Annotated in this window: 55 protein-coding genes (1 of these 55 cut by a window edge); 27 read left to right on the forward strand and 28 right to left on the reverse strand. The window is 57.4% G+C overall.

The features are described 5' to 3' along the window. The 4 genes from dnaN to PQU98_RS12105 form a co-directional block, all read left to right on the forward strand. On the forward strand, positions 1-230 hold the 3' portion of the coding sequence (gene dnaN, locus PQU98_RS12090) for a DNA polymerase III subunit beta (protein WP_267524852.1). 892 nt of this gene lie to the left of the window's left edge; the window shows 230 of its 1,122 coding nt (coding positions 893-1,122); its start codon lies off the left edge, out of view; it ends in the stop codon at positions 228-230. Between the two features lie 154 nt (positions 231-384). Continuing rightward, positions 385-1,488, forward strand: a complete 1,104-nt coding sequence (gene recF, locus PQU98_RS12095) for a DNA replication/repair protein RecF (protein WP_438263878.1) — start codon at positions 385-387, stop codon at positions 1,486-1,488. A gap of 14 nt (positions 1,489-1,502) precedes the next feature. Next, complete coding sequence (gyrB, locus tag PQU98_RS12100) at positions 1,503-3,944, forward strand: DNA topoisomerase (ATP-hydrolyzing) subunit B (RefSeq protein ID WP_272745194.1); 2,442 nt, start codon at positions 1,503-1,505, stop codon at positions 3,942-3,944. 79 nt (positions 3,945-4,023) lie between these two features. Then, positions 4,024-4,686: a hypothetical protein gene (locus PQU98_RS12105; RefSeq protein ID WP_272745195.1), complete on the forward strand. Its 663-nt coding sequence runs from the start codon at positions 4,024-4,026 to the stop codon at positions 4,684-4,686. 103 nt (positions 4,687-4,789) lie between these two features. On the opposite strand, the gene lpdA is transcribed toward PQU98_RS12105, so the two are convergent. The 9 genes from lpdA to PQU98_RS12150 all read right to left on the reverse strand — a co-directional run bounded on the left by lpdA (position 4,790) and on the right by PQU98_RS12150 (position 16,554). Then, a complete protein-coding gene (gene lpdA, locus PQU98_RS12110) occupies positions 4,790-6,196 on the reverse strand; it encodes a dihydrolipoyl dehydrogenase (RefSeq protein ID WP_272745196.1) in 1,407 nt (468 codons plus the stop codon). A 113-nt stretch (positions 6,197-6,309) separates the two neighbouring features. Then, the gene (locus PQU98_RS12115) at positions 6,310-6,840 is read right to left on the reverse strand and encodes a hypothetical protein (RefSeq protein WP_272745197.1); all 531 of its coding nucleotides are present in this window, start codon (positions 6,838-6,840) and stop codon (positions 6,310-6,312) included. Positions 6,841-6,919: 79 nt separating this feature from the next. Beyond that, a complete protein-coding gene (locus PQU98_RS12120) occupies positions 6,920-7,789 on the reverse strand; it encodes a hypothetical protein (RefSeq protein WP_272745198.1) in 870 nt (289 codons plus the stop codon). A 3-nt stretch (positions 7,790-7,792) separates the two neighbouring features. Continuing rightward, on the reverse strand, positions 7,793-8,647 hold the full coding sequence (locus tag PQU98_RS12125; RefSeq protein ID WP_272745199.1) for a hypothetical protein: 855 nt from the start codon (positions 8,645-8,647) through the stop codon (positions 7,793-7,795). 117 nt (positions 8,648-8,764) lie between these two features. Beyond that, the gene (gene odhB, locus PQU98_RS12130; RefSeq protein WP_272745200.1) at positions 8,765-10,288 is read right to left on the reverse strand and encodes a 2-oxoglutarate dehydrogenase complex dihydrolipoyllysine-residue succinyltransferase; all 1,524 of its coding nucleotides are present in this window, start codon (positions 10,286-10,288) and stop codon (positions 8,765-8,767) included. Positions 10,289-10,347: 59 nt separating this feature from the next. Next, on the reverse strand, positions 10,348-13,320 hold the full coding sequence (locus PQU98_RS12135) for a 2-oxoglutarate dehydrogenase E1 component (RefSeq protein WP_272745201.1): 2,973 nt from the start codon (positions 13,318-13,320) through the stop codon (positions 10,348-10,350). Positions 13,321-13,627: 307 nt separating this feature from the next. Continuing rightward, positions 13,628-14,515, reverse strand: coding sequence for a succinate--CoA ligase subunit alpha (gene sucD, locus PQU98_RS12140; RefSeq protein ID WP_272745202.1), 888 nt, complete (start codon positions 14,513-14,515; stop codon positions 13,628-13,630). A gap of 9 nt (positions 14,516-14,524) precedes the next feature. Next, complete coding sequence (gene sucC, locus PQU98_RS12145) at positions 14,525-15,727, reverse strand: ADP-forming succinate--CoA ligase subunit beta (RefSeq protein WP_272745203.1); 1,203 nt, start codon at positions 15,725-15,727, stop codon at positions 14,525-14,527. 296 nt (positions 15,728-16,023) lie between these two features. Continuing rightward, entirely contained in the window at positions 16,024-16,554 is a 531-nt protein-coding gene (locus PQU98_RS12150) for a DUF2306 domain-containing protein (RefSeq protein ID WP_272745204.1), read from the reverse strand. Between the two features lie 62 nt (positions 16,555-16,616). Between PQU98_RS12150 and PQU98_RS12155 the strand changes: the two genes are divergently transcribed. Continuing rightward, complete coding sequence (locus PQU98_RS12155) at positions 16,617-17,441, forward strand: LytTR family DNA-binding domain-containing protein (protein WP_272745205.1); 825 nt, start codon at positions 16,617-16,619, stop codon at positions 17,439-17,441. Here the strand turns inward: PQU98_RS12155 and PQU98_RS12160 are convergent, their stop codons facing one another. The 9 genes from PQU98_RS12160 to mdh all read right to left on the reverse strand — a co-directional run bounded on the left by PQU98_RS12160 (position 17,442) and on the right by mdh (position 23,338). Next, a complete protein-coding gene (locus tag PQU98_RS12160; RefSeq protein WP_272745206.1) occupies positions 17,442-17,903 on the reverse strand; it encodes an SRPBCC family protein in 462 nt (153 codons plus the stop codon). 3 nt (positions 17,904-17,906) lie between these two features. Next, positions 17,907-18,626, reverse strand: coding sequence for a YceI family protein (locus tag PQU98_RS12165; RefSeq protein WP_272745207.1), 720 nt, complete (start codon positions 18,624-18,626; stop codon positions 17,907-17,909). A 15-nt stretch (positions 18,627-18,641) separates the two neighbouring features. After that, positions 18,642-19,112 (reverse strand): SRPBCC family protein, encoded by a 471-nt coding sequence (locus PQU98_RS12170; RefSeq protein WP_272745208.1) that lies wholly within the window; start codon positions 19,110-19,112, stop codon positions 18,642-18,644. Between the two features lie 121 nt (positions 19,113-19,233). Further along, on the reverse strand, positions 19,234-19,659 hold the full coding sequence (locus PQU98_RS12175) for a VOC family protein (protein ID WP_272745209.1): 426 nt from the start codon (positions 19,657-19,659) through the stop codon (positions 19,234-19,236). Between the two features lie 29 nt (positions 19,660-19,688). After that, complete coding sequence (locus PQU98_RS12180; protein ID WP_272745210.1) at positions 19,689-20,651, reverse strand: SRPBCC family protein; 963 nt, start codon at positions 20,649-20,651, stop codon at positions 19,689-19,691. Then, positions 20,648-21,043: an ArsR/SmtB family transcription factor gene (locus PQU98_RS12185; protein ID WP_272745211.1), complete on the reverse strand. Its 396-nt coding sequence runs from the start codon at positions 21,041-21,043 to the stop codon at positions 20,648-20,650. Before PQU98_RS12185 ends, PQU98_RS12180 begins: the two co-directional genes overlap by 4 nt. 80 nt (positions 21,044-21,123) lie before the next feature. Beyond that, positions 21,124-21,585 carry a GyrI-like domain-containing protein gene (locus PQU98_RS12190; RefSeq protein ID WP_272745212.1) on the reverse strand — a complete coding sequence of 154 codons (462 nt, stop codon included), beginning with the start codon at positions 21,583-21,585 and terminating at the stop codon, positions 21,124-21,126. A gap of 119 nt (positions 21,586-21,704) precedes the next feature. Then, on the reverse strand, positions 21,705-22,265 hold the full coding sequence (locus tag PQU98_RS12195) for a GNAT family N-acetyltransferase (protein ID WP_272745213.1): 561 nt from the start codon (positions 22,263-22,265) through the stop codon (positions 21,705-21,707). A gap of 110 nt (positions 22,266-22,375) precedes the next feature. Then, complete coding sequence (gene mdh, locus PQU98_RS12200; protein ID WP_189484782.1) at positions 22,376-23,338, reverse strand: malate dehydrogenase; 963 nt, start codon at positions 23,336-23,338, stop codon at positions 22,376-22,378. A 151-nt stretch (positions 23,339-23,489) separates the two neighbouring features. Here mdh and PQU98_RS12205 point away from each other — a divergent pair, with 151 nt between their 5' ends. Further along, positions 23,490-23,957: an HIT domain-containing protein gene (locus PQU98_RS12205; RefSeq protein ID WP_272745214.1), complete on the forward strand. Its 468-nt coding sequence runs from the start codon at positions 23,490-23,492 to the stop codon at positions 23,955-23,957. Here the strand turns inward: PQU98_RS12205 and PQU98_RS12210 are convergent. Then, positions 23,952-25,241, reverse strand: coding sequence for a hypothetical protein (locus PQU98_RS12210; protein WP_272745215.1), 1,290 nt, complete (start codon positions 25,239-25,241; stop codon positions 23,952-23,954). The genes PQU98_RS12205 and PQU98_RS12210 overlap by 6 nt on opposite strands. 382 nt (positions 25,242-25,623) lie before the next feature. Between PQU98_RS12210 and sdhC the strand changes: the two genes are divergently transcribed. From sdhC to creD, 8 genes are all read left to right on the forward strand, one after another. Continuing rightward, the gene (gene sdhC / locus PQU98_RS12215) at positions 25,624-26,049 is read left to right on the forward strand and encodes a succinate dehydrogenase, cytochrome b556 subunit (RefSeq protein ID WP_272745216.1); all 426 of its coding nucleotides are present in this window, start codon (positions 25,624-25,626) and stop codon (positions 26,047-26,049) included. Beyond that, positions 26,046-26,429 (forward strand): succinate dehydrogenase, hydrophobic membrane anchor protein, encoded by a 384-nt coding sequence (sdhD, locus tag PQU98_RS12220; RefSeq protein WP_272745217.1) that lies wholly within the window; start codon positions 26,046-26,048, stop codon positions 26,427-26,429. The genes sdhC and sdhD overlap by 4 nt, the downstream gene beginning before the upstream one ends. Before the next feature lie 5 nt (positions 26,430-26,434). Continuing rightward, positions 26,435-28,225: a succinate dehydrogenase flavoprotein subunit gene (gene sdhA, locus PQU98_RS12225; protein ID WP_272745218.1), complete on the forward strand. Its 1,791-nt coding sequence runs from the start codon at positions 26,435-26,437 to the stop codon at positions 28,223-28,225. Between the two features lie 12 nt (positions 28,226-28,237). Next, a complete protein-coding gene (locus PQU98_RS12230; protein ID WP_272745219.1) occupies positions 28,238-29,011 on the forward strand; it encodes a succinate dehydrogenase iron-sulfur subunit in 774 nt (257 codons plus the stop codon). Between the two features lie 22 nt (positions 29,012-29,033). Then, the gene (locus PQU98_RS12235) at positions 29,034-29,315 is read left to right on the forward strand and encodes a hypothetical protein (RefSeq protein WP_272745220.1); all 282 of its coding nucleotides are present in this window, start codon (positions 29,034-29,036) and stop codon (positions 29,313-29,315) included. 10 nt (positions 29,316-29,325) lie between these two features. Next, complete coding sequence (locus tag PQU98_RS12240) at positions 29,326-29,646, forward strand: 2Fe-2S iron-sulfur cluster-binding protein (RefSeq protein WP_272745221.1); 321 nt, start codon at positions 29,326-29,328, stop codon at positions 29,644-29,646. 35 nt (positions 29,647-29,681) lie between these two features. Next, a complete protein-coding gene (locus PQU98_RS12245; protein ID WP_272745222.1) occupies positions 29,682-30,803 on the forward strand; it encodes an HPP family protein in 1,122 nt (373 codons plus the stop codon). A 106-nt stretch (positions 30,804-30,909) separates the two neighbouring features. Continuing rightward, positions 30,910-32,370, forward strand: a complete 1,461-nt coding sequence (gene creD / locus PQU98_RS12250; RefSeq protein ID WP_272745223.1) for a cell envelope integrity protein CreD — start codon at positions 30,910-30,912, stop codon at positions 32,368-32,370. Positions 32,371-32,405: 35 nt separating this feature from the next. Here the strand turns inward: creD and PQU98_RS12255 are convergent, their stop codons facing one another. Beyond that, a complete protein-coding gene (locus tag PQU98_RS12255) occupies positions 32,406-34,799 on the reverse strand; it encodes a PAS domain-containing sensor histidine kinase (protein ID WP_272745224.1) in 2,394 nt (797 codons plus the stop codon). 177 nt (positions 34,800-34,976) lie between these two features. Between PQU98_RS12255 and PQU98_RS12260 the strand changes: the two genes are divergently transcribed. Beyond that, entirely contained in the window at positions 34,977-35,594 is a 618-nt protein-coding gene (locus PQU98_RS12260; protein ID WP_272745225.1) for a hypothetical protein, read from the forward strand. Here the strand turns inward: PQU98_RS12260 and PQU98_RS12265 are convergent, their stop codons facing one another. Both PQU98_RS12265 and PQU98_RS12270 read right to left on the reverse strand, forming a co-directional pair. Then, complete coding sequence (locus PQU98_RS12265) at positions 35,595-36,155, reverse strand: ActR/PrrA/RegA family redox response regulator transcription factor (RefSeq protein WP_272745226.1); 561 nt, start codon at positions 36,153-36,155, stop codon at positions 35,595-35,597. Next, the gene (locus tag PQU98_RS12270; protein WP_272745227.1) at positions 36,152-37,519 is read right to left on the reverse strand and encodes an ActS/PrrB/RegB family redox-sensitive histidine kinase; all 1,368 of its coding nucleotides are present in this window, start codon (positions 37,517-37,519) and stop codon (positions 36,152-36,154) included. The genes PQU98_RS12265 and PQU98_RS12270 overlap by 4 nt, the downstream gene beginning before the upstream one ends. Positions 37,520-37,665: 146 nt before the next feature. Between PQU98_RS12270 and PQU98_RS12275 the strand changes: the two genes are divergently transcribed. The 3 genes from PQU98_RS12275 (at position 37,666) to PQU98_RS12285 (ending at position 40,468) form a co-directional block, all read left to right on the forward strand. After that, entirely contained in the window at positions 37,666-38,271 is a 606-nt protein-coding gene (locus PQU98_RS12275) for an SCO family protein (RefSeq protein ID WP_272745228.1), read from the forward strand. Between the two features lie 143 nt (positions 38,272-38,414). After that, entirely contained in the window at positions 38,415-39,665 is a 1,251-nt protein-coding gene (locus PQU98_RS12280) for a polyhydroxyalkanoate depolymerase (protein WP_272745229.1), read from the forward strand. 59 nt (positions 39,666-39,724) lie between these two features. Then, positions 39,725-40,468 carry a M48 family metallopeptidase gene (locus tag PQU98_RS12285; RefSeq protein ID WP_272745230.1) on the forward strand — a complete coding sequence of 248 codons (744 nt, stop codon included), beginning with the start codon at positions 39,725-39,727 and terminating at the stop codon, positions 40,466-40,468. Positions 40,469-40,471: 3 nt separating this feature from the next. Here the strand turns inward: PQU98_RS12285 and PQU98_RS12290 are convergent, their stop codons facing one another. Next, positions 40,472-42,466: a transglycosylase domain-containing protein gene (locus tag PQU98_RS12290; protein ID WP_272745231.1), complete on the reverse strand. Its 1,995-nt coding sequence runs from the start codon at positions 42,464-42,466 to the stop codon at positions 40,472-40,474. Between the two features lie 165 nt (positions 42,467-42,631). Here PQU98_RS12290 and PQU98_RS12295 point away from each other — a divergent pair, with 165 nt between their 5' ends. From PQU98_RS12295 to PQU98_RS12305, 3 genes are all read left to right on the forward strand, one after another. After that, positions 42,632-44,206, forward strand: a complete 1,575-nt coding sequence (locus tag PQU98_RS12295; RefSeq protein WP_272745232.1) for a RecQ family ATP-dependent DNA helicase — start codon at positions 42,632-42,634, stop codon at positions 44,204-44,206. 128 nt (positions 44,207-44,334) lie between these two features. Beyond that, the gene (locus PQU98_RS12300) at positions 44,335-45,117 is read left to right on the forward strand and encodes a VWA domain-containing protein (protein ID WP_272745233.1); all 783 of its coding nucleotides are present in this window, start codon (positions 44,335-44,337) and stop codon (positions 45,115-45,117) included. A 68-nt stretch (positions 45,118-45,185) separates the two neighbouring features. Further along, a complete protein-coding gene (locus PQU98_RS12305; RefSeq protein WP_272745234.1) occupies positions 45,186-45,677 on the forward strand; it encodes a hypothetical protein in 492 nt (163 codons plus the stop codon). Here PQU98_RS12305 and PQU98_RS12310 read toward each other — a convergent pair. The 3 genes from PQU98_RS12310 to PQU98_RS12320 form a co-directional block, all read right to left on the reverse strand. Continuing rightward, the gene (locus PQU98_RS12310) at positions 45,669-46,082 is read right to left on the reverse strand and encodes an NUDIX hydrolase (protein ID WP_272745235.1); all 414 of its coding nucleotides are present in this window, start codon (positions 46,080-46,082) and stop codon (positions 45,669-45,671) included. The two genes, PQU98_RS12305 and PQU98_RS12310, sit on opposite strands and share 9 nt — an antisense overlap. 2 nt (positions 46,083-46,084) lie before the next feature. Then, the gene (locus PQU98_RS12315; protein WP_272745502.1) at positions 46,085-46,999 is read right to left on the reverse strand and encodes a tyrosine recombinase XerC; all 915 of its coding nucleotides are present in this window, start codon (positions 46,997-46,999) and stop codon (positions 46,085-46,087) included. Between the two features lie 172 nt (positions 47,000-47,171). Next, on the reverse strand, positions 47,172-47,864 hold the full coding sequence (locus PQU98_RS12320; protein ID WP_272745236.1) for a DUF484 family protein: 693 nt from the start codon (positions 47,862-47,864) through the stop codon (positions 47,172-47,174). 79 nt (positions 47,865-47,943) lie between these two features. On the opposite strand from PQU98_RS12320, the gene PQU98_RS12325 reads away from it, so the two are divergent. Further along, positions 47,944-50,163 carry a primosomal protein N' gene (locus PQU98_RS12325; protein WP_272745237.1) on the forward strand — a complete coding sequence of 740 codons (2,220 nt, stop codon included), beginning with the start codon at positions 47,944-47,946 and terminating at the stop codon, positions 50,161-50,163. Between the two features lie 2 nt (positions 50,164-50,165). On the opposite strand, the gene PQU98_RS12330 is transcribed toward PQU98_RS12325, so the two are convergent. Together PQU98_RS12330 and PQU98_RS12335 are read right to left on the reverse strand one after the other, a co-directional pair. Then, the gene (locus tag PQU98_RS12330) at positions 50,166-50,798 is read right to left on the reverse strand and encodes an SOS response-associated peptidase (RefSeq protein WP_272745238.1); all 633 of its coding nucleotides are present in this window, start codon (positions 50,796-50,798) and stop codon (positions 50,166-50,168) included. Between the two features lie 63 nt (positions 50,799-50,861). Further along, complete coding sequence (locus tag PQU98_RS12335; RefSeq protein ID WP_272745239.1) at positions 50,862-51,611, reverse strand: TerC family protein; 750 nt, start codon at positions 51,609-51,611, stop codon at positions 50,862-50,864. Positions 51,612-51,913: 302 nt separating this feature from the next. On the opposite strand from PQU98_RS12335, the gene atpH reads away from it, so the two are divergent. The 5 genes from atpH to PQU98_RS12360 all read left to right on the forward strand — a co-directional run bounded on the left by atpH (position 51,914) and on the right by PQU98_RS12360 (position 56,908). Continuing rightward, positions 51,914-52,468 (forward strand): ATP synthase F1 subunit delta, encoded by a 555-nt coding sequence (gene atpH / locus PQU98_RS12340; RefSeq protein ID WP_272745240.1) that lies wholly within the window; start codon positions 51,914-51,916, stop codon positions 52,466-52,468. 5 nt (positions 52,469-52,473) lie between these two features. Then, the gene (gene atpA / locus PQU98_RS12345; RefSeq protein ID WP_272745241.1) at positions 52,474-54,006 is read left to right on the forward strand and encodes a F0F1 ATP synthase subunit alpha; all 1,533 of its coding nucleotides are present in this window, start codon (positions 52,474-52,476) and stop codon (positions 54,004-54,006) included. Positions 54,007-54,137: 131 nt separating this feature from the next. Next, positions 54,138-55,016 carry a F0F1 ATP synthase subunit gamma gene (locus PQU98_RS12350; protein ID WP_272745242.1) on the forward strand — a complete coding sequence of 293 codons (879 nt, stop codon included), beginning with the start codon at positions 54,138-54,140 and terminating at the stop codon, positions 55,014-55,016. Positions 55,017-55,026: 10 nt separating this feature from the next. Beyond that, positions 55,027-56,475: a F0F1 ATP synthase subunit beta gene (gene atpD / locus PQU98_RS12355; RefSeq protein WP_272745243.1), complete on the forward strand. Its 1,449-nt coding sequence runs from the start codon at positions 55,027-55,029 to the stop codon at positions 56,473-56,475. Between the two features lie 157 nt (positions 56,476-56,632). After that, complete coding sequence (locus tag PQU98_RS12360) at positions 56,633-56,908, forward strand: ATP synthase F1 subunit epsilon (RefSeq protein ID WP_272745244.1); 276 nt, start codon at positions 56,633-56,635, stop codon at positions 56,906-56,908. Positions 56,909-56,980 lie beyond the last annotated feature (72 nt).

The following is a 56,980-nucleotide window of genomic DNA, read 5'->3' on the forward strand; positions in this document are numbered from 1 at the left end:
CCCTGACCGTGCGCAATATCGAAGCCGGTCAGGCCGTCGAAGAGGCCGAAATCGACTACGACAATGACACCATCGAAATCGGCTTTAATGCCCGCTACATCCTTGATGTTATGGGCCAGATCACCGGCGATGTGGTGGAGCTGCGCCTGAATGATGCGTCTTCGCCGACGCTGGTTATCGATCCGGCGGATCAGGGCGTACAGTACGTTTTGATGCCTTTGCGCGTATGATCCTGTTCCTCCTCCCTACGCTTGCGTGGGGAGGTGCCGAGCCTGTCGAGGCGGAGGGGTCTCTTAGTGATCGGTGCCATCCCCCTCCGTCTGATCGCTTCGCGCTCAGACACCTCCCCATCTGCGCCAACAGGCTTGATAGGGAGGAGATCATATAGTGAAAACCTATATCCATCGCCTGTCCCTGACCGATTTCCGATCCTATACGTCGCTGGATTTTGATCTGGCGGGGCGCAGCGCCTATCTGTTTGGGCCGAATGGGGCGGGTAAGACCAATCTGCTTGAGGCCATCAGCGTTTTAAGTCCCGGTCGGGGATTGCGCGGGGCGGCGCTTGCCGATCTGGGCCGCAAGAACCCGGATGAGCCTAAGGGCCGTCCGTGGGGGGTGGCCGCCCGCCTGATCAGCGAAGACGATGACATAAATATCGGCACGGGTTCCGATCCGCGCGACCTCAATAAGCGCGGCGTGCGGCTGGACGGGCAGAACGTCTCGGCGGCGCGGCTGCTGGATCACCTGCGGCTGGTGTGGCTGACGCCCGCCCAAGACCGCATCTTTCTTGAGGCCCGCGCCGAGCGGTTGCGCTTTTTTGACCGGCTGGTCTTTGCCGATGAACCGGCCCACGCCAGCGTGGTCAATGCCTATGAAAAAGCCTTGCGGGAGCGGCTGCGGTTGCTGGTGCATGGCCCTGCCGATGACGGTTGGCTGAGTGTGCTGGAGCAGCGTCTGACCGAATCCGGCGCCCGCATGATCGCGTCGAGGCAGCGCGCCATGACCGCTCTGCAAGCCGAGATCGAAGACCATCACGGCGCTTTCCCCAAGGCGGATCTGGCCCTGCTGGGGGCTGATAATCCCGATGATCTGGCCGAGGGTTATCGTCGTGCCCGCGCCAGAGATGCCGCCGCCGGTCGATCCCTGTTCGGGCCGCACCGCATGGACCTCAGCGTCTTTCACCGCGATAAAAACCGCACGGCCTCGGACTGTTCCACCGGTGAGCAAAAGGCGCTGGTACTCAACATGATTTTGGCGCAAGGCTCGCGCCTGTCGCGCCGGTCTGACCTGCCTAATCCGGTGCTGCTGCTGGACGAAGTGGCGGCCCATCTTGACCCCGTCCGCAGGGCGGCTTTGTTTGACGAAACCACCCATTTAAGGCTACAAACGCTCTTTACAGGGACGGATGAAAATCTGTTTGATGCTCTCAAAGGGCGCGCCCTTGGTGTTCGCATAGATGGCGGACAACTTACGGAATTTGTTGATTAAAGTTTGGAAAAATCATGAGCGAAGACCCTATCGATCCGATCGAGGCCGCAGGCGATGATCAGGTAGCTGCGGAATACGGCGCTGATTCGATTAAGGTGCTCAAGGGGCTCGATGCCGTGCGTAAGCGTCCGGGCATGTATATCGGCGACACAGACGACGGTTCGGGCCTGCACCACATGGTCTACGAAGTGGTCGATAACGCGATCGATGAGGCCCTGGCGGGCCATGCCACGCGCGTCGAAGTGATTCTGAATGCCGACGGATCGTGCACGGTCACCGACGATGGGCGCGGCGTGCCGGTCGATATCCACGAAGGCGAAGGCGTGTCGGCGGCCGAAGTCATCATGACCGAACTGCACGCCGGCGGTAAGTTCGACCAGAACTCATATAAGGTCTCCGGCGGTCTGCACGGCGTGGGTGTTTCGGTGGTGAATGCCCTGTCTGATTATCTGGATCTGACCATCTACCGTCAGGGCAAAAAGCATGAGGTGCGCTTTGAGCGCGGCGTGACCGTCAGTCCACTGAAAGTTACAGGTGACTCTCCTCTGCGGGAAAATGGCAAGGAATATACCGGCACGCAGGTGACGTTTTTCCCGTCGATCACGACCTTTGCCTTTATTGAATTTGATCGCAAAACCTTGGAGCACCGCCTGCGCGAACTGGCGTTCCTGAATTCCGGCGTTCACATCCGGTTTGCCGACCTGCGCGAAGCCGAACCTTACGACATCATCCTGCATTATGACGGCGGTATCGTTGAGTTCGTCAAGCACCTCGATAAGGCCAAGTCGCCGATCATTAAGGAACCGGTCGCGGTGCGCGGCGGACGTGACAAGGTTGAGCTGGATCTGGCCCTGCAATGGAACGACAGCTACCACGAAACTATGTTGTGCTTCACCAACAACATCCCTCAGCGCGACGGCGGCACCCATCTGGCGGCGTTCCGTGGGGCCCTGACGCGGGTGATGTCGGCCTATATGGAATCGTCCGGTGCGGCCAAAAAAGAAAAGATCACCGTCACCGGCGAAGATGCGCGCGAAGGCCTGACCTGCGTGCTGTCGGTTAAGGTACCGGATCCTAAGTTCTCCTCCCAGACCAAGGACAAGCTGGTCTCCTCCGAAGTGCGCCCGGCGGTCGAAGGTCTGGTTTACGATAAGCTGACCCAGTGGTTTGAAGAAAACCCGGTCGAGGCCAAGCAGATCGTCTCCAAGATCATCGAAGCCGCGTCAGCCCGTGAAGCCGCCCGCAAAGCCCGTGACCTGACCCGGCGTAAGTCGGCGCTCGATATCTCGTCTCTGCCCGGCAAGCTGGCTGACTGTCAGGAACGCGATCCGGCCAAGTCTGAAATCTTTATCGTCGAGGGTGACTCCGCTGGCGGTTCAGCAAAACAAGCCCGTAACCGCGAAAATCAGGCCATTCTGCCCCTGCGCGGTAAGGTTCTGAACGTCGAGCGGGCCCGCTTTGATAAGATGCTGTCATCCGAGCAGATCGGCACCCTGATTGTGGCGTTGGGGGCTGGCATTGGTCGTGACGATTTTAACATTGAAAAGCTGCGCTACCACAAAATCATCATCATGACCGATGCTGACGTCGACGGCGCGCACATCCGGACTCTGCTTCTGACTTTCTTCTATCGTCAGATGCCCGAAGTGATCCGCAACGGTTACCTCTATATCGCCCAGCCGCCGCTCTATAAGGTCGCCAAGGGTAAGTCGTCGCGCTACCTCAAGGACGATGCCGAACTGGATGCCTTCCTGATCGAAGAAGGTGTGCAGGAGGCGACGCTTGAACTGCGTAGCGGGGAGCGTGTGACGGGTCTTGATCTCGAAGAACAGGTGCGCACCGCTAAATCGTTCAAGCAAAGCGTCGATCGTTTGTCATCGCGTGCACCGGCCTTTGCGATTGAGCAGGCGGCGCTGTCGGGCCTGTTTGGGGCCAGCCCTGATCTGGCCCAGACAGCTATGCGCCTTGACCGTCGCAACGAGGACGGTGATGGCCCGTGGTCGGTCATGGTCGGTGAGGGGGGCGGTTATGTGTTCTCGCGCGTGCGTCGCGGTGTCAGTGAGCGGATCGTGCTGGATGAGGCTCTGATGCACTCAGCCGATGCGCGCCGTCTGGCTGAGCGGGCGGAGGCGATTGGCGACCTCTATACGCAAGCCTCTGTCTTCCGCCGTAAGGATAAGGTCACGGACATTCGCGGGCCGCTCGATCTGGTGGCCGCAGTGCTGGATGCCGGTCGTAAAGGTCTGTCGATCCAGCGCTATAAAGGCCTTGGGGAAATGAACGCCGAGCAATTGTGGGAAACCACGCTGGATAAGGACGTGCGCACTTTGTTACGGGTCGATGCCGAAAACACCGATCTGGCCGACGACATGTTCAGCCGCCTGATGGGGGATCTGGTCGAACCGCGCCGCGAGTTCATTCAGGACAACGCCCTTGACGCCGAGGTTGATGCCTAGCAGGCAGGGGCGCGGCCCCTGCACCCGGAACTTTTCACCCCTCTAAGCCTGCTTAGAGGGGTTTTATATTGAGGTGGTTATGGAACTCTTCAACCAATTTAATAAAATTTTCGCTGAAAAATCAGCAAGCAACCGAACTCTTTTCAGCCAAGAAAATCTTAAACTGACATCATGCTATCAGTCAATTTTAGAGGCTTTGGTAAGTCTTTTTAGCCGGTATTCTGAGGAAAAGGCCGAAGATATCTCAGACAATTTGCGCAAACGTATGAGTTTGTGCGCTCACTATTTTCAAGGAATAGTTTTAACTGAGCGTCTTATTTCAGAGGGTATTTATTTCAAAGCTTGCGCATGTCTTAAGCAGCAGCAAGAGACAATAGCGTTAATTAATCAGATTGAGCTGGGTTTAAGCGATTCAAAACCCAGCATCAAAAAATTAAAAGAAAGATTTCATGACATAATGGGACCCGTAAATGGGCTCCTCAATGACGTATCCCACATGTCATTCAAAGATATATCGCAAATTATCGTCTATGACGATTCTGAAGAGAGCGTGTTTGGGGCTTCTTTATTTCCGGTATACAAATCTGCTTTTTCAAGAGAGCTATATTTGTATTTCATTGCCTTCTTGTTCATTTATACGCTGCTTTTAAAGCAGGTAATTTCTGACCTATTCGGGGGAGATTACTCATCAGAAGAAAACCAGAGCCTATTAACCGCGTTAAAGCTTTACTCCGAGGCTTAGGCATCAAAAAAGTCTCCGCAAGGATAGCCTTGCGGAGACTTTTTTCATTCTTAAACCACTCAAAAGTACACTGAGCGGAGCGAAGGACTTTTGAGTGCGACCCTTACGCCTGCATCGTCCAGCCTTCGACGCCCATAGCCGCCTGCTTAACGGCTTCAGAGCGGGTCGGGTGTGGATGGCAGGTGCGGGCGAGGTCTTCGGACGCGCCGCCAAAGGCCATCAGCACGCACGCTTCGCCGATCATTTCCCCGGCTTGCGGACCAAGGATGTGCACACCATAGACCTTATCGGTCTTGGCATCGGCCAGGAACTTCACGAAACCATCGGTCTCATGGTTAATCTTGGCGCGGCTGTTGGCCATGAACGGGAACTTGCCGGTCTTATACTGCACACCAGCGGCCTTAAGCTGATCTTCGGTTTTACCGACCCACGCCACTTCGGGGAAGGTGTAGACGACCGACGGCACCAGATCATAATCGACGTGACCGGCCTTACCAGCGATCAATTCGATCACGGCGACGGCGTCTTCTTCGGCCTTGTGGGCCAGCATCGGACCGTGGATCACGTCACCGATGGCCCATACGCCCGGCGCGGAGGTCTTGAAGTGATCCGTGGCGATAAAGCCGCGCTGATCCGGCGTGATGCCAACCGTATCAAGCCCCAGACCGGCGGTGAACGGACGGCGGCCAATGGCCACCAGAACCACATCGGCTTCCAGCGTTTCAGCATTGCCACCGGCGGCGGCCTCTAATGTCAGGCTGACGCCAGATTTGCCGGTCTTGGCCGAGGTAACCTTGGTGCCGAGCTTAAAGGCAAAGCCCTGCTTGGTCAGGATTTTCTGGAACTGGGTAGCCAGTTCGGTGTCCATGCCCGGTGTGATGCGGTCGAGGAATTCAACCACGGTCACCTTGGCACCCAGACGACGCCAGACCGAGCCAAGTTCAAGGCCGATGATGCCCGCGCCGACGACGACGAGGTGCTTAGGCACGGCCGGCAGCGACAGGGCGCCGGTGGAATCGACGATCTGCTTCTGGTCAACCGTGACACCCGGCAGCGGGGTCGGCTCAGAGCCGGTGGCGATGACGATATGCTTGGTGGTCAGTTGCTCGACCTTGCCATCAGCGGCCGTGACGGACACCTTACCCGCCCCTTCGATCTTACCGAAGCCGACGAAGTAGGTAACCTTGTTCTTCTTCATCAGGAACTCGACACCCTTGGTCAGGGCGCCTACGCTATCCTGCTTGGCCTTCATCATCTGGATGAGGTTGAGCTTTGGGGCTGGGACGTCGATGCCGATATGGGCAAATTCACCGGAGGCGGCCTCGAACAGTTCCGAAGCGTGCAGCAGAGCCTTTGACGGCATACAGCCGACGTTCAGACAGGTGCCGCCCAGTACGCCGCGCGATTCCACGATCGCCGCTTTCAGCCCCAGTTGGCCGGCGCGCACCGCCGCATTGTAGCCGCCGGGGCCACCGCCGATGATGACTACGTCAAAGTTCGTGTCCGCCATGATACCTGCCCTTTTTTCATATCAAATGCTGGGATTGACGTAGGAGCCTAAGCCTTATGGGTCAAGCCTGTTCACAAGGAAAAGCCGCATTTTTTGCAGGTTTGACCCGATCGTCAGAATGGGCGGCGGTTGACGGGGCGCAGACGGGCTATTGCCATGATAAAACCTAAGCCCAGCGCGATCAGCGTCAGCACATAGCGCGGATCCCAGCCCGACAGGATTTCAAGGATTTTGTCATATATCCCTGAGCCCGCCTCACCCTTGGTCAGATAGGTCAGGACGACATCGGCGATAAAGCCCAGACCGTAAGCAAAGGCGGCGCGCAAATTGCCATTGGCAAACAGAAACGCGGCGATGACATAGAGGGCCACGACCGACGCCCATAACCAGATTACCGGCTTATTATCGGTTTCTATGGCCTCTAACGCGGTGCGACCCTGAATGGATTCAGCCATAGGTGGGGCATAAGGGTCGCGAACAGGCGCCGTACTGTAGCCGCCGCGATAGTCGATATCATCAGCGGCGCGCGACGATACAAATGGCTCATCGGGCTGGCCCAGCACCTTGGCCTGAATCACCGGCCAGCTAATCCAGACCGTATAGGCCAGAACCAGCGCTGATATCAGCCAGCGCAGAATTTTCATTGCTGCATCCACTATGAGCCCCCTCGGATCATCTGAAATCTGCGCGATATTAGCCTATTAACCTTAATTTGCCCACAGCCTAATTTACGACTTCAGAGGTGTCAGACAGGGTCGCGGCCACCTCTTCGACACGCGCATCAGGGTCACTCTTTAGTGTGCCGAGTGTACCCAGATGAGCCGCGGCATAAACCGATACCCGATTGAAATACTCACGGCTGCCGCAAGCCTGTGGGCCCAGACGCTGCGCATCCTTATAGACACTCTTGGCAGTCGCCTTTAACTCCCCAAGCCTTTCAGGGGGCAGATGGGTGGTGGCTGACGCATCAATCACCAGTGCTTTTTTCATTTGTTCGGAGACTTTGCCATAGATGGCGCAGGCCTGAGAGGCAAACACCATATAGCGATTAAGGACGGCGTCGCCCTTGAGCGTGTAGTCTTCTTTGGTAAAACTGTTGTCGCTCAGGGTGTTCATAGTGATGCTAAAACCCGCGCTTGGGCCGACACCTGTGCGGTCAACCGTCGAGCCGACAATGAAGGCTTGTTGTGGATTTTGCTTCCGGCCAAAGGCACGCGCCATCATAATCCAGAAATCCGGCTGCCCCAGCAAAGCCTCTTCGGTGCCTTCGAGTTTTATGCCATCTTTTTTGCGCACGTAGCTGTTCAGGAAATCCTGAAAGACGCCCTGAACGCGGCCGCGCTGCACAGAGTTTAACTCAATCGGGGCGCGGCCCAATTCCAGAGCCAAACCGTAAGACAGTACATATTCGGGCTTAAGCTCGGTCGCTTTTTCGGCCAGTTCTGCCATAGGCAGGGTCATGGCCCGTTCAATATGGGGATAGGCCTTGCGTGAGGCAGCACTATTGAATTGCCCGCCTTTATTGGGTGTGGCGGCCTCTGTAATCGGTGCGATCAGGCAGAGACAGGCGGTAATTAGGCTTAAGGTCTTCATAGATTATTCGCTGTCAGGAGAGAGGCCAACCAGGGCCGAGGGATCGTCTGTGAGCAGGCCCAGCTTACCCAGATTAAGTGAGGCATAGGCGCGCACGGCTTTGTAATAATTGCTACTCCCGCAGGCATCAGTGCCAAAGCGGCGAGCATTTGCGCCAAGCGCTTTGGCTGACTGTTTGTATTCGGCCAGCTTTTCAGCCGTCAGATGCGGGGCGGCAGATGCGTCCACGATCTGCACCTTTTGCATCCGGGCCTCAGCGCGGGCATAGATGATGCAGGACTGTGCCGCAGACACCCTGCCGGCATCCAGTAGCGGCTGACCGACGAGGCTATATTGCTTGCCATCGCTGGCAGTAATGATGTTGGCATCGGTCGTGATGACGGTGCCGGAACCATCCGGGTTGTCGAGATAAAGCGATGGCGGACGTTCCTTGAAGCTTAGCGAGCGCGCCATCAAGATCCAGAAGTCCGGTTGATCGAGCAGTATGGCCTCATCACCGCGCAAATTGATATCATCCTTGGCGCGGACATAGAGGATCAGCATTTCCTTGAATACCGCCTGCACCCGGGAGCGCTCATTGGCAGACATATCGCGTGTGGCGGGCGCACGACCCAATTCCAGACCCAGACCATAGGTCAGCATGGCTTCGGCTTTTAACTCCGATGCCTGTGACAACATGTCGGCCATAGGCACGGTCATGGCGGTAGTGACATAGGCCTGGGCTTTTTTGGCCGCGCCCGGTGTGAACTTGCCATAGGTTTGCAGGCGCGGGCTTTTCGGTGCTGCGCTGGCTGTACCTGAGATAATGAAAGCTGTGGCGCACAAAAGCGCCCGTCCGACCGTGAATGGCCGCCCCATGATGTTTCCCCGTCCCGTATTTTATCGTTGAGGATACGATAGCGCTAACAGCGCGCAAACACCACAAAAAAGGCCGCTCCATCCGGGGCGGCCTTTCTGAGGAGATTTTATCAGATTTTAGACGTCGAGGATAAAGCGCTGCGGATCTTCGAGGCCTTCCTTGATGCGCACCAGGAAGGTCACGGCTTCCTTACCGTCAACGATGCGGTGGTCGTAGGACAAGGCCAGATACATCATCGGACGGGCCACGATCTGACCGTTCACGACGACCGGGCGCTGGACGATATTGTGCATCCCTAGGATACCGACCTGCGGCATGTTGAGGATTGGCGTTGACATCAGCGAGCCGTAGATACCGCCGTTGGTGATGGTAAAGGTGCCGCCCTGAAGCTGATCGAGCGACAGGGTGCCATCACGGGCCTGCTTGCCCAGACCGGCAATGCCCTTTTCGATACCGGCCAATGACAACTGATCGACATCGCGTAGAACCGGCACGACCAGACCCTTATCGGTGCCCACAGCAACGCCGATGTCGTAGTGGTTCTTATAGATGATGTCGGTGCCGTCGATTTCAGCGTTAACCGCCGGAATGTCTTTCAGAGCTGCGACCACAGCCTTGGCGAAGAACGACATGAAGCCGAGCTTCACACCGTGACGCTTTTCAAAGGCATCCTTATAGGTGTTGCGTAAGGACATGACAGTCGACATGTCAACTTCGTTGAAGGTGGTCAACTGAGCGGCAGTCGATTGCGACTCTTTCAGGCGACGAGCGATGGTTTGACGCAGGCGCGTCATCTTCACGCGCTCTTCGCGGGCGGCGGCGGGACGCGGAGCCACCGGAGCGGCAGGAGTCGGGGCCAGAGCCACCGGCGTCGGTGCTGGTGATGACAGGGCGGCCAGTGCGTCACCTTTGGTGATGCGGCCGTCCTTGCCGGTGCCAGCGATAGCGGAGGTGTCGAGGTTGTTCTCGGTCGTGATTCGTTGCACCGACGGCGACAGGTGCTGAGACGCGGCAGGGGCGGCAGCGGCAGCTACAGGCGCGGCTATCGGAGCCGGGCTTGCTGCGACCGAACCGGCAGAGGCACCGGCGGCGACCTTAGCGATTACCTGACCCGGGGTGACGGTCGCACCATTGGCGGCAACGATCTCGGCCAGCACGCCATCGGCCGGAGAGGCGACTTCGACGGCGACCTTATCGGTTTCAATTTCGACCAGAACTTCGTCTTTTTTGACGGCGTCGCCAGCCTTTTTCAGCCAGGTGCCGATGGCACCTTCGGCTACCGATTCACCCATGACCGGGGTTTTGACGTCTACCAGATTGCCGGAAGACGGTGCTGCGGCAGGCGCAGGTGCGGGCGCAGGCGTTGCTACCGGAGCGGCAGCCGGTGCCGGAGCCGCGGTGGCACCAGCCGCACCGATGCGGCCAAGGATGGTGCCGGGAACGACGGTATCGCCTTCGCCGACCAGAATTTCCGACAGGGTGCCGTCAGCGGGGGCGGCAACTTCGAGGGAGACCTTATCGGTTTCCAGCTCGACCAGAACTTCGTCCTTTTTGACGGCGTCACCGGGCTTTTTGGTCCAACGGGCAATAGTAGCTTCGGCAACAGATTCGCCGAGAACGGGAGTGAGGATATCAGCCATGAGGTTTCAGGCTCCGAATTTGAATTTTGAAAAATGCGTGTGGAGGAAGGCGCTCGCGCTTACGCGAACGCCTCATTGAGAAAGGTTTCAAGCTCTTTGAGGTGGCGGCTCATGACACCGGCGGCAGTCGAGGCTGAGGCCGGACGACCGACATAACGGGCGCGCTTGGCCTTAATCTTCAGCTTATCGAGCGTCAGTTCCAGCCACGGCTCGACAAACGTCCAGCCGCCCATGTTTTTCGGTTCTTCCTGACACCACACCAGTTCGGCGTTCTTGAAGCGGCCCAGTTCCGTCAGCAGCGATTTCATCGGCCACGGATAGAACTGCTCAAGACGCATCAGATAGACGTCCTTGATGCCCTTCTTTTCGCGGTCTTCGAGCAGGTCGTAATAGACCTTACCCGAACATAGGACGATGCGACGGATCTTGTCGTCGGCGACCAGTTTAACACCGGCCACTTCCGGACGGGTCTGGGCGTCGTCGTGCAGGACGCGGTGGAAGCTTGAACCCTCAGAGATATCCGCCAGGGTAGATACCGCCTTCTTATGACGCAGAAGCGACTTCGGCGTCATAATGATCAACGGCTTACGGAACGGGCGGTGGATCTGACGGCGCAGGATGTGGAAGTAGTTGGCCGGGGTCGTACAGTTGGCGACCTGCATATTGTCTTCGGCGCAGGCTTGCAGGAAGCGTTCAAGGCGTGCGGACGAATGTTCCGGACCCTGACCTTCGTAGCCGTGCGGCAGAAGCATCACAAGGCCCGACATCCGCAGCCACTTACGCTCACCCGATGAGATGAACTGGTCAATCACCACTTGAGCGCCGTTGACGAAGTCGCCGAACTGGCCTTCCCACAGGGTGAGGGTGTTCGGATCGGCCAGTGAATAGCCATATTCAAAACCGAGTACGGCTTCTTCGGACAGGGCCGAGTCGATCACTTCGTACTGAGCCTGACCTTCGCGCAGGTTATTGAGCGGGAAGTAGCGTTCTTCCGTGGTCTGATCAACGAAGGCCGAGTGACGTTGTGAGAAGGTACCACGCACCGAGTCCTGACCGGAAAGGCGGACGGGGAAACCCTCATCAAGCAGCGAGCCATAGGCCAGGTGCTCGGCCAGTGCCCAGTCGATATTTTCACCGGAATCGATGGCTGCGCGACGGGCATCAATGACGCGCTTCAGCGTTTTGTGCATATCGACGTGGTTCGGGATTTCAGTGATCTTGCGACCGATTTCGTTGAGCTTGGCGCGGGGTACAGAGGTGGTGCCGCGACGCTCATCTTCTTCGGGCAGGCCAAGACCCGACCACTTGCCGTCCAGCCAGTCGGCCTTGGAGGCCTTATAGGCCTTGCCGGCATCGAATTCGGAATCGAGGAAGGTATCGAAGTCTTTGATGAAGCCGTCCAGTTCGGCCTGATTAAGCACGCCCTCAGCGATCAGGCGCTGCGAATAAAGCTCACGCGTGGACGGATGATCCTTGATCTTGGCGTACATCAGCGGCTGGGTGAAGGTCGGATCGTCGCCTTCGTTGTGACCGAAGCGGCGATAGCAGAACATATCAACCACCACGTCCTTGGCGAAGGTCTGACGGAACTCGGTCGCCAGTTTCGCGGCAAACACCACGGCTTCGGGATCGTCACCATTGACGTGCAGGATCGGAGCCGCCACCATCAGGGCCACGTCCGACGGGTATGGTGTCGAGCGCGAATTGTGCGGCGAGGTGGTAAAGCCGATCTGGTTATTGATGATGAAATGGATCGTGCCGCCGGTCTTATAGCCCTTAAGGCCCATCAGCGCGAAACATTCCATGCCCACGCCCTGACCGGCAAAGGCAGCATCGCCGTGGATCAGCAGCGGCAGGGCGCCCGAACGATCGAGTGTGCCGTCGTTCTTTTCCTTGATCTGGTAATATTGCTTGGCGCGGGCCTTACCCAGAACGACCGGGTTGACGATTTCAAGGTGCGACGGGTTGGCGGTCAGCGACAGGTGGACATTGTTACCGTCAAAAGCGCGGTCAGACGACGCGCCCATGTGGTATTTCACGTCACCGGAACCTTCGATGTCCGATGGCAGGGAAGACCCGCCCTGGAATTCGTGGAAGATCGCCTTATAGGGCTTGCCCATCACGCCAGCCAGCACGTTCAGGCGGCCACGGTGGGCCATGCCGAAGATGATGTCCTTCATGCCGAGCGCGCCGCCGCGTTTGATGATCTGCTCCAGCGCCGGGATCATGGCTTCACCGCCATCAAGGCCGAAGCGCTTGGTGCCGGGGAAACGGCGGTGGATGAAGCGTTCAAAGCCTTCGGTTTCGATCAGCTTCTTCAGGATGGCGATCTTGCCTTCCTTGGTGAAGGTGATTTCCTTGTCGCGCCCTTCGATACGCTCCTGAATCCAGGCTTTTTCAGCCGGATCGGCGATGTGCATGTACTGCACACCGACGTTCGAGCAATAGGTGCGCTTAAGGATGGTCAGGATTTCAGTAAGGGTCGCCGTTTCCAGACCCAGAACGCCGTCGATAAAGATCGGACGGTTCAGGTCAGCATCGGTAAAGCCCCAGTGCGAGGGTTCCAGCTCAGGGTTGGTGCCCTTGGGCGAAATGCCGAGCGGATCGAGGTTCGATTGCAGGTGCCCGCGGATACGGTAGGCGCGGATCAGCATCAGGGCGCGCACGGAGTCGCGCGCCGCGGCGCGCAGGGCTTCCGGTGACGGGGCGGCAGTGCCGGTCACGGTGGCGGCAGCCTTTTCCGGCATCTTGGCGGCCTTGGCTTCGACCGCAGGCCACAGCCCGTCCATGGCCGAGGTCAGCTCATCACGGACGGCGGGAATATCGCGCGCCCATGATCCGGCGTCGGCGTTATCCGCGACGACCGAAGGCTGGTCCATCAACTGATCGAAAAAAGCCCGCCAGGCGGGAGATACGGAATTGGGGTCTTTGGCCCATTTTTCCTGAATTTGTTCGATAAAAACGGCATTGCCGCCATACAGAAACGAGGTTTCTGCGAACACCTGATTTAGTCGGCCGGAATCATCCGCCATGAGGTTACCTGCTGAAGCGGCCAACTACGACACCGCTTCCCTTTCATGTTTCGGTTAAGGCGGCCAATGACGACACCGCCTGCCTTGATCACTAGGCAATAGACGCACTGCGACCATTCGCAGGCTTAAGTTACGCATACTCTTTTTTTTGACGGTTGAGAACCGCCAAAAACGGGTGAATCAATTTGTCAGACAAAATTTTTCATTTCGGTTTGTGACCGGATATTCGTGTCTGAAAATGGCTTTCGCCCACAAAAAAGGCGGCCCTGTAAAGAACCGCCTTTTCTGAATAATTTAAGGGTGTTGATTAACGCTTAAGCACTGACAGAAGCGTCTCACCCAAGGCTGCCGGAGACGGCGACACCTTGATGCCCGCCGCTTCCATCGCCGCAATCTTGTCTTCCGCGCCGCCCTTGCCGCCGGAGATGATCGCCCCGGCATGGCCCATGCGGCGGCCCGGAGGGGCCGTGCGGCCGGCGATGAAGCCCGCCATCGGCTTTTTACGGCCGCGCTTGGCTTCGTCGATCAGGAACTGAGCGGCGTCTTCTTCGGCAGAGCCGCCGATTTCACCGATCATGATGATTGACTTGGTTTCATCATCCGCGAGGAACATTTCCAGCATGTCGATGAACTCGGTGCCCTTGACGGGATCGCCGCCGATGCCGACAGCCGTCGTTTGACCGAGACCGGCATTGGTGGTCTGGAACACGGCTTCATAGGTCAGGGTGCCGGAACGTGAAACCACGCCGACCGAGCCCTTGGAGAAGATGTTGCCCGGCATGATGCCGATCTTGCACTCGTTCGGGGTCAGGACGCCGGGGCAGTTCGGGCCGATCAGGCGCGACTTTGACCCTGAGAGGGCGCGCTTGACCTTAACCATGTCCAGAACCGGAATACCTTCGGTGATGGCGACGATCAGCGGGATTTCTGCCTCAATAGCCTCAAGGATAGCGTCAGCCGCGAAGGGCGGCGGGACGTAGATGGCCGAGGCCGTAGCGCCCGTGCGGTCCTTGGCTTCGGCAACCGAGTCGAACACCGGCAGGCCGATGTGGGTCGTGCCGCCCTTACCCGGTGTCACGCCGCCGACGACCTTGGTGCCGTAATAGGCAATGGCCTGCTCGGAGTGGAAGGTGCCTTGCGCGCCGGTGAAGCCCTGCGTGATGATCTTGGTGTCTTTGTTGATCAGGATTGACATGTCTAAACCTTAGCCCTTCACTGCCTTGACGATCTTGGCGGCCGCATCGGCCAGATCGTCGGCGGCGATAACATTCAGGCCGCTTTCATTGATGATTTTCTTGCCCAGTTCAACATTGGTGCCCTCTAAGCGCACTACCAGTGGAACCTTAAGGCCGACTTCCTTCACGGCGGTGATCACACCGGTCGCGATGATGTCGCACTTCATAATGCCACCAAAGATGTTGACCAGAATGCCTTTGACCTTGGGGTCGGAGGTGATGATCTTGAACGCTGCGGTCACTTTTTCGGTCGTGGCGCCGCCGCCGACATCGAGGAAGTTGGCAGGCTCAGAGCCATAAAGCTTGATGATGTCGAGCGTGGCCATAGCCAGACCCGCACCATTGACCATGCAGCCGATTTCGCCATCAAGGGCGATGTAGCTCAGGTCGAACTTGGAGGCTTCGATTTCCTTGGGGTCTTCCTCGGTCAGGTCGCGCAGGGCCTGAATGTCCGGATGACGGAACAGGGAGTTGGAATCGAACGACACCTTGGCGTCCAGAACCAGAAGCTGGTCGTCGCCGGTGATGATCAGGGGGTTGATTTCCAGCATGTCCATGTCCTTGGCGTTGAACGCCGCGTACAGTTGCTGAAGCAGTTTGAAGCCTTGCTTCGCCAGATCGCCTTTGAGGCCCAGAGCGGCGGCGAGGGTGCGGCCGTGGGTCGGGAAGACACCGGTGGCCGGATCGATGGTGAAAGAGTGGATCTTCTCAGGGGTCGAGTGGGCGACTTCTTCGATGTCCATGCCGCCTTCGGTCGAGGCGACGATCGACACGCGCGAGGTGACGCGGTCAACCAGCAGCGACAGATAAAGCTCTTTTTTGATGTCCGCGCCTTCTTCGATATAGAGGCGGTTGACTTGCTTGCCGGCGGGGCCGGTCTGGTGCGTTACAAGCACGCGGCCCAGCATTTCATCGGCATTGGCTTCGACTTCAGCCGGAGACTTGACGACGCGCACGCCGCCCTTGGCATCGGCGCCCAAGCCTTCAAACTTACCCTTGCCGCGGCCACCGGCGTGGATCTGCGACTTGACCACCCACACCTTGGTGGAGTCGTCTTTCAGGTTCTTGGCGGCCTCAAGGGCCTCCTTGGGGGAAAACGCGGGATAGCCGCGCGGAACGGCAACGCCGAACTCTTTCAGTACGGCCTTGGCTTGGTGTTCGTGAATGTTCATGGAACCCGTCTGTGCTTTGTGAAAGCTTGGGGAAAGCTTGGGAAATTTTGGGGGCGGACGCCCCTTGGCGAACGGCAGAGAGGGCGAACCTCATTGTCCGTCCCGCGACCAAGCCGCCTTATAAAGTCCCAAAGCCTTATGTGCAACCGCTCAAATGCACCTATTTTGCAATCGCAAAGCCAAATTTACTGGCCCTATATCATATAAATCAAGCCTTAGGTTGAATGGTAAGCGCTGTCATAACGCTTGCGCAAAATGTATATCATATATTATTTTAGCGCTACCATCACGCTTCTCTATCCGAAAAAGACCCGCCACATCAGTCGTCCTGGCATAAAGGTCAGCGCCCCGGCTATGATCAGTCCACCCATAAACAGGCTGATCGCTGAATTTCTGTGGTTTTTAATATTACCCTTCCGGGCCGCATAAATGATCATGGGGGCTGACACGGCGGTCCAGCCGGACAGCAGATGAATCAGGCTAAAGCTGCCCTGATTGATTTCCCGAATAAAAAAGCTGGATATAGCTGTGGTCAGCATCAGCCCAACCCAGATCCAGCCCAGTATGCGGTGCGGCGTTTTACCTTTCGGGCCTAAAAACTGAATGAGCCCGACCACAAAGGCAGAGGCTGCGGCGGCAATATGGATTTGGATCGCCGTCGGCTGAAGCATAATCAGTGCCCAGTTCGGGGCGTGGGGCGTGAAATTTTCAGCCGCAGATATCATGCTGGCGCGCACATTGGCATCCATTGATTGCAAGGCCAGATAAATAATGCCGACGGACAAAAGTGTTGGCAGAATGAATTGCAGCAGAAGTTTGCGAACCACAGGCGGTTCTCCTTTGACGGGGGTGATCCAATGGCGCTAAATCTGTCAGAGAGTTTTTCAGGATGCCCGCCCCTATGCGCGAAACCGCCGGTGACATACGTGAAATGCCAGCCACTGCCGTTCGCGCTTCGCGAATAACTGAGGCGTTGATGCCGTGGGCGAAGACCTATGGTATCGCGATTGGCATGGCTCTGTTCCTGACGGCGATTGCCGCGTCAGGCACGGATGTATTCGACCTGCCGGCACGGTTTCTTTACTGGGCCAGCCTGATGATCGGCGGGACATTCATTGCCCACGGCGTCAGCTTTTTAATGGATCGCATCATACCCGGTCGTGGTTCAAACGGGCTGCGTATTGTAATCCATTTGGTGCTGATTATCGTCCCCATAACGGCTATGGTATGGGTCGCTAATATCGTTATTAACGGCGTACCGCTTCCCCTTAAGTATCTGCCCCATCTTTTAGGTGCAGTGGCGCCGATTTGTGTGGCCATGACGACGCTGTATTGTATGGCCAACCGCACCCCGATGCAGAGCCATGCTCATGCTGTCACAGAGGTGGTGGCCTTGGATGCAAATGTATTTCGCCAGCGCCTGCCGTTCAAATTTCGCAGCGCCGACCTCTATGCCCTGTCGGCGGAGGATCATTACCTGCGGGTACACACCAGTGCGGGCCAGACCCTGATCCTGATGCGGCTTTATGATGCGATCCGTGAGTTAGACGGCATCGAAGGTTCTCAAACCCACCGGTCGTGGTGGGTCGCCAAGGACGCCATTGAGGATGTGTCCAAAGAGGGGGGGCGCGTCACCTTCCGCCTGAAAGGGCAGGTGAGCGCACCCGTCAGCCGCAGCTTTCAGAAAGCGCTGAAAACTGACGGCTGGTTGTAATCAGTGCGTTCCGCTTAAATAGGCTTCCATCATGTCGATCATGGCATTGGTGCCGTGGATGCGGTCGTCCAGATGATCCGAGCCGTCAAGAAACACGATCTGCTCATTGAGGATCAGCTTTGTGCCCTTGGCCGAGGGTTTGAACTCGATCGTCGCCAGCGAGACGGTAATCAGGGCCGTATCCAGATACATGGAAAAGCTGGAAATGATGCGTTGATCCGGCACGATGTCGTGATAGACGGCCTCCATGCGGTGCGACGGCCCATCCTTGGGGCCGCCCGCGGAGGTCTCACGGCCGCCGACGCGGAAATCGAGTTGATGGGGCTCGGCCTCCCAGTCGGGTGGCCCGCTGAACCATTTGGCTTTGGCGGCGGGATCGGCCCAGGCTTTAAAGACTACAGCAGGGCTAAAGGCCAGATCGCGTTCAATGGTGATAAGGTGATGATTTGCTGAACGGGTCATGCTTTAGCTCGCCGGTGTGGCCGTGGCTGAAGATGCAGCCGCTTCCAGAGGCGGGCCGGTAAATTCAGCCTCTAAGGCAATCTCGACCTCATCGCCGACGCCCATAGTCGTGCCGGGTTCGGGTATGCCGTAGGTCATGCCAAAGTCAGAGCGCTTGATTTTCCCTTTGGCTGAAAACCCGATGCGGGCTGCTGGGTCATAGGGGGCAAAACCGGCATAACCACCGTTGAATTTGGCCTCCAGCGTGATCGGTTTGGTCACACCTTTCAGGGTCAGGTCGCCGTCGATCTTGGCCGTATCAGGGCCCGTCATATCGACCTTGGTAGAGCGAAAGCTGATCTGCGGAAACTTGGCCGTATCAAACCAGACGGGCCCCAGCAGAGTATTCAGGAATCCTTCGGGCGGGGTCGGTATATCCAGCGATTTGACATCGACTGTGGCGTTGACCGAGGCGGTCTCTGGCGCATTCGGATCGAGTTTCAGATTGGCGTCAAAGGATTTGAACTGCGCCGTATAGTTGGAAAAGCCGGTGTGGTTGACCTTAAACGTCAAACTGGCGTGGGATTTATCCAGTTTATAATCGCCGGCGGGCGCTTCGGTTGAGGCGATCTTTTCGATATCCGATGGCAGAGTGGCCGGTTGCGGGGGCGGGGCATCGCCGGGCTTGGGAGAGCAGGCGATCAGTGCCAAAAATCCGAACAACATGGGGCTATATTTCATCATCAGCGTTTCCTTATGTCAGAGAGACTTGGCTAAAGCCTCAAGTTGGTCGGCGGCGGCCCCCCAACCCTCATGAAAGCCCATTTGTTCGTGCTGCTGTTTTTTCTCAGGTGACCAATGGCGGGCGCGGGCGACATAAAGCGTCTTGCCGTCGGGGGCATCCTCAAAAGTGACAATGGCGGTCATAAACGGGTCGGGTGAGGGCACCCAACCGACTGTGAAAGCGTCGGTTGAGACGATTTTTTCCTGATCGACAACTTCAAGGAACACGCCTTCCTGAGGCATGGCCTCACCATCAGGGCCGTGCATGACACAGGCTGACCGGCCCCCGGGTCGTAAATCCCAGACCACCTGATCGACATACCAGGGCTTGGGGCAGTACCACTGAGCCAGCAGTTCCGGCTCGGTCCAGCAGCGCCAGACCAGATGGCGCGGGGCATCCAGTGTGCGGGTAATAACCAGTTCGCGGTCGTCGGTGGCAGTGGTCATGAGATTATGCCTTATCGTTAGAATTGTAAGATTTCAGTGCCCAAATGCGGGCGAATTGAGGGCGCAAAACTCCCCCCGGCGGTTAGGCCGGTGAAAAACGCGCAGATTTTAAAGGTGTGACCTAAGCCATATAGCCTTCAGGGGCGGCGGCATTGATCATCCACGGCTGATCATATTTGTCGATCAGCATGCCGAACATGGGCGACCAGAAGGTGGGCGCCAGCGGCATGTGTATGGCTTTGGCGCCCGCGGACAGGCCCTCCCAGATGCGCTTGGCGTCCTCGACCGTCTCGACTCCTATTGAGGCGCAGAACCCTTGGGGTGTGCTGGCCCACTGCGGTGGGGCATCGGCCCCCATGAAGGATGTCTCACCGACATTCAGCGTTGCGTGCATGATGCGGTCTTTCAATGAGGGATCACTACCGCCAGCATCGGCAGGGGCGTCTTCGTATTTGAACAGGAACAACTCCCCGCCCAGAATGGATTTATAGAACGCGAACGCTTCGGCGCAATTGCCGTTGAAACTCAGGTGGACTTCGATACGCATAATGATCGCTCCTTTATGAGGGTTCGGGATTACTGGGTTTTAAGGGCGGCGTGATAGGCCATGAGCCGCTCACAGTTCTGGTCATTGGCCTGTGGGATAAAGGCCTTGAGCATGGCCTCATGCTCAGAGGGTGCGAAATCCATGCGCCAGATCATGTCAGTATGATCACCATTGCCAACATATTCGATGGTCATGCGGAACTGGTGAGACGGCTGATAATGGTCAAAGACGATGCGCTCGTTTTCAACGATTTCGACAAAGCGCTTGTGATTGTCATGATCGCGGCCATCCGGGCCGTGCATGATAATGCGGAACGCACCGCCCTCAACGAATTCGAACTCCGGGATAGTGTTCGTGAAGCCATCCGGCCCCCACCATTCCTTAAGGTGCGCCGGGTCAGCAAACAGGGCAAACAATTCAGCCGGCGACGCTTCAATACGGTGAGTGGTGACGATTTCAAAGCGCGGCAATCGGGTAAGCTCATCCGCCAGCCGTTCAAAGCTGTCGGCCCACCCCCCCGCAAAGCCACCGGCAATGGCGTCCTCACGCTGCTTCGCGCTGATCATCCGGCTATGGATCACCAGCTTTGTGCCTATAGTTCCATCGCGCTGAGCTTCATCCTTAAAGGTAATGAAAACCGTGGCCTTGGGTGGCAGGCCCGCACCACAGGGATGTTCTATGTGGGGTGCGCCTTCATAGACAATGCGTTCATCCGGCACGATGTCCTGATAGGTGCCTTCGCATGGATAGACGACACCATCCGGGGCGCGCATATCGATGTGAAAGCGCCCGCCGATGCGAAAATCCATTTCGACATTAAGGTTCACAAACCCGGCAGGCCCCCACCATTTCTGAACATGCTCAGGCTCTGACCACAGCCGGTACACCAGCGCACGAGGGGCGGCAAAGCTGCGGGTCATGACGATTTCGATTTCGGACGGAAAGCTGACCTCGAAACCCAACATCAGGTCGTTTTTCAGAGCTGCACTCATTTTATCTCTCCGTCTTTGGTATTGTCGTCTTTTGGTTTTGCCGATTGCGCCTGTGTCTCTTTGGCCTGTAGTTCCTTGAGATAGGCCTCCAGCCGGTCGAGGCGCTGCTCCCACATCTTGCGATAGTCCCTGAGCCACATATCGACCTCCTTCAACGGCTCCGGCTCCAGCTTGCACGGCCGCCACTGAGCCGTGCGGCTGCGGCTGATCAGACCGGCCCGCTCAAGCACCTTAAGGTGCTTCGAGACCGCGGGCAGGCTCATCTCAAACGGTTCAGCCAGTTCGTTGACTGAGGTTTCGCCCAGAGACAGTCGCGCCAATATGGCTCGCCGGGTCGGATCGGCCAGAGCGTTCAGTGTCAGCGACAGGCGGTCGGGAACTTCCGGAGACATCGGCAATACTCATTATTAACTGATTGGTTAAATAAAGCCTGCGACACACCAAGTCAATTCAGAAATTGTGGTTATGCGATTTATTTTACCGGGCGGTTAAGTTCAGTGCGCCATTTTGAGCTGTCGTCACCGGTTTCCGGCCCGGCCTGATAGACTTCCCACAGATCGCCAACGGGCTCATAACCATTATCGGCCACCCACTGATCAAACTTCCCCCACGCCTCGGCCAGACCTTCATAAGGGCCATGATAGACGGTGCGTGCGGCCTTGGCGGCCGGCAGGTGCGACGGGATAACCCGGCCATTCGGGGCGATCAGCTCGGCCACCGGCACACCAACTTCGAAATCGAACACATCCGGCGACATGGTGAGGTGATAGGCAAACAGGGCGTCCTGTGGGATTATCCCTTCGGCGCCGACCACGCCCATGACTTCCTGAATGGCAGGGCCCATAACCACCTGAATCTGATCGCGCGGTATGGTCAGGTGAATGACCGCCGTTGGCTGGCGATGGGTGTGGACAATGACGGGGGTGTCGATCATGGGGGCGCTCCTGTTTTAGTCTTTTACTTTGACGCGCATTTATATCCGAAAACCGCTTCACACTTTTCGGAATGCGCTTAAACCGTGCGCCGGTGATCTGGCTTCGTCAATAAGGAAAGCTATTGGCCTTTACGCTGCTTCCATTCGTCGCGCGTCTGACCCCAGATATTGACAGGCTCATTAGCGTAAGGGTCGGGCAGTTTTCCCGGTCCCTGATTATAGGAACCCAAAGCCTTGGCCAGATTGGCGGAGGCATGGTTATCCGGTGCTATGGTATGGACAACGTGATCCCAGCCCAGCACATCGAACACATAGTCGATGCAGGCGGTCGCGGCTTCTTTGGCATAGCCCTTACCCTGTGCCGACGACATGATGCCCCAGCCGACTTCGCGGTCAGGCCAGCCGTGCGGATACAGCGGCCCGATCCGGCCGATCCATTGGCCCGATGATTTTTCAATGACGCTGAACATATGAAATCCGTCCAGCGCCCAGGCCCCGGCAAGGACGCGCATAATACGCCAGACCAAGGCCGGTGAAACCGCGCCGCCGATAAACTTCATGGCATCCGCATCGGCATGAAACGCGCAAAAAGCGTCAAAATCCTCAGTCACAGGCGGGCGCAAAATCAGGCGCTGCGTCTCTATCGTCGGGCCCAGCGGCGAGGTCAGGGGTAGGGTCATTGCTGTGTCCAAAAATTGAGGCCAAAACCTTGCGATTTTGGCCTCAAAAATTTTCTTAAATCCACTCAAAATGTATTTGCGTGTAACGCAAAACTTTTGAGTGATCTCATTTAGGCAAGGCTGGGATCGATTTCCTTACAGGCGGCGATCAGACCCTGAACGCTTTCAACCGACTTCTTGAACATGGCTTTCTCGTCCTCATTGGTCGAGAACTCGATGACCTTTTCAACGCCGTCCTTGCCGATAACCGCCGGAACGCCGACATAAAGACCCGACAGGCCATATTCGCCGTTCAGGAAAGCGGCGACCGGCAGGACGCGTTTCTTATCCGACAGGTAGGACTTGGCCATGGCAATGCCGGATTCAGCCGGGGCATAGAAGGCCGAGCCGGTCTTGAGCAGGGCCACGATTTCGCCGCCACCGCCACGGGTACGCTTCACAATGGCATCAAGCTCGTCTTGCGTCAGGAAGCCCTGAGCGACCAGTTCCGGCAGAGGCAGACCGCCAACGGTCGAATGGCGCACCATCGGCACCATGTCATCGCCATGACCACCCAAGGTCCAGGCGTGGATGTCTTCAACCGAGATGCCGGTCTTTTCAGCGAGGAAGTAGGCAAAGCGCGCCGAATCCAGAACGCCGGCCATGCCGACGACCTTTTCGACCGGCAGACCCGAAAACTTTTGCAGCGCCCATACCATCGCATCCAAAGGATTTGTGATGCAGATCACGAATGCGTTCGGGGCATATTTCTTGATGCCTTCACCCACGGCCTTCATGACCTTGAGGTTGATGCCCAACAGGTCATCACGGCTCATGCCGGGCTTGCGCGGTACACCGGCGGTCACGATGCAGACGTCGGCATCAGCGATGTCGGCATAGTCATTGGCGCCTTTGAGGGCGACGTCCGAACCGAAAACGGCAGTCGCTTCGGCAATATCAAGCGCCTTGCCCTGCGGCACGCCTTCGGTAATGTCGAACAGGACGACATCGCCCAGTTCTTCGCGGGCCGCGATGTGGGCCAGTGTCCCACCGATCATACCCGAACCAATCAAAGCAATCTTCGCGCGCGCCATGGGAACTCCTCTTTGCAGTGCGGCATCTCTTTTGTAATGGCGATGCCTTAATCCTCTTAAGACCCTTTCGCAAGTCTTTGATGTGGGGCGGGCTTTATGTGATGCAATATGTCGGCAAATCTGGCACAGGAACGCAAAAGGAGCCTTGCCCATGACCGCCCCCGAAACCGCTAATGTGCCCTGCCTTGACTGTGATTATCGCCTTGATGACGGGTTTGCGCTTGATGATCGGATCGAAGCGTCGTCATACTTCATTGCACATTTGGGCCTGTGTCAGGTGAGACTGCAAAACGATGCTCGTTTTCCGTGGCTGGTGCTGGTGCCGACGATTGCGGATTTCAGGGAACTGACCGAGCTATCCGACGCGCAAACTATGGATGTGATGAACGACATCAGGGTGGCTGAGACGCTGGTGCGCGTCGCCGCGGATCATCTGGGGTTTGAGGTCGAAAAACTGAATATCGCCAATCTCGGCAATATTGTCGCCCAACTGCATATTCATGTCATTGGTCGCAACAGCTCAGACCCCGCTTGGCCCGGCCCGGTGTGGGGCTTTGGTCAAAATGAGGCTTACGCAAACACGACAGATTTGATTTCGGTTTTGCGCAAAGCCTTATGACTGATCCGGCATCATGATGACCGGCGTTGCATGGCCCGTGCCATCGGTCAGGGTGCCGCGCCAGCGCCCGTCTTCGCTTTTTTGTAACTTAAGGTGCGACGGGGTGCGTGCCCCTCTTTCCATATAGCTGAGTGACAGTTCATTGCTGTCGCTCAGTGAGGCGTCGGACACAAGCCCTGAGCGGTTCAGGCCAAATCCGCTGTTCAGTGCGCGCCACGCGCCATCGATCTGACCGCCGGTACGTCCGCGCAGTTCCAGCGATAGCAGGCGTTTTCCATCTTGTCCGGACACCAGCCATGACCCTTCAAGGCTACCCATCTGACCAACCTTTGAGCCAAAGGCCTGAGCGATACCAGCATCGTACCTGAGTTCACGCTCGGACTTAGGGCCTTCGTAATCGCGGCTATAGGTGTCGACCTTGACCGCACGGGCCAGTGTGGTCTCAGCTTCTGTCCGGGCGGGCGGCAGGTCGGCCTTTGGTAGCAAGACGGCTTTGGGCTGCAAAACGGGTGGGGCAATATTGGAGGCGACCGGCGCGGTCAGGGTCGGGGCCGGAGTGACCACGGCCGGTTTCATTTCAGGGGCGGCCTTGGCAAGAACGGGCGCGGCGGGGGTGGCCACCTCTGGCTTAAGTGTGGGTAAGGGTGTTACGGTCGGTTCGGGCTTTGTTGTTTCCGGCTGACTGGCTTCTGTTTGAGCTGCTGCAATGACTTCGGGCGGCAAAATATCAGCCAGAGGATTAAGCGGTGACGTCTGGGGCGTGCTGGCCTCAGCGGGCGGAGACGTAGGGGCAATGACTGGCGCCGGGGCGACGAACGCGGCGATAGACGGCGCAGGCTGTGCTGCCTGAGTGGCGGGCGGTGTCTGAGGGGGCGCGGCCTGAACGGCAGGGGTTTGAACGGTAGCGGGTAGAATTACGGGTGCGGGTGCCGTCGCCTTAACTACCTGCGTCATCTGTGGTTTGGCGCGCTGGGCGGCTTTGGCCTTGGCATCCGGCATGACCCAGGGGGTCTTTGACGTTTCAACCGGCTTGGCCTTGGCGGTCTCAGTGGGTTTCGCCTTTGATTTTGGGTCGTCTTTTTTGGCGGTCGATTTTTTGGATGAGGTTTTCTTGGTCTCGGCTTTCTTTTTTGCCGCCTTCTGGGCCTCGGCCTTTTTAGACGAAGTTTGCAGCCTTTGCGCGCCGGACGCCGACGCATCAGCCCGTGCCAGCACCTCAGTTGCCAAGTCCGCTGAGGGGGAGGCGGTTAAGGCCAGAGACAGATAAAAAATAGCCTGCAACACGTGTTTTACTCATCACTGAAAGTTAACAGATGACGCCACACATCTGGGTGCGGCGAGGGCGGTGTGGTTTCAGTCGGGTTAGGCCATAAATTGAAAATAATTATCAAAATCAATTGCCTGAATTTCAGACAATCAGCCTTCGCCTTTTAGAATTGGTTAAAACCCATTCATCTAAAAGATGATTAAAGACCGATAAATTTGTCAATCCAAGGGCCTCGATCGCACATTTCGTCGATAAATACGCAAATCCGGCAAAAAACCGCTTTGAAGGCTTGCGCGTATCATTGACAGATAACTTGCAAGGTCTAAAACACCGCCAAAAGCTCCACACCGAATTGTCATACATTTCGGATAGATTTTCCTGCGACTCTAAGGCCATACCATGACGCAGTCTCCTACGCCTCCTAAAGCCGCCTATCGGCCGCTGTCTCCCCATCTGCAAATCTGGCGCTTTCACATGACGATGTTCGCATCGATCGTGCACCGTATCACCGGTGTTGCCACAATCGCCGGACTTCTGATGGGGGTGGCCTGGCTATGGGCGCTGGCACTGGGGCCGCAAGCCTATACCTGCTTCCTGACCTGTGCGTCTTCGCCCCTGGGCCTTGTGGTGTGGATGGGCGTATCTCTGGCCGGGTTCATTCACCTGACTGGCGGCATTCGTCACCTGATCTGGGATCTGGGCTATATGTTCGAGCCGAAAAAGGCCGACACTCTGGCGGCGATCACTTTCTGGGGGGCGATTATCCTGACCGTGATCCTGTGGGTCGCTCTGTTTTCAACCGGCAAAGTACAGGTGATGTTATGAGCGATAGCTATCTGAATGAACGCTCCGCCAAGGACTGGAAAAAATCCCATAAGCATGGCGCGGGTGAATGGCTGGCTGAACGCGGCACGTCGCTGATCCTGCTGCCGCTGACCCTGTGGGCGGTATGGAGCGGTTACCAACTGGCCGGTCAAGGCGTCGATGCGGCGCTGGCTTTTGCGAAAACCCCGCTTAATGCCGGTTTGATCGCGGCGATATTTGTGGTTTCCGGCTGGCACATGTTTATGGGCCTCAAGGTCATCGTTGATGACTATATCGGTAAGGATGGCACGCGCGGCTTCCTGAACCTGCTTAATCTTCTGTTCTGCCTCGCCGTCACCGGTGCGGCCCTGTATGCGCTCTTTCTGCTGGTTAGGTCCTAAGTCCCATGACAAAGTCTTACAACATCATCGAACATGAATACGATGTGGTGGTCGTGGGTGCCGGTGGTGCGGGCCTGCGCGCCGCACTGGGTGCCGGTCAGGCGGGCCTTAAGACCGCCTGTATCACTAAGGTGTTCCCGACCCGCTCGCACACCGTGGCCGCTCAAGGCGGTGTGGCCGCCTCGCTGGGCAATATGGGCGAAGACAAGTGGGAATGGCACATGTACGACACCGTCAAGGGGTCGGACTGGCTGGGCGATCAGGACGCCATTGAATACCTCGTGCGCAATGCTCCCAAGGCGGTCTATGAGCTGGAACACTGGGGCGTGCCGTTCTCACGGACCGAAGACGGCAAGATTTATCAGCGTCCGTTCGGCGGCATGACTAAGAACTTCGGCGAAGGCCCGGTGCAGCGTACCTGCGCCGCGGCTGACCGTACCGGCCATGCCATGCTGCATACCCTGTATGGTCAGTCTCTGCGCGAAGACGTTGAGTTCTTTATCGAATATTTCGCGCTTGATCTGATCATGGATGATGGCGTGTGCCGTGGTGTGACCTGTCTTAAGCTTGATGACGGCACGATCCATGTGTTCCGCGCCCATCTGGTTATTCTGGCGACTGGCGGTTATGGCCGCGCCTACTTCTCGGCCACCTCGGCCCACACCTGCACGGGTGATGGTAATGCGATGGTGTTGCGCGCCGGCCTGCCGTTGCAGGATCTTGAGTTCGTGCAGTTTCACCCGACCGGCATCTATGGCTCCGGCTGCCTGATTACCGAGGGTGCACGCGGCGAAGGTGGGTATCTGACCAACTCGGCCGGTGAGCGCTTCATGGAGCGTTATGCCCCGTCCGCCAAGGATCTGGCGTCGCGCGATGTCGTGTCGCGTTCGATGACCATGGAAATCCGCGAAGGTCGCGGCGTGGGCCCCAATAAGGATCACATCTTCCTGCATCTGGATCACCTGCCGCCCGACCTGCTGCATAAGCGTCTGCCGGGGATATCCGAGTCGGCCAAGATTTTTGCCGGTGTCGATGTCACCAAGGAACCGATCCCGGTCATTCCGACCGTCCACTACAATATGGGCGGTATTCCGACCAATTATCACGGCGAAGTCCTGAATAAGGTCAACGGCGATCCGGATTCGGTTGTGCCCGGCCTGATGGCTGTGGGCGAAGCGGCCTGCGTGTCGGTACATGGCGCTAATCGTCTGGGTTCCAACTCGCTGATCGACCTTGTGGTGTTTGGCCGCGCCTGCGGCCTGCGCGCCAAGGAAGTGGTTAAGCCCGGTGTGGCCCACAAAGATATCGGCAAATCCGCCGTTGATGCCCATCTGGCCCGCCTTGAAAAGTTCCGCACCGCATCGGGTTCAACTCCGGTCGCTGATCTGCGCCTTAAGATGCAACGCGCCATGCAGGAAGACGCCGCTGTCTTCCGTACCGGTGAGACCTTGCAACAGGGTGTCAATCGTCTGGCGGAAATTTTCACGGCCTCCAGCGATATCGGCATCAAGGATCGCGGCCTGATCTGGAACACTGACCTGATCGAAGCGCTGGAATATGACAACCTGATCGGTCAGGCGGTGGTCACGGTCAATTCGGCCCTGAACCGTCAGGAAAGCCGTGGCGCACATGCCCGTGAGGACTTCCCGAACCGTAATGACGACGACTGGATGAAGCACACCCTGGCGTGGCTTGATCTGTCGTCAGGCAAGGTCACGATCGATTACCGTCCGGTTCATACCTACACCATGACCAATGACATCGCCTACATTGCCCCCAAAGCCCGCGTGTACTAGGAGTGAATTATTATGGTTGAACTGACGCTCCCTAAACGCTCGCAGATCAAGACCGGTAAGCGCTATAAGGCCCCGTCCGGTGCCAAGAATGTCCGTGTCTACAAGATCTACCGCTTCGATCCGGAAACCGGTGAAAACCCGCGCTGGGACAAGTACGAAGTCGATGCCAAGGCCCACGGGCCGATGCTGCTCGACAGCCTGATCTACATCAAGAACAACGTCGATTCGACCCTGTCGTTCCGCCGTTCCTGCCGCGAAGGCATCTGCGGGTCGTGCGCCATGAACATCGGTGGCCGTAATACATTGGCCTGTACCAAGGGCCACGATGAGTTTTCCGGTGAGATCACCATTGCCCCTCTGCCGCACATGCCGGTGGTCAAGGATCTGGTGCCGGATTTGTCGGGCTTCTATGCGCAGTACGCCTCGGTTGAGCCCTATCTGCAATCGACGACGCCCGATCCTGAAAAAGAGCGCCTGCAAACACCGGCGTCGCGCGATAAGCTGGATGGCCTTTATGAGTGCATCCTGTGCGCGTGCTGTTCGACCTCATGTCCGTCCTATTGGTGGAATCAGGACAAGTATCTGGGTCCCGCGGCTCTGCTTCAGGCCTATCGCTGGATCGCGGATTCGCGCGACGATAAGACCAAGCAGCGTCTGGAATCGCTCGAAGACCCGTTCAAGCTTTATCGTTGCCATACCATCATGAACTGCGCGCAGGTCTGCCCCAAGGGGCTTAACCCCGCCAAGGCGATTGCGGAAATTAAAAAGATGATGCCTAATAAGTGATACGACACATAAAGGGGGGAATATGCCAATCACCATCGGGTCAATGCAATCAAAGATCAAAAGCAAAGAAGGCTTTGATATAGTCTTCAAGAACTCTGACGGTCGAGATCGTAATGATAGTGCTCATTTGCGTAGGCGATATGGCTTCTTATTGAAAGCTAAAGGCAGTTTTACCGTTAGTGAATGGAAGGAAAAACGGTTTAAGTATCGCTTTCCTGAATATGAATGTGATGTTCTGGATGGCAATGGGAATATATGTGCCAATCAAATGAAGCTCATTAATCTTAGAAAAACTTACGTTTAAAAAGTATTGTATGCCTAAAATTATCTACATCGAACAAAATGGCGAGCGCCACGAGATTGACGCCAAGGTCGGCAATACTGTCATGGAAGGCGCGATTAAGAATAACGTGCCGGGCATTGACGCTGACTGCGGTGGCGCCTGCGCGTGCGCGACCTGCCATGTCTATGTGGCCGATGAGTGGTTCGAAAAAGTCGGCAATCCGTCGGTGATGGAAGAGAGCATGCTCGATTTCGCCCAGGATGTCCGCCCGACCTCGCGCCTGTCATGCCAGATCCGCATCACGGATGCGCTGGACGGCCTGACGGTTGAGTTGCCGGAAAGCCAGCACTAGTTTAAACAGCCCGTAAAATAAAATACGGGGACGATATGGCTGTCTTTACTGCCCAGTGGTTTCAGGCCTTTCTGCCGAAGCCCTTAGCTGTCAACCATTCCACACGTTTGCGCAGTGTTGCTGGCGCCTTTATCGGCATCGGTCTGACGGCGTTGTTGTGCCATTTGTGGAGCCTGCACAGCCATGCGGCCGTATGGCTGATGGCCCCGATTGGCGCCTCGGCGGTGCTGGTGTTTGCGGTGCCGTCCTCGCCTCTGGCCCAGCCGTGGCCGGTCATTGGCGGCAATACCCTTTCGGCCTTGTGTGGCATTGTGTGCGTTCACCTCATCCCTGATCCGGTGCTGGCAGCGGCGGCCGGTGTGGCCCTGGCAATCGGAGTCATGTTCTATGCGCGCTGTCTGCATCCGCCGGGCGGGGCGGCGGCTTTGCTGGCGGTGTTAACCCAGGCTGACTGGTCGTGGGCGCTGTTTCCGGCCTTTACCAATTCAACCCTGCTGGTGCTGGCGGGGATTGCCTATAACAACCTGACGCGCCATTCCTATCCACATATTGCTATAGCAACAACGCCGCAGACCACAGGCCTGAGCCGGTTCAGAGACAGCGACATCGATGCCGTCATGGCGCGTTTTAACGAAGTCATCGACATCAGCCGCGATGATCTGCGCGCCATTCTGCAATTGACCGAGCTTCAGGCCTATCGCCGTCAGATGGGTGAGATGCTGTGCAAGGATATCATGACCGAAAATCCGGTGTCGGTGGTGTTTGCCACCGAACTGAACGAAGCCTGGGCGCTGATGAAAAAGCACGATATCAAGGCCCTGCCGGTGCTGGACCCTCAGCGACGGGTGCTGGGTATGGTCACCTTGGCCGACTTCATGCGCCATTCCGGGGCCGACCGTTTCGAGGATATCGGGGTTAAGCTTAAGGCGCTGGTCAAGCGCACCGACAGCCCCTATTCCGACAAACCCGAAGTAGTGGGGCAGATCATGCAGACCGGCATTAAAACCGCCTCTGAAACGGATCATGTCGTCGAACTGTCGCCCCTGTTTTCCGAAAATGATCTGCGCCATGTGCCGGTTGTGGACGCCACCCGAAGGCTGGTGGGGATCATTACTCAGTCTGATCTAATGCGGGCCTTATACCATCAGGCGGCGTAATTTGAACTATGTTCACATTTGTATTGAACGACGTTCAAAAATGATCTAGTTTCCTCCAGTCCGGACGGCAAATTCGTGCCTTATGTCCGGTTCAGGAACGATATCCATGACGGAACCCCTCGTCACCCCAACCTCATCGCCACCCCCGCTACCCAGAGCTAAGCCTCAAGCCATGCGTACCCGCGGCGGCAAACTTATTATTGTTTGCGTACTGGCCGTGCTCATGTCCATTCCGGCCTTTCTGGTGTTCGGTCTGTTGATGGAGCGCACAAACCGGGCCGACACCGTGGCCCGCGAAATTGGCGGCCTTATGGGCGGCCGTCAGGTGTTCATGGGGCCAGTGATCGCCGTGCCCTATACGAATCCCGGAAAGGTCGCCATTGATGCCAAGGGCAACCGGACGGTTGGCGCGCCCGAATCCGGCACGCTGATTGTGTTCCCGGCCACGGGGCAAGCGACGGCCGCCACCAAAAGCGAAGTCCGCGCCCGCTCAATGTTCCGCGTGCCAGTCTATACGTCCGACATTGCGTTCAAAGCCCGTTTTGATTTGTCGAAGGTTCAGGCTGCCCTGCCCGCGGCGACCCTTAACTGGGCGGATGCGCAGGTTTTGTCGGGTGCTTCGGATAGCCGCGGCGCGCGCACCGATATATTAGCGAAGGTCAATGGCACGGCTTTGACACTGGCGCCGTCCGGCTATGGCCAGCAAGCTATGGCGGGCACGGGTGACGAGGGCGGCGGATCGATGGATCTGTTTTCAACGCCGGTGTCTGGCCTGACGCCGGATCAGCCGGTCGATGTTGCGCTCAATATGACCTTTACCGGCGCGGAAAAAATTGCCTTTCTGGCCTTTGCCAAAACGACCGAGGCCAAAATCACCGGCGACTGGAACTTCCCGTCTTTTGGCGGTGGCTTCCTGCCCGTGACCCGCAGCCTGCCGCGCAATCCGGCGGTCGCCCCCTCGCAAGGTGAGCAAGTGACCAAAAAAGGCTTTGCGGCGAGCTGGTCGGTGCCGTTTGTGGCGCGGGGTATGCCGGCCGCCGTTGATATGAGCCAGTTGTCTAACCTTGGTCGTTCGGAACTGTCTGTGACGTTTGTTGAGCCGACCAACCCTTATCAGTCCGTAGGGCGGTCGCTGAAATATGCGCTGCTGTTCATCGGTCTGGTGTTTCTGACCTACTTTCTGTTTGAGACCACCTCAAAGCGGGAGTTGCATCCGGCGCAATATATTCTGGTCGGACTGGCGCAGATTACCTTTTACCTGCTTCTGTTATCGCTGGCAGAGCGGATCGGGTTTGATGCCGCGTTTGCGGTGGCGGCTGGGGCGACGGTGCTGCTGATCTCAGGCTATGCCGGTTTGATTTTCTCAAGCCTGTGGCGATTTATCGGTGCACTGGGGGCGTTCAGCTTGCTCTATGGCCTGATCTATATCCTGATGCGGATGGAAGATTATGCGCTGCTGGTCGGCGCCGTGTCAGCCTTCCTAGTCATTGCGATCGTCATGATCCTGACGCGCAACATCAACTGGTACGGGCGTGAACCGTTCGGCAAATTATCAGAGGAAAACTAAAACCAAGGCGCGGGCGTTAAGGCCCGCGCCTTTTTTCACGCCACCCAGACCGTGTTGTCATCGGTATCGGCAGCGTCATCCTGTGGTGCAGCCTCTGGTTCCGTCGCCTCTATATCGTTCTGATGGGGCAGGTGGATCGAGAAGGTCGCCCCTTCGGAGGGTTCAGACTCCAGCGTAATCCAGCCGCCGTGCAGTTCAGTCAGGGCCTTGACCAGAGCGAGCCCCAGACCCGGGCCGCCGCGCTCACGCCCGACATAGCGGTCAAAGATATGGGCTTGTTTATCGTAGGGAATCCCACGGCCTTTGTGGCTGACTTCAAGGCGCAGCGTATCGCCCTCACGGTCGGTTTTCAGCACAATCGCCGTGTCAGCCGCCGCATTGCGCTGGGCATTATCAATCAGGTGATCCAGCATCTGCCCCAGCCGGCGCGGATCGACCCGGATCACGGCATCATCGCTCAGACCCATATGCTCAAAGCGCAGATTCCGCGTTGATAACACACCATCAAGCCTTAAGCCCAGATCATGCAGGATCGTACCAAAGGTCACGTCCGACAGGGAAATCTGCATTTCCCCGGCATCCATTTGCGCCATATCGAGCACGTCGTCGATGGAGCGCGCCAGTTCACGACCGGCGCTTTGGATCGCTGTAAGATAGTTCAGTTGTTTCTCGTTAAGGCCCGCCGACTGTGAGGTCATAAGCTCCGAATAGCCAACGATGGTGGTCATCGGCGTGCGCAGTTCATAGGACACATTGGCCACGAATTCGCGCTTCAGGCGGACCGATTCATTGAGCGCCATGTCGCGGTCTTCGATGGCCTGCTCCAGATTGCGGGTGGCGGTGATATCGGCAAAGGCCACCAGCGTCGCGCCATCCGGCAAGGGTTGGGTGCGCCAGCGCGCCAGTCGCCCGTCCGAGACACGGATCTCGCCCATTTGCGGGGCGCGGGCAATCGGATCAGTATCCGTGACGCGCGCCTTAAGCTCGGCCCAGAAGCCTTTGTCGTGAACCAGCGGCAGACACAGTTCGGCCATGACGGAAAAATCCATCATGGTCACCATGTCTTCGGCCGACAGGTGCCAGAACGCATCAAAGGCGGCATTGCGCAGCCTTAATTTGCCATCCGACCCGAACACACTGACGGCATCCAGAAGCTGATCCAGTGTGGCGCGTTGCACCTGAATCAGGGAGTTAAACTGGGATTTGAGTTTCAGTTCGTCGGTTTTGTCGACATAAAGGGTCAGCAGCCCCCCCAGTGGATGGGGCTGACGCACGACCTTTAGTGAGCGTCCGCCCGGCAGGCTCCACATCTCATCAGGGGCGATGTCCTTGAGGCCGTAAAACTCCAGTTCCTGTGCCTTCCACTTGGAATAGTCGCCCATTTCCGGCAGGCGGCGTTTCTGGCGCAGACGATCCAGCAACTCACCGTGGGTTGGACGTTCCGCCAGCCATGCCGGGTCAAGATCCCACAGGGTCTCGAACGCACGGTTATGGAAAGTCAGGCGCTTTTCTGGCCCAAAGATCGCCACGGCATCTTCGAGACGATCAAGGGTTTCATCATGAGCCTTGGCATGACGTTTGAGGGCATCACGGCTTTCTTCGGCCTCGGTCACATCCAGCGCATAGGCGGCAAAATAGCCTTCTGATAACGGCTCAACCGTCACCGCAAACGCACGTCTTTGCCCGCCAATCGTCAGCCAGCGAAAGCCTTCGCGGTGGCTGGCCGTGGCCACAGCTTCCTGCACCAGCGCATCAGCCGAGCGATCAAGGCTTAAGTCGCGTTCACGGGCATCGGCAAGGCTTTCCGCTTCAACGGCTTTCAACCAGGCGCTATTGGCCCAGACCAGACGGCCGTCTTTGGAGACGATCCAACATGGTGCGGGCAAGTGCTCGGCCATTTGGGCGAACGGTCCCGACGACAGGGAGGTCTGTGCGCCGGCTATGGCCAGCCTGATCCAGGCGGTGGCCCCTGAAGGGCGGCCTTCGACAATCAGGGTTTTACCCGCCACGCCCACGGCTTTTTCGGCGAATATTTCAAAGCGGCAGGGTTTACCGGCCTCAATCAGAGCCTTGAGATCGGCCTCGGCCTGCGGAGAACTTTGGCTTAAGGCCTCCAAAACCCGCGGCGCACAATCGGTTATATCGCTATCACCATAGGGCACACCCAAGGCCTCGGCGCAGGCTTTCAGGGTTTCATCCCCCCATACCAGCCGCACCATGTCATCTTCGACCGCCAGAAACGCTTCATCGAACGCTGATGTGGCGGCATCCAGTTCTGACAACATGGTCTGTTTCAGGCCAAGGTCGGCTTTGAGCGCGTCACGCTGCGCCCCCAGAGTGCCGCGCTGCCGCCACGACAAAAAAGTCGTTGATAAAGCCAGGGCGAGTGACCCTCCGGCAACGGCTAAGGCTATGGCGGATACATCCATGCGCTACATTCAGGCTTTTTAAGGTGACGAAAACGAATCAGATAGTTTGACATGATAAATCAAGTTGATTCCGCAGCCTTCAACAAAATAAGCCTGCGCTGAATTTAACCGGTATTCACCCTTTGGAAACCTGTGGCCGCGTTATAGAGTAGCAACGGTTTTGGATAGGTTCGGATCATGGCCAGCGTACGCTACCCCATTGCCCTTCATGGCATCGATGTCCTCAATAGCTGGGCATCGAAAGGGTTTGCGCGTGCGGCCCGTGAATCTGAGGCTATGGCTGAGTCCGGCAAATCCGTGCAGTTTGTATCAGAGGTTTTAGGCCCTCAGTTTGAAACCGAAGCTGCCGCGCTTGATTATTACAGCGCGCAGTACCCGCAGTTGCTTGAGGATGCGCGACCCGGATCGCGGTTTACACCGGATGCGGCGGATAATTTTGCCCGGCTTATGTGCCGTGCCGAGCCAGTGAAATCGGCCAAGCGCACAACCCCCGCCATGACCGGCGGCCAGCGCTGGCCCACGCCGGCAAAGCCGGCCAAATCAGTCTGGCAACTCAGTGTGTCCTATTGGAAGATCATCCCAAAGCGGGTGGCCAAACCGGCCGCCAGCCTTGAGCCCTATGTTCAGGCGCGGGCCGTGCGTAAAAAAGCATTAGGGCAAGCGCTGACACCGGAAGAGGTGCAGGCACTGGCCGCGAATCCGCTGATGTCCTACCGTCCGCAAAAGGCGCTCGATATCGGCCTTTTTGAATTTATTCCGCCGGATAATCCCAGTATTATTATCGCAGATGAATAGCTATTTGGGCGCGCGTTTAGCCAGAATTCGTTGCAGGGTACGGCGGTGCATATTCAGGCGCCGCGCCGTCTCAGAGACATTCTGGCCGCACAGGGTATAGACCCGCTGAATGTGCTCCCAGCGCACCCGGTCGGCTGACATGGGGTTTTCCGGCGGGGCAGGGCTGTGAGCCTCAATCGCCAGCAGAGCCTTGACCACATCATCGGCATCTGCGGGCTTTGATAAGTAATCAACGGCACCGGATTTTACGGCGGCGACGGCGGTGGCGATATTGCCATAGCCGGTCAGCATAATAGCGCGGGCATCAGGGCGTTTGGCGTGCAGGGCTTCAACCGCCCTCAGCCCATTGCCATCTTCAAGGCGCATGTCCATGACCCCGAAAGCCGGAGGCGTGGCCTCAATAATCGTCAGGGCCTCAGCCACACTTTCAGCCGCAGTAACCTGAAAACCGCGGGCTTCAAGCGCGCGGGCCAGACGCTGGCGGAACGGGGCATCGTCATCCAGCAAGACCAAGGTCTTATCCGCAAGCTCGGCAAGTTTTTCGCTGACCGCGTCTGTCATGGTTCTATTCCTGATATCTGCATCTGATCGCGCCGCCACATGGCTTTCACCTGCGCGCCGCCCTCATCCCGGTTGCCGAAGCTTAACCGGGCACCTGAATATTCGCATAGGGTCTTGGCGATAAAAAAGCCCAGCCCCATGCCGCCGGGGTTATGACGCAGTTGCGCCTTAACGTCACTGTGACGCGTTGACACATAGGGCTCACCCAGCCGCGATAGGATTTCCGGCGCAAAGCCAGGCCCATCATCTTCGACGCTTAAGGCCACGTAAGCGTCGAAGACCTCAACCCGTATCCAGACCTGAGAGGCGGCGAAATCAACGGCATTTTCCACAAAGGCGGAAACGGCGTGCAGCCATTCCGGCCGGCGTTTGATGGTTATGGCCTCAGGCATGCCATCTTCGACCATAATATCAATATGGATGGTCTTGCCGAAATGCTGAAAGGGCTCAGCGATTTCTTCCAGAAAAGCGCGCAGGGGCATCTGGTCATAGACCTGATCCACCGTCTCCGGTTTTTGCGACAGGGTTTTGAGGATGTCGCGGCAGCGCTGGGACTGCGACACCAGAAGCGCGGCGTCTTCGTGCAGCGGATCATCCGGTTTCAGGGCCAGCATCATTTCCTTGGCGACCACCTGAATCGTACCTAATGGTGTGCCCAGTTCATGGGCGGCGGCGGCGGCAAGGCCCCCAAGCGCCGACAGGCGGTGCTCTTTTTCCATGACGGCGCGCGTGGCTTCCAGCGCCTGCTCCATACGGCGCGCCTCTAACGCCGCTTGCCAGGCATAGCCGGCGGTAAAAACGATCCCGATCAGCAGGGCGAATAAAAACCCCAGACGATACATGGGCGGCAGATAAAGCGATTGGCCTTCCGGCCAGGGCAGGTCAAGCGACCAGAAAAACAGGCTCATTGATGCCAGCAGTGCCACGCAGATCACCGCCACGCCGTGCCTCGTCGGCAGGTTGGCCGCCGCCACGGTTGGGGGCGCCACCAGCATCAGGCAAAACGGATTGCTAAGACCGCCGGTCACACCGAGAAGAGCCGCCAGTTGCAGCGTATCAAACCCAAGTTGCACCGCCGCTTCCCAGTCCTTAAGCTGTGACCGCGACCGCCCCCCCAGCATCAGCAGGGCATTTAGCCAGACGCTGGCGGCGATGATCGACAGACATAGGGTGAGGTTAATCTCATAGCCAAATCCAAAGGCAACCAACACCACCATCAGGGTCTGACCAAAAATAGCCAGCCAGCGCAGGAACACCAAGGTGCGCAGGCGCAGGTGCTCCCGTCCTCCCAATGGCGGGGCTTCTGCGACATTCAGCGCCTTGAAATCAAGACCGATCCGCTTAAAGGTTTGGCTAAAATCCATGAATGGCCTATTGAGGCGGGAATTAGATCGCTATGAGTTTACATGGAAACATCATAACGATCTAAGTTTTTGTTTTGACGCAATATTGATGCGAAAAACCGCTTACACTTTTTCGCATATTGCTCTAATCAGAGGTGAGTAAATAGATGATGAAATCGCGCCTGACAATTATCCTTATTGTTTTTGTGGGATTATTCGCCCTGATCGGGTCTTATTGGTACACTACGTTGAAGGCGGCGCCGGGTGGGTCATCGCAGGTCGATCCGTCAGTCAAGGTCGGTGGCGATTTTACCATGATCGACCAGAATGGCCGTGCGGTCACGCAAGATATCCTCAAAGGCAAATGGTCGGCAGTATTTTTCGGCTTTACTTATTGCCCCGATATATGCCCTCTGACCTTGCAACACCTCAATGCGGTGCAAAAGGAACTGGGTGATAAGGCCAAGGATTTTCAGATCGTGTTCGTCACCGTCGATCCAGAACGCGACAGTCCGGCGGCCATGAAATCCTACATCGAAAGCCCCGGCTTTCCCGGTGGCGTGATCGGCCTGACCGGCACAGCGCAGCAGGTGGATGATATCGCCAAGGTGTACCGCGCCACCTATTCCAAATCGGGTGAGGGCGAGGATTACACCATGAACCATACGGCCGTGATCTATCTGATGAATCCAAAGGGCGAGTTCGTCTTACCCCTGGGGCGCGAAATATCCCCTAAAGACAGCGCTGACATGATCCTCAAGGAAATGCGGTGATATCAGTTCGGGCAGGGCGTTTGAAATGCTGCACCTGCTCATCACATCTTGGTTTTAAGCCGCAGTAACCTATTGGCAGCTTTGCTGTGATAGGGTTTAGTGGAGTGTCGCCGTGCGGCAGGATAAACCAAGGTAGAGTCCAGATGCTGTATTCGTTTCATGAGTACGCCTATTATTCGGCAGCCCCTATGCGGGCGCTGGCGCAGATGACCCGTGATTTCTGGGGGTCAAAGGCTAATCCGGCCTCTGACACCGCTCTGGGGCGCACGATTTATGCCTCGGCTGAACTGTTTTCCAATGTCACCCGCCGCTATGGTAAACCTGACTGGCGCATCGACAGTGTCACCATCAATGATACACCAGTACGCGTGCAAATTGTCGAGGACTGGAAAACGCCGTGGGTGAAACTGCTGCGTTTTCAGCGCGATAATGCCGATCTGCGCCGGGCCGGGGTCAAAAAAACCGCACCGGCGGTGCTGATCGTCGCCCCTCTGTCAGGTCACTATGCCACTCTGCTGCGTGGCACGGTGCAGGAGTTCCTGCTCGATCACGATGTCTATATCACCGATTGGGTCAATGCCCGTCAGGTGCCCGTGTTAGAGGGCCGGTTTGATTTCTACAGCTATATGGACCACATTCAGCAAATGCTTGAGGCCATAGGTTCACGTATCCATGTGGTCGGGGTCTGCCAGCCGGGGCCGCCGGTTCTGGCGACAGCCTGCCTGATGGCTGAAGAGAACCATCCCAACCGTCCGGCCTCCATGACCTTTATGGGCTCGCCGATCGATGCGCGGTTCAACCCGACGGTCACTAACAATCTGGCCGAAGAGCGTCCGTTTGCCTGGTTCAAATCGAACATGGTTCATAATGTCCCGCCGCCCTATCCGGGTGTGGGTCGCCGGGTCTATCCGGGCTTTGTGCAGCTCTATAGCTTTATGAGCATGAACGAAGAGCGCCACATGGATGCGCTGAAAACCTATTTCAGCAATCTGGTCGAAGACGATGGCGACGGGGTGGAAAAGCACCTTGAATTCTACGATGAATATCTGGCTGTGCTCGATCTGACCGAAGAGTTCTATCTGCAAACCATCGATCTGGTCTTCCAGAAACATGCCCTACCCAAGGGAGAACTGGTTCACAAAGGTCGTACCGTGAAGCCGCACGCCATCACCGATATCGCCCTGATGACGGTCGAGGGTGAAAAGGATGATATTTCCGGCGTCGGTCAGACCCAGGCCGCTCATGAAATTTGCCCCAATATCCCCGCCGACATGAAAGAGCTTTATGTGCAGGCCGGGGCCGGTCACTACGGGGTGTTCAATGGTCGCCGGTTCCGCGAAAGCATCTATCCGAAAATCCGCGACTTTATTGCGAAGACGGATGCGAAACTATAAGTCGCGCTTTTGTAACGAAAACCGCTGACACTTTTCGGAAAGCGCTTTAAATTAGGCTGATGCTATGGAAGCGCGAATCGCCGGATTTTAAAGGCTTAGGTCACGGCGATATCGTCACGCTGGAAGACGTGTCGCTGCGCCTGAAGGTCAATGGTCGCGCCCGCCGTATATCTCTGCGCATCGACAATAAATCCGGTGAGGCGATCCTAAGTGTGCCTCATGTACGTGAGGTGACGCAAGCCATTGCGTTTGCGCGCACCCGCCTTGACTGGGTTCGCAAATTTAGCGCCAAAAAACCGAAAGCCGCTATGTTCGCACCGGATATGGATATTCCCTACCGTGGCAGTACTCTGGCGCTTAAGTCCTCCGGTAATATGGCGGCGGCCCGGTTTCTGAAAACCAATGAAGGCCTGATCCTGACGGCAGGTGGTCAGGATGAGGCCTATGCCCGCCGTGTGTCGCGCTACCTGTCGAAACAGGCGCTGGAGTTTGCCCAGACCTATACCGAAGATTATGCCCAAAGCCTTGGCTATAGCGGCGTGAAAGTCGCCATTTTCGACCCTAAGGGCCGGTGGGGGTCATGTACGCCGTCGCGTCAGGCCATCCGCTATTCCTGGCGGCTGATCATGGCTCCGGAGCCGGTGTTTGCCTATGTGTGCGCGCACGAAGTGGCCCACCTGAAACACCCGCATCATCAGCCGCCGTTCTGGGCGGAGGTTGAGCGCATATTCGGCGACTACAAACCCGCGCGGCAATGGCTGAAAACCCACGGTCACAGCCTGTTTGCCTATGGAGCCGGTTAGCGCTTACTGATTGCGCCTTTGGGCCTCGGAGAAAATGTCGTCTGCATTGGCGGGTGCCGGTTGTGGCTGATCTTCGGGGTTAGGGATCGGCTCCATAGTTACCATCGGCGGCACGGCATTATCGTTCGCCGCCGGGCTTGAATTCAGCAGTTCATCAACGGCGGCACTGGCGGCTTCATCCATTTCGCTGACCGGGCCGGTGGGGATGGCGCTGGTCTTGATGCGGGTCAGGGCCGACGCCATGAAATCGCGCCAGATCGCAGCCGGGGTGCCGCCACCGGTCACGCGGGCCATTGGCGTATTATTGTCGCGTCCGACCCACACCGCCGTGGTAAAGCCGCCGGTATAGCCAACGAACCAGGCATCGCGGTAGTCGCTGGTCGTGCCGGTCTTCCCGGCCAGATCATAGTTGCCGGGGATCTTGATGCCGTTGCCGGTGCCGGAAATGACCACTTGCCGCATCATCTGGTTCATATAGGCCAGGGGCGGGTTGGCAATGACTTGGGTGCGAACATCTTCGCGGTACTGATAAAGGATTTTGCCCGAAGTCGTGCGGATACGGATCACGCCGTGAGGCGCGACCTTATAACCACCGTTGGAGAAGGGCACATAGGCGCGCGCCATCTCAAGCGGGGTCAGGCTGGCCGTCCCCAAAGCCATCGCGGGGTCAGTATTGATCTTGGATTCGATGCCTAAGCGGCGGGCGGCGCGGGCGACGTTTTCACGGCCGACATCATTGGCGACGCGGGCCGCTACGGTGTTGATCGACTGGGCCAGTGCCGTCTGCAGATCCATCGGGCCTAAGAACTTTTTGGTGTAATTTTCCGGCGACCAGCCGCCGATTTCAAACGGTTCATCGACCACCGGCGTCAGCGGGTTATATCCGGCCTCCATTGCCGCCAGATAGACGAAGGGTTTGAAGGATGACCCCGCCTGACGGTGGGCCTCAATCGCGCGGTTGAACTGGCTGTCGGCATAGGAAACCCCGCCGATCAGGGCCCGCACCCGGCCTTCGCCGTCAATGGCGACAAGGGCGGTTTGTTCGACCTTTTTCTTGGCGTCGCGTTCCATAATGCGCTGAACGGCACGTTCGGCATCGGTCTGGATGGCCAGATCGAGCGTGGTCTCGACGATCAGGTCTTCCTTAGCCGAAGCGGCAATCGGCTGCACTTCGCTGCTTAACCAGTCGATAAAATAGAGGGCGTGGGCGGTGGCCAGGGTCTTGGTGACCTTTAAGGGTTTTGAGACAGCTTCGGCGCGTTGCTCAGGTGTGATAACGCGGGCTTCGACCATTTCGTTGAGCACGATGTTGGCGCGGTTCTGGGCGCGCTCGCTGTCGGACAGCGGTGAATAGCGCGACGGCCCCTTCATCATGCCGGCCAGCAACGCCGACTCGGCAATGGTCAATTCCTTGGCCGGTTTATTGAAATAACGCTGAGAGGCGGCTTCGATCCCGTAAGCGCCGGCCCCAAAATAGACGCGGTTGAGATAGAGTGCCAGAATTTCCTTTTTGGTGAATTTCAGCTCCAGCTTGACCGCCATGATCAGTTCCTGAATCTTGCGCTTCATATTCTGATCGGACGACAGGAACAGGTTTCGTGCCAATTGCTGGGTAATGGTTGACCCACCGGCCAGATTGCCGCCCTTTTTGGTCACATTGCGCACGGCAGCACGCATAATGCCCACCGGATCAAAGCCGGGATGGTGATAAAAACGGCGATCCTCGACCGCCAGAAAGGCGGCGGGCACATAGGGCGGCAACTCATCGAGATTAACCGGCGGGGCCGACTGCGACCCCTGCACGGCGATCAAGGCGCCGGAACGATCCAGATAGGTAATGGCGGGTTGTTTTTCGACCTTATCGATATCGTCGATCGACGGCAGGCCAAACGAAAACACCGCTATAAAGGCGGTGACAAAGATGATCGCCCACACCCCAAGCACTGTGGCCCAATAGATGAACGCCTTCAGCGGGGGTCGTTTAAATTGCAGGGCCATGCACGTCCTCTGGTCACCGGATAATCAAACTTAATCTTCGAGGTTAATTTCGTCAAAATTATGCGCGCGATTTAAAGCGGCGTCACGCATTGTTTTGATCTGTGAAAGGCCCCCCGAATAGGCTTATAGCTCATAGGATATATAGAATCACATGAAAAGTGCTTAATGAGTCAGGCCTTACGGCAATTGCCACACGCATCCGCGCCCGCTGACATGGCGGCGGCGGTAAAGTGCCTGCGGGATACCTTTGGCTATGAACGTTTTCGCGGTGAGCAAACGCCGGTGATTGAGGCGATCCTGCGCGGTGAGGACGTGCTGGCCATTCTGCCGACCGGTGGCGGCAAAAGCCTGTGCTATCAGATCCCCGCCCTGATCCGTCCGGGATTTGGTCTGGTAATATCCCCGCTGATTGCCCTGATGAGCGATCAGGTGCAGGCTCTAGAAGCCAAGGGCGTGCGCGCCGCGCGCATGGATTCATCGCTCAGTTCGCAGGAGCGCGCCCGCCTGTGGGACGCCGCCCGTGACGGCGATCTTGATCTGTTGTACCTGTCGCCCGAAGGACTGGTGCAGCCCTATGTCCTGGACCGGTTGGCCCAGCTTGAGGTCAATCTGATTGCGATCGATGAAGCCCACTGCGTCTCTCAGTGGGGCCATGATTTCCGGCCAGAATACCGCGCCCTGGGGCAGCTCAAGGGGCTGTTTCCAAATGTCCCGACCCTGGCCCTGACGGCTACGGCCGATGCCCATACCCGTCAGGACATCAAGGCGGCCTTGCGCATAACCCATGCCACTGAGGTGATCGGCAGCTTTGACCGGCCGAACCTGTCATTGCGCTTCGTGCGCCGCAAAGGGCCGGTCATCAAACACATTCTTGAGGTGTTGAAAAAACAGCCCAAGGCGGGCGGTATTATCTATTCAGGGTCACGCGACGGCACCGAAAAGCTAGCCCGGCAACTGGTGGATCAAGGCTACCGCGCTGAAGCCTACCATGCCGGTTTGTCAGCGGTTGAGCGCGAAGACCGGCTGACGCGATTTTTATCGGGCTATACGCCGATCATGGTGGCGACCATCGCCTTTGGGATGGGCATTGATAAGGCCGATGTCCGCTTTGTGATCCATGCCGATCCGCCCGCGTCACTGGAGGCCTACTGGCAGGAAGTCGGTCGGGCGGGGCGCGACGGCAAACCGGCGGCGGGTGTGTGTTTTTATACTTCGACGGATCTCGGCTGGGCCCTGCGGCGTCAGAATTTGCGTGAGCGGGATGGGGCGCCTGTCCAAAGCCATACGCAGGAAAAGGCCCTCAGCTTTCACCGCTTTATGATGGAACCCGGTTGCCGTCAGGACATGGTGCGGCAATATTTCGGCGAAGGGGCAGGTAAACCGTGCGGCCACTGCGATAACTGCCTGTCGCGCTCAAAGCCTTCTGATCTGACCGAAGCCGCACAGATGCTGATGTCGGCGCTCTATCGTTTTAATGGCCCGCGCGGCCGCAAAAAGCTGATTGACCATGTGCTGGGCAAGGAATCCGGCCCAAAGGATTTCAGCACGCGCATGAAAACCTTTGGTGTGGCTAAGGATTATGATGCCGATGAACTGGCGCTGGTGCTGGATTATTGCGAAGCACTGGGCATAATTGCTGAGGAAATGTTTGACGGCAATAAGCCGATTGTGGCCTTAAAAGACGCAGACCTGCTCAAAGCGTTGTGGCGTGGTGAAATTCCGGTCGAACTGCGCGTTTAATTATTTCTGAACCCGCCACAATCCCGACGTTAAAATACAAATATCGCGCCATGATTGCGCCGCGTGTCCGCCTTGTTCCGCGCGCAGCCTCATGCTCAGGATCATCACGATCCGCACGGGGAATAAAGATGCGCAAGCTGCTTTTGGCCGCTATGGCCCTCACTGTATCAATAAGCGTTGCGTCCAATGTACAGGCTCAGTCTCTGGCTCAATCTCCAGCCCGCGTTCAGGCGCAGGTGAGGGCCGATCTCAATACCTATATCCTGCTCGATCGTACTGGTTCCATGTCGTCGATGTGGACGGAAGCGCTCAGTTCCGTCAATGCCTATGCCGAAAATCTGGGTAAGTCTGATCTGGCCAAACCGTTTGACCGGAACCTGAAAACGCAGGTGACGCTGGCGGTGTTTGATGCGCAGGATGGGCTGCAATTCAATGTCTTGCGCAATAAGGTGGCCCCGCAAAACTGGCAGAATGTCACCAATGCCGAGGCCTCGCCGCGTGGCATGACGCCGCTTTATGATGCGATTGGGCAGATCATGGCCACGGCCAACCGGGACAATCCCAAAAAAGCGGTGATCGTCATCATGACCGATGGGCAGGAAAATGCCTCACGCGAAATGACCCAGAAAACGGTTAAGGCGGCATTGGATGCGGCTAAAAAGAAGGGTTGGGAAGTCGTGTTCCTGGGCGCTGATTTTGCCAATTTCTCGGACGCTGACGGCGTGGGGATTGAGCGTACCAAATCGATGGCCGTCGATAAATCAGCCCTGGGCGAGACTATGCAGCGACTGGCGAAAAAAAGCCGCGACTATGGCGTGGCTGCACCCGCAGCACCGGCGCCGGTGACCTTTGATGCCGAAGACCGGGCGGTGGCCAATGAAGAGGCGGTTAAGCAGAAACAGGGCCAATAGCGCCTTTTCAGGTTCTCAGTTTGCATCCCTCATGGCATAAGGCCGTGAGGGATGTTTTCGGGGACATTATGCGCATTTTCAAAGGTATGGTTGTAACGGCACTGATGGTGTTAACCGGCTGTGTCACTAATGATCCGGTCGGTTTAAATGATGCCGGTCGCAAGATTGCTATGGGCTATGTTGAAACCGCCCTGGCCGACCCCTTGCCGGTTTTATATGAAAAAGCCGCGGCGGGCAGCCCCTATGCTGAACTGACTTTGGGTTTGGCGCTGATCATGGGGCGCGGAGGCGACATACTTAAAAACACGGGCGAAAGATATGTGCTGAAAGCCGCATCGGCTTCGACATCAAAGACGATGAGCATCTATCAGCCGCCGGTGCGTCAGGGATTATCAGGTTCAGTGCAGAACATTCAGGTACATGATCCGGTGATAGACCGGCAGATTGTCACGGCGGCTCTGACCTGTGCGAAAGCTGTGAGTGCTAAGGCCGCCGTTATGCATGGCGGCGCGGTTTGTGGCGGCGAGGCGCAGTATCAACGCTTTCTAAGCTTACTTTAGTCCCAGTCTTCGGGCGGCAATCGGCATAAGCTGATAGCGCGACAAGGGGGCGATCGCGATGTCGGGCAGACTGGCCGGATCGACCCACAGGATTTCTGCGATTTCCGACTGCGCAGTAACCGGCTCGGAATGTTCGATGTAGAACACCTCGGCCAGAACCTGATGGCCGGTTTCATTGGCAGTCGGTGCGGTAAACTGGCCCAGAGGGGTGGCGTTATCTGATGTGATGTTGAGGCCGATTTCCTCGGTCAATTCACGTTGCAGGGCCGCAAAGGCCGCTTCACCGGCTTCGATCTTGCCGCCCGCCTGCATGAAAATGGGAGAACTGTGTTTGCGCACGATCAGGGCGCGGCGGGTCACGGGATCAACAATCAGACCAGTCGCCAGACGAATGATTTTGGGCATGTCTACCCCTTCGGATGAGCGGCGGCATAGGCGTTGAGCAAGCGTTCCGTATCGACCTGGGTATATTTCTGGGTGGTCGATAAGGATGCGTGGCCCAGCAACTCCTGAATAGAACGCAGATCGGCACCTGAACCCAACAAATGAGTAGCAAAGGAATGGCGCAGGGCATGGGGTGTGGCGCGATCCGTCAGCCCCAGCCGCCCACGCATCAGGGCCATGCTCGACTGCACCTGACGGGGGGACAGGTCGCCACCACGTTTGGCACGGAACAGTTTGTCATCGGGTGTCAGGCTAAACGGTTGCTGGGCTTTGTAGGTGTCAATGGCGGCGCGCACCTCATCCAGCACGGGCACAATACGCATCTTATTGCCCTTACCCATCATGCGCAGAGTATCGGACAGCGGCGTGTCCTTGACTGTTAAAGAAAGGGCCTCGGAGATACGTAGGCCGCAGCCATAGAGCAGCATGAACACAGCGCGGTCGCGGGCGGCTTCCCAAGGATCGAGGTCGTCGCGCATCAGAGTGTCCTGCATCAGACCTATGGCCTGATCGGGATTGAGCGGTCGCGGCAGGGTGGTTTTCAGGCGCGGGCCACGCATCAGGGCGACATGGGCGTTGGTGACCTCCAGATGCAGATCCAGATAGCTGTGGAACGATTTCACTGCCGACAGATGCTGGGCCAGTGACCGCGGCGACAGGGGCGGGTCTTTAGCCCGCAAATGGGCCATCCAGCCACGGATATCGGCAGAGGTCAGCTCAGACAGATCAGTCAGGTTCAGATTATCGCCAATAGCTGCGCGCAGATGTCCGAAATAGAGCGCAGTCGCATGAGCATAGGCCTCAAGCGTTTTGGGCGCGACGCGCCTCTGGGCCTTGAGGTACAGTAACCACTGGTGCCGTGCATCATCGATCGTGATCAATTTTACCCCCTCTGACCTAAACGCGAGCGTTTAAGTCAGCTCCCCCTGCAACAGGGGGAGTTCTCATGAGCAGCCCCCCCCTCTTGGAGGGGAGGGGGACCGCCAGCGTGAGCGCAGCGGTGGTGGGGTAAGGTTATCGAGTAAGTCAGTAATAAAGTCTTAACTTTAACTATAGAACAGGCCACCGGTCGGCCACCCGTTCGACCACGCGGGCGACAAAGGCAACCAGTTCAGCGCCCATGTCCGGCGTAAAGCCGTCAAAATCGGCAGACCCGAACGACACCAGCCCCGGCCGGCCTTCGCGCCACAGAGAGATGCGTAAGGCTGCCGCACTTTTGATGCGCTTAACGTCCTCATCAAACAGAACCCGTGCAACGGCGTCGGGCCCCAGCAGCGACAGGGCCTCTTCGCCGATGATGTAATCAACACCGCCGTAATCAAGGGTTTTCCACCCCAGCGGCACCGGCCCGGTATCCTCTAACGCGATGGTCGCAGCGATAAGCCCAAAGCGATGCTTGACCTCTTCGTTCAGGCGGCGGGCCAGATCAGAATGATTGCGCGCCTCCATCAGGCTGAGCACCATGCCGTGGGTCTGGTTCTGGGCATCGAAATTGGCGCGCGCTGTGGCTTCCATCTGGCGGCGGACATCGATATCTTTCAGGGCCTTAGCCTCAAGCCGCGCCAGGGCTGCCGGGCCGAAATCGATCAGGTTGCGTGAGGCTGGTTTCAGGCCGAGGCTATCCAGCAAGGGCCGGTCGGCCTTGAGCTTATCGGCAAATTGCGGCAGACGCGCGCGCACATCGGCCCAGTCTTCGGCGCTTACGGGAGCCGCATTTTCGCTGTCGCTGATTTCGGTCGCCATATGCCCTAAAAGCCCCAACAGGCGGATTAACCGGAACGGTCTTGATAACCCGCGTAAAACCTATATCTCACTTTAGATTATGAGCCCGTCCGATATCAACCCCACCCTGTTAGATTTTGATCTGCCGTCTCAGGTGGTGGCAAAGGTCGCGGTCCTGGCCCCGGTGGCCGAGGTGCTGGACTATGTGGTGCCGGATGGGATGACGCTTGAGGTCGGCGATCATGTCATGGTGCCGCTGGCCCACCATAAGGTGCGCGGGGTGGTGGCGTCGGTTGCGGCGGCGGGGGCGACGCATTTCAAACTTAAAGCCATCGTGGCGAAAATCGACGATCCGCCGGTGCCGCGCGCAAGTCTTGAGTTCTGGTTGTGGGCAGCGGGCTGGACCCTGACCCCGCCGGGGGTGTTCCTGAATGGCTGCATCGGCGCGCTCAAAACCCCGAAGGCGCAGATGCGGCAGGCCTATGTCCTGACCGGCACGCAACCGGTTAAACTGACCAAGGCTCGCGAACGGGTGCTTGAACAGGCGGTCATGCCGCTCAGTCTGACCGAATTGTCGCAAGGTGCGGGCGTATCGCCTTCGGTGATTAAAGGGCTTGAGGCCGAGGGGGTTCTGGCACGGATAGATGTTGAGGCTGAGGCATTTGCTGTGCCCGATCCGCAGTTTAAGGTGCCGATGCTTAATCCGTCTCAGGCGGCGGCGGATGCGCTACTGGCGCAAAAACAGGCTGCCGGTGGATTTTGTCCGGTGCTGCTGGATGGGGTGACGGGATCGGGCAAGACCGAGGTTTATCTGGAATCGGTCGCCCGCACCTTGTCGCGTGACCCCAAGGCGCAGGTTCTGATCCTGCTGCCGGAAATTGCGCTCACACAGGCCGTCATGGCGCGGCTAAAGGCGCGGTTTGGGGCCGATCCGGTGCCGTGGCATTCGGCGCTTACCCCTTCGCAACGGCGTAAAATCTGGGAGGGAGTGGCCTCCGGTGAGGTGCGGCTGGTGGTCGGGGCGCGCTCAGCCCTGTTTTTGCCGTACCAAAAGCTTGATCTGATTGTGGTCGATGAAGAACATGACGGCTCCTACAAGCAGGAAGACGGTGTGCGCTATCAGGCCCGCGATCTGGCGGTGGTGCGCGCTCACCGTGACAAGTTCATGATCATTCTGGCCTCGGCCACTCCGTCGCTGGAGAGCCTGAGCAACGCTCAGAAAGGCCGCTATGAATGGATACGCCTCACCGAGCGCCACGGTACGGCACAACTGCCCGACATTCATCTGATTGATATGAAGGCCCACCCACCTGGCAAGACCGAGATGGGTGATCCATTGTGGCTGTCCGCCCCTCTGGTGGCCGAAATTGAGCGCACTCTGGCACGAAAGGAGCAGGTGCTGCTGTTCCTGAACCGGCGCGGTTATGCGCCGCTGGTGCTGTGCCGGGCGTGCGGGGAGCGGATGACGGCGCCCAATACCGATAGCTGGTTGGTCGAACATCGGGCGACCGGTCGGCTGGTCTGCCACCTAACCGGTTTTTCGATGAAGAAGCCGGATCGCTGCCCGCATTGCGGTGCGCTGGATAGTTTGGCGGCGATCGGGCCGGGGGTGGAGCGGATTCTGGAGGAAGTCCAGTCCCGGTTCTCAAAGGCGCGGGCGGAGATTTTTTCCTCTGATACCACACCCGATGCCGCGTCATCCGAGGCCCTGATCCGGCGGGTGCAGGATCATCAGACCGATATTCTGATTGCCACTCAGGCGGCCGCCAAGGGCCATAATTTTCTCAATCTAACCTTGGTCGGGATTGTCGATGCCGATCTGGGCCTCAAGGGCGGAGACCTGCGGGCGGCGGAACGCACATTTCAATTGCTGGCGCAGGCGACCGGCCGGGCCGGGCGGGCGCACAAGGCGGGTAAAGCCCTGTTGCAAACCTATAGTCCTGAACATCCGGTCATGCAGGCCCTGAAAGCGCAGGATCGTGACGCCTTTTACGCCTATGAGCAGATGACGCGGGAAATCACCAAATTTCCGCCGTTCGGGCGACTGGCGGCGGTGATCATGTCGTCAAAGGATCAAGCGGAGCTTAACCGCTTTTCGCGCGAACTGGCACTGACGATTCCCAATACCGATGGGGTTGAAGTTTACGGGCCAGCCGATGCGCCCTTAAGTCTGGTGCGCGGGCAGTGGCGTAAACGGTTTTTGGTGCGTGCCGATCGAAACCGTGACCTGCAGGGCTTTATGGCCGCGTGGTTGAGAACGGTAAAAAAACCCAATATCATCCGCATGGTGACGGATATTGACCCGTATAGCTTCCTATAGGACTATAGGAGCGAGCCTGTGGCTGTGTCCGGTTGCAGCGCCTGAGGCCGGAATGTTCCGGTTCTAGCCGGTTGGGCCAGATCGGCTATCGGCGCAAGATCAAGCCAGTCCCGCCACTGGTCAGGGTGCAGAATGACCGGCTCACGATTGTGGATAGGCGCCATATCCTCGCCGGCCGGACGGGTCAGGATTGTAAAGCTGGTGACAGGGCCGTCGGAGGTTTCAGCCCGATCCCATAACCCTGCAAACATCAGCGGATGATTATCGGCGCGGGTGATCTGCCATTTCTGTTTCCGGGCTTTCTCGCCTGACCATTCCCAGAAGGCGTCGGCGGGCACAAGGCAATGACGTTTACGCCACGGCGTTGCAAACACCTTTGATGTGGTGGCGGTCTCGATGCGGGCATTGAAGGTCGTCAGTTTAAAATCTTTCACCGGGCCGGTGTGGCTGCGCGGGATAAGGCTCCAGCGGGCCGGTTTGAGCGTGTAACCCTCAGGGCCGGTACCGATAATCGGATATAGGTCGGTGGGGCGTACCTCATCATCGCCGTGCACGTCCGGTGCGGGCGCGGTCATGCTGAGAATTTCATATATCCGATCCCAGAACCTGCTGTGGCGTTTAAAGCGTCCGCACATGTGCCCTTCTCATGAAAACGCCCCCGTTTGAGGACGGGGGCGTAAGGTCAGACTTTCTTTAATTTAGTGTGCCGAACCGGATTGCTTGCGCCGGAACATTTGCAGAGCCTCCACGAAGGCCGAGAAGCCCATCGCGGCATAGATATAGCCCTTTTCGATGTGGGCGCCAAAACCTTCGGCAATCAGCACCATACCGATCATCAGCAGGAAGCCGAGCGCCAGCATGACAATCGAAGGATGCTTGGCGATAAAGTTGGCAATCGGGGCCGAGGCCACAAACATCACAAAGACCGCAAACAGAACGGCAATGACCATGATCGGCAGGTGGTCGGTCATACCGACCGCCGTCAGGATTGAGTCGATAGAGAAAACCAGATCTAGCAGCAGAATCTGGGCAATGGCTGCGGTTATGGAGTTGGTAACGGGCTTGGGGGGTGTTTTTGTTTCATGGACGTCCTTATCCATGTGAGATTCGGTAGCGTGATTAATCTCTTTAGTGGCCTTATAGACCAGGAACAGACCGCCCGCGATCAGGATAATGTCGCGCCAGCTAAAGCCTTTGTCGAACAGGGTGATCACCGGCTCTTTCAGGGCCACGATCCACGACAGGGTGAACAGTAACAGGATGCGCATGATCAGCGCGCCACCAATGCCCAATGCGCGGGCGCGGGCGCGATGTTCTTCGGGCAGCTTATTGGTCAGAATAGAAATAAAGATGAGGTTATCAATCCCAAGGACAACCTCCATTACAATAAGTGTAATGAGCGCTGCCCATACGGTAGGATCAGCAAACAGGGCCATTATCTGGTCCATCTCGGATTATCTCCCCTTGCATCATGGCTGATGCTGTAAATAAAGAATCGTCGCGGTTGTGATAAACGTTGTCATGCCAACCACATCCTGACGTAAGATTCTTACATAGGGCAATTATACTCAAGCGCAATGTCGCGATTGCGAATTTATCCGCAAATTGTGTCAAGTTTTTTCAGGCAATGCGCCTTTGCTTGGTTGCGATGCGCAAACTCACATGCTAATAGGCCGCGATCCAAGCCCCGAGAGCGCAACCTGTGTGTGAGCGTCCGTGTGCTTTATAATTAATATCTTTTGGATGAGCTGTGAGCGATATTTTCAGAGAGAACGAAGTCGGCAACCGTTATGCCAAAGCGATCTTCGAGCTGGCGCTTGATGGCGGTGCCTTGGAAGCGGTCTACAAAGACTTCGCAACACTTAAGGCCCTGATTGCAGAAAGCGCTGATCTGCGCCGTGTGCTGGGCTCGCAAGCGTTCGCCAGCGACCTGAAACTTAAAGGTCTTTTGGCCGTCACCAAAAAAGCCAAGCTGAACGCCCTGACCACAAAAGCCTTAAACCTGATGGGTCAAAAAGGCCGTCTGGATCAACTGGCGGCGACGATTGCGGGTTTCAATTCGCTCTATGCGGCTCACAAAGGTATTGTGACCGCGACCGTGACGTCGGCCGTGGCGCTTGACGATGGTCAACTCAAAAACCTCAAAGCGGAACTGGCCAAGGCGCTGGGCCGTGAGGCCGATATTACTACCCTGGTCGATCCGGCCATCCTAGGCGGGCTTAAGGTCCGCGTCGGGTCGCGTCTGTTTGATGCGTCCCTCAAAACCAAACTCGATTCCCTCAAATTCGCCCTTAAGAGAGCGTAATACTCATGGACATTAATGCCGCCGAAATTTCGGCCATCCTCAAAGCTCAGATTGCCGGTTTCGGTGAAGACGCCGATGTCTCCGACGTCGGTTCGGTTCTGTCGGTCGGTGACGGTATCGCCCGCGTTCACGGTCTTGATTCGGTTCAGGCCGGTGAAATGGTCGAATTCCCCAAGGCCGGTGTTAAGGGCATGGCCCTGAACCTCGAAAAAGACAATGTCGGCGTCGTTATCTTCGGCGAAGACCGCGAAATCAAGGAAGGCGACGAAGTTAAGCGCCTCGGCGAAATCGTGCAGGTTCCGGTCGGCAAGGGTCTTCTTGGCCGTGTCGTCAACCCGCTGGGTGAGCCGATCGACGGCAAAGGCCCGATTGAAGCCACTGAGTTCCGCCGCGTCGACGTGAAGGCGCCGGGCATCATCCCGCGTAAATCGGTGCATGAGCCTGTGCAGACCGGCATCAAGGCGATTGACACCCTGATCCCCGTCGGCCGTGGCCAGCGCGAGCTGATCATTGGTGACCGTCAGACCGGTAAGACCGCCGTCGCCATCGACGCCATCCTGAACCAAAAGGCTGCTAACGCTGGCACCGATGAGTCAGCCAAGCTGTACTGCATCTATGTCGCCATTGGTCAAAAGCGTTCGACCATCGCGCAGATCGTGAAAACGCTCGAAGAAAACGGTGCGCTGGAATACACCATCGTCGTTTCGGCGACCGCTTCTGAGCCCGCCCCGCTGCAATTCCTGGCTCCGTTTGCCGGTTGTGCTATGGGTGAATTCTTCCGCGACAACGGCATGCACGGCCTGATCATCTATGACGATCTGTCCAAGCAAGCTGTGGCCTATCGTCAAATGTCGCTGCTGCTGCGCCGTCCGCCGGGCCGCGAAGCCTATCCGGGCGACGTGTTCTACCTCCATTCACGTCTGCTGGAGCGTGCGGCTAAGCTGAACGAAGATAATGGTTCCGGTTCGTTGACGGCCCTGCCGATCATTGAAACCCAGGCCAACGACGTGTCGGCCTACATCCCGACCAACGTGATCTCGATCACCGACGGCCAGATCTTCCTTGAAACTGACCTGTTCTACCAAGGCATCCGTCCGGCGGTGAACGTCGGTCTGTCGGTGTCGCGCGTGGGCTCATCCGCTCAGATCAAGGCGATGAAGCAGGTTGCCGGCGCCATTAAGGGCGACTTGGCGCAGTACCGCGAAATGGCGGCCTTCGCCAAGTTCGGCTCTGACCTCGACGCCGCGACCCAGCGCCTGCTGGCCCGCGGTGCGCGCCTGACCGAGCTTTTGAAGCAGCCGCAATATTCGCCGCTGAAGGTCGAAGAGCAGGTCTGCGTGATCTATGCCGGTACCCGTGGTTACCTTGACAAGATCGCCGTGTCTGACATCGGCCGTTTTGAGCGTGAATTCATCAGCTATCTGCACGGCAAGCAAAGCGCCCTCCTGACCAGCATCCGCGAGAAGAAGGCCCTGTCGCCGGAACTCGAAGAAACGCTCAAAGGCGCGCTGAACGATTTCGGCAGCAACTTCGCCTAAGCCCAAGACCTGAGCCAGCTCAGGTCTTGTCTAACCTAATTATGTCAATTCGAGGCGACGAGCCGTCTCTAGCCTCGAATTGTCTTTATTGAACCAAAGCAAAATCCTGATTTTGTTTTGAGGAGAGATTGATGGCAAGTCTTAAGGACATGCGCAACCAGATCGCCAGCGTGAAAGCCACGCAGAAGATCACCAAAGCCATGCAGATGGTGGCGGCGGCGAAGCTTAAGCGCGCTCAGGATGCGGCGGAAAACGCCCGCCCCTATGCTGCGCGTATGGCCGCTGTGATTGCCAATCTGGCTAAGGGCGTGTCCGGCGACGGTGCGCCTGTGTTACTGGGTGGCAACGGCTCTACGCAAAATCATCTGGTAATCGTATCGACCTCCGATCGCGGTCTGTGCGGCGGCTTTAACTCCCAGATCGTGCGTGCGGCCCGCGACTACATCAATGGCCTGATCGCCGACGGCAAGGGTGTGAAGATCATCACCGTTGGCCGTAAGGGCAATGACCAGCTTAAGCGTCAATATGCTGATCGCATCATTGCGACATTTGACATGTCGGCACACAAAGTCCTGACGCTGGACGCCGTGCAGCCGATCGCCGATGCGGCGGTCGCTGAATTCAATGACGGTCGCGCCGATGTTGTGACCCTGTTCTACTCACGCTTTAAATCGGTCATCTCGCAGGTGCCGACGCCCAAGCAACTGATCCCGGCCCAGATAGATGCCGTGGAAGAGCCCTCAACCGGTTCGGACGCGGTTTACCAATATGAGCCGTCGGAAGAAGAGATTTTGGAAACCCTGCTGCCGCGCAATCTGACGGTGCAGATCCTGTCCAGCCTGCTGGAAAACACCGCTGGCTTCTACGCCGCCCAGATGAGCGCGATGGATAACGCTACGCGCAACGCGGGCGAAATGATCAAAGCGATGAACTTGAAATATAACCGTAAACGTCAGGCCCAGATCACGACCGAACTGATCGAGATCATCGCTGGCGCTGAAGCCATATAGGATCAAAACTATGTCCGCCCATCAAAAGATTACGGCTAATAAAGGCCGCCTTACCCAGATCATCGGCGCCGTCGTCGACGTCGAATTTCCCGATGGCAACCTGCCCGCCATTCTGAACGCGCTGGAAACCACCAATGCCGCCTCCGGCACGCGGCTGGTGTTCGAAGTCGCTCAGCATCTGGGTGAAAACACCGTCCGCGCCATTTCGATGGACTCGACCGAAGGTCTGGTGCGCGGTCAGGAAGTCGCCGATCTGGGCGCGCCGATCACCGTTCCGGTGGGCCCGGCGACCCTCGGCCGCATCATGAACGTGATCGGTGAGCCGATCGACGAAGCCGGCCCGATTGAGACCAAATTCTTCAACCCGATCCACGCTGACGCCCCGGCCTTTGCCGATCAGGCGACTTCGGCAGAACTGCTGGTCACGGGCATCAAGGTTATCGACCTGATCTGTCCTTACGCCAAGGGTGGTAAGATCGGCCTGTTCGGCGGCGCCGGCGTCGGCAAGACCGTGACGATCCAGGAGCTGATCAACAACATTGCCAAGGCCTACGGTGGTTATTCGGTGTTCGCCGGTGTGGGTGAGCGTACCCGCGAAGGTAACGACCTGTACCACGAAATGATCGAATCCAAGGTGAACGAACACGGCGGTGGCGGCACCTCGCGTTGTTCGCTGGTTTATGGTCAGATGAACGAGCCTCCGGGTGCGCGCGCCCGCGTCGCCCTGACCGGTCTGGCTCAGGCTGAATATTTCCGTGACGTCGAAGGCAAGGACGTTCTGTTCTTCGTCGACAATATCTTCCGCTTTACGCAAGCCGGTTCCGAAGTGTCGGCGCTGCTGGGCCGTATCCCGTCGGCCGTGGGCTATCAGCCAACGCTGGCGACGGAAATGGGTAAGCTGCAGGAACGCATCACCTCGACCAACAAGGGCTCGATCACCTCGGTTCAGGCCGTGTACGTCCCCGCCGATGACTTGACCGACCCGGCACCGGCCGCTTCGTTCGCTCACCTGGACGCGACGACCGTTCTGTCACGCTCGATCGCCGAGCAAGGCATCTATCCGGCTGTGGACCCGCTCGATTCGACCTCGCGTATTCTTGATCCGCGTGTGGTTGGCGAAGAGCACTACTCGACTGCCACCCGCGTTCAGGAAATCCTGCAGCAATATAAGGCGCTTAAGGACATCATCGCCATCCTCGGCATGGACGAACTGTCCGAAGAAGATAAGGCGATCGTGGCCCGCGCCCGTAAGATCCAGCGCTTCATGTCGCAGCCGTTCCACGTGGCCGAAATCTTTACCGGCACGCCGGGCGTTCTGATGACCATCGAAGACACCATCAAGGGCTTCAAAGGCATCTGCAACGGTGATTACGATCACTTGCCGGAAGCCGCCTTCTACATGGTCGGCACCATCGAAGACGCCATCGCTAAGGCTGAGCGTCTGGCGGGCGAGGCCTAAGCCAATCACATAAAAGTCCCGAGCCCTGACGGGCTCGGTGTACTTTGATGTGGGACAATATCGGGAAAATTTTCTAGGGGCGGCCCTGCGAAAATTTTCACATTTTGAGTGAGAGATTTGCTCAGCAAATCTCGATCAGGAAAGTAAGGCAGCAAATATGGCTGACAAACTTCACGTTTCGCTGGTGACCCCGGAAAAGGAACTCTTTTCCGGTGATGTCGATCAGGTTATTGCCCCCGGCACCGAAGGTGAATTCGGTGTGCTGGTTAACCACGCGCCGTTCATGACCACACTGGCCGAAGGCGCTGTTGTGATCCTTGATGGTGATAAACGTCGTGTGTTCAACGTCCGTGGCGGCTTTGCCGATGTGAACGCTTCGGGCATGACCATTCTGGCTGAACATGCCGAAGAATATGTCGAGACCGTGCACTAATCCTGCCGGTATTCGCAATCGATCAAAGCCTCGCTTTCAGCGGGGCTTTTTTTATGGCAGGTTGCGTGCGGG

This window comes from Asticcacaulis machinosus (assembly GCF_028550435.1).
GTDB classification, from domain to species: Bacteria; Pseudomonadota; Alphaproteobacteria; order Caulobacterales; family Caulobacteraceae; genus Asticcacaulis; species Asticcacaulis machinosus.

Excerpts from the sequence above, each read along its gene's own strand:
- PQU98_RS12235 (WP_272745220.1), top strand. The coding sequence starts at position 29,034 with ATGCCAATCACCATCGGGTCAATGCAATCAAAGATCAAAAGCAAAGAA.
- sdhC (WP_272745216.1), top strand. The coding sequence starts at position 25,624 with ATGACGCAGTCTCCTACGCCTCCTAAAGCCGCCTATCGGCCGCTGTCT.
- PQU98_RS12185 (WP_272745211.1), bottom strand. The coding sequence starts at position 21,043 with ATGTCTCCGGAAGTTCCCGACCGCCTGTCGCTGACACTGAACGCTCTG.
- PQU98_RS12240 (WP_272745221.1), top strand. The coding sequence starts at position 29,326 with ATGCCTAAAATTATCTACATCGAACAAAATGGCGAGCGCCACGAGATT.
- PQU98_RS12205 (WP_272745214.1), top strand. The coding sequence starts at position 23,490 with ATGACCGCCCCCGAAACCGCTAATGTGCCCTGCCTTGACTGTGATTAT.
- sucC (WP_272745203.1), bottom strand. The coding sequence starts at position 15,727 with ATGAACATTCACGAACACCAAGCCAAGGCCGTACTGAAAGAGTTCGGC.
- gyrB (WP_272745194.1), top strand. The coding sequence starts at position 1,503 with ATGAGCGAAGACCCTATCGATCCGATCGAGGCCGCAGGCGATGATCAG.
- sdhD (WP_272745217.1), top strand. The coding sequence starts at position 26,046 with ATGAGCGATAGCTATCTGAATGAACGCTCCGCCAAGGACTGGAAAAAA.
- PQU98_RS12325 (WP_272745237.1), top strand. The coding sequence starts at position 47,944 with ATGAGCCCGTCCGATATCAACCCCACCCTGTTAGATTTTGATCTGCCG.
- PQU98_RS12170 (WP_272745208.1), bottom strand. The coding sequence starts at position 19,112 with ATGACCACTGCCACCGACGACCGCGAACTGGTTATTACCCGCACACTG.
- PQU98_RS12175 (WP_272745209.1), bottom strand. The coding sequence starts at position 19,659 with ATGCGTATCGAAGTCCACCTGAGTTTCAACGGCAATTGCGCCGAAGCG.
- PQU98_RS12330 (WP_272745238.1), bottom strand. The coding sequence starts at position 50,798 with ATGTGCGGACGCTTTAAACGCCACAGCAGGTTCTGGGATCGGATATAT.
- PQU98_RS12125 (WP_272745199.1), bottom strand. The coding sequence starts at position 8,647 with ATGGGGCGGCCATTCACGGTCGGACGGGCGCTTTTGTGCGCCACAGCT.
- PQU98_RS12105 (WP_272745195.1), top strand. The coding sequence starts at position 4,024 with ATGGAACTCTTCAACCAATTTAATAAAATTTTCGCTGAAAAATCAGCA.
- PQU98_RS12310 (WP_272745235.1), bottom strand. The coding sequence starts at position 46,082 with ATGCCCAAAATCATTCGTCTGGCGACTGGTCTGATTGTTGATCCCGTG.
- PQU98_RS12270 (WP_272745227.1), bottom strand. The coding sequence starts at position 37,519 with ATGGATTTTAGCCAAACCTTTAAGCGGATCGGTCTTGATTTCAAGGCG.
- PQU98_RS12195 (WP_272745213.1), bottom strand. The coding sequence starts at position 22,265 with ATGACCCTACCCCTGACCTCGCCGCTGGGCCCGACGATAGAGACGCAG.
- sucD (WP_272745202.1), bottom strand. The coding sequence starts at position 14,515 with ATGTCAATCCTGATCAACAAAGACACCAAGATCATCACGCAGGGCTTC.
- creD (WP_272745223.1), top strand. The coding sequence starts at position 30,910 with ATGACGGAACCCCTCGTCACCCCAACCTCATCGCCACCCCCGCTACCC.
- PQU98_RS12300 (WP_272745233.1), top strand. The coding sequence starts at position 44,335 with ATGCGCAAGCTGCTTTTGGCCGCTATGGCCCTCACTGTATCAATAAGC.
- sdhA (WP_272745218.1), top strand. The coding sequence starts at position 26,435 with ATGACAAAGTCTTACAACATCATCGAACATGAATACGATGTGGTGGTC.
- PQU98_RS12360 (WP_272745244.1), top strand. The coding sequence starts at position 56,633 with ATGGCTGACAAACTTCACGTTTCGCTGGTGACCCCGGAAAAGGAACTC.
- PQU98_RS12260 (WP_272745225.1), top strand. The coding sequence starts at position 34,977 with ATGGCCAGCGTACGCTACCCCATTGCCCTTCATGGCATCGATGTCCTC.
- PQU98_RS12295 (WP_272745232.1), top strand. The coding sequence starts at position 42,632 with ATGAGTCAGGCCTTACGGCAATTGCCACACGCATCCGCGCCCGCTGAC.
- PQU98_RS12335 (WP_272745239.1), bottom strand. The coding sequence starts at position 51,611 with ATGGACCAGATAATGGCCCTGTTTGCTGATCCTACCGTATGGGCAGCG.
- PQU98_RS12265 (WP_272745226.1), bottom strand. The coding sequence starts at position 36,155 with ATGACAGACGCGGTCAGCGAAAAACTTGCCGAGCTTGCGGATAAGACC.
- PQU98_RS12350 (WP_272745242.1), top strand. The coding sequence starts at position 54,138 with ATGGCAAGTCTTAAGGACATGCGCAACCAGATCGCCAGCGTGAAAGCC.
- lpdA (WP_272745196.1), bottom strand. The coding sequence starts at position 6,196 with ATGGCGGACACGAACTTTGACGTAGTCATCATCGGCGGTGGCCCCGGC.
- atpA (WP_272745241.1), top strand. The coding sequence starts at position 52,474 with ATGGACATTAATGCCGCCGAAATTTCGGCCATCCTCAAAGCTCAGATT.
- mdh (WP_189484782.1), bottom strand. The coding sequence starts at position 23,338 with ATGGCGCGCGCGAAGATTGCTTTGATTGGTTCGGGTATGATCGGTGGG.
- PQU98_RS12165 (WP_272745207.1), bottom strand. The coding sequence starts at position 18,626 with ATGATGAAATATAGCCCCATGTTGTTCGGATTTTTGGCACTGATCGCC.
- PQU98_RS12190 (WP_272745212.1), bottom strand. The coding sequence starts at position 21,585 with ATGATCGACACCCCCGTCATTGTCCACACCCATCGCCAGCCAACGGCG.
- PQU98_RS12120 (WP_272745198.1), bottom strand. The coding sequence starts at position 7,789 with ATGAAGACCTTAAGCCTAATTACCGCCTGTCTCTGCCTGATCGCACCG.
- PQU98_RS12230 (WP_272745219.1), top strand. The coding sequence starts at position 28,238 with ATGGTTGAACTGACGCTCCCTAAACGCTCGCAGATCAAGACCGGTAAG.
- PQU98_RS12155 (WP_272745205.1), top strand. The coding sequence starts at position 16,617 with ATGCCCGCCCCTATGCGCGAAACCGCCGGTGACATACGTGAAATGCCA.
- PQU98_RS12280 (WP_272745229.1), top strand. The coding sequence starts at position 38,415 with ATGCTGTATTCGTTTCATGAGTACGCCTATTATTCGGCAGCCCCTATG.
- PQU98_RS12275 (WP_272745228.1), top strand. The coding sequence starts at position 37,666 with ATGATGAAATCGCGCCTGACAATTATCCTTATTGTTTTTGTGGGATTA.
- PQU98_RS12115 (WP_272745197.1), bottom strand. The coding sequence starts at position 6,840 with ATGAAAATTCTGCGCTGGCTGATATCAGCGCTGGTTCTGGCCTATACG.
- PQU98_RS12135 (WP_272745201.1), bottom strand. The coding sequence starts at position 13,320 with ATGGCGGATGATTCCGGCCGACTAAATCAGGTGTTCGCAGAAACCTCG.
- PQU98_RS12180 (WP_272745210.1), bottom strand. The coding sequence starts at position 20,651 with ATGAGTGCAGCTCTGAAAAACGACCTGATGTTGGGTTTCGAGGTCAGC.
- atpD (WP_272745243.1), top strand. The coding sequence starts at position 55,027 with ATGTCCGCCCATCAAAAGATTACGGCTAATAAAGGCCGCCTTACCCAG.
- PQU98_RS12305 (WP_272745234.1), top strand. The coding sequence starts at position 45,186 with ATGCGCATTTTCAAAGGTATGGTTGTAACGGCACTGATGGTGTTAACC.
- PQU98_RS12245 (WP_272745222.1), top strand. The coding sequence starts at position 29,682 with ATGGCTGTCTTTACTGCCCAGTGGTTTCAGGCCTTTCTGCCGAAGCCC.
- odhB (WP_272745200.1), bottom strand. The coding sequence starts at position 10,288 with ATGGCTGATATCCTCACTCCCGTTCTCGGCGAATCTGTTGCCGAAGCT.
- PQU98_RS12320 (WP_272745236.1), bottom strand. The coding sequence starts at position 47,864 with ATGGCGACCGAAATCAGCGACAGCGAAAATGCGGCTCCCGTAAGCGCC.
- PQU98_RS12290 (WP_272745231.1), bottom strand. The coding sequence starts at position 42,466 with ATGGCCCTGCAATTTAAACGACCCCCGCTGAAGGCGTTCATCTATTGG.
- PQU98_RS12160 (WP_272745206.1), bottom strand. The coding sequence starts at position 17,903 with ATGACCCGTTCAGCAAATCATCACCTTATCACCATTGAACGCGATCTG.
- PQU98_RS12285 (WP_272745230.1), top strand. The coding sequence starts at position 39,725 with ATGCTATGGAAGCGCGAATCGCCGGATTTTAAAGGCTTAGGTCACGGC.
- PQU98_RS12255 (WP_272745224.1), bottom strand. The coding sequence starts at position 34,799 with ATGGATGTATCCGCCATAGCCTTAGCCGTTGCCGGAGGGTCACTCGCC.